Origin of the sequence: Nostoc sp., assembly GCF_036917555.1 — a bacterium.
Lineage (GTDB): Bacteria > Cyanobacteriota > Cyanobacteriia > Cyanobacteriales > Nostocaceae > Nostoc.
Genome location: NZ_JBALDD010000072.1, coordinates 1 through 46,793, shown reverse-complemented (window position 1 = coordinate 46,793; position 46,793 = coordinate 1). Strand labels below are relative to the sequence as shown.

The window sequence follows — 46,793 nt, the reverse complement described above, 5'->3', positions numbered from 1 at the left end:
GTTCTTCTCTCAGCTTCTGCTAATAGGGGGACTGTGTTCAATCACACCCCCTATTTTTTCCTTTGAAGAAGGCTATTTAGTCTAAACTCCAGTAGATCACTAAAGACACGATAAATTGCCGTCTCTACGAAAGACTGATTATTGTCCGTTCGCTGATTTTTTGACATTTGCTCGAATTTAATCAAACCTATATCTGATAAGAGTTTCAACTTTTGTAGACAATTTTTGATCTCCCTTTTTATTTGAAATTTATAGTTCTAATGAACTACTAAGTGGTGATATCTACGATGTGCTGCGCCTACGCTATTCTGGGAAAGGCTGAAATACCAATTCTGTCGTCAGTAATTTAAAAAGTCAGATCGAAATAAGCGAACGGACAGTGATTATTGTAGAGATGGCGATTCTTCGCGTCTCTTGCCTTAGCTCCTGACACCTAACATTTGTCTTTTAACAAGAGCATGGCCAGATTGCACATCAAACCAGTGAATATCTTCAGGGGGCAATGCTAATGTAATATCCTCGTCACTCCAATTTTGATCTGTTGGCAACAAAGCACGTACCGTAATTGCTCCGGTTGGTGAACCCTCAACCCTGACACTGACCAAATAGTGCATACCCAAATTTTCTACTAAAAATACTCGCCCTTGAATAGTCTGGGTATCACCTGGTTGAGCAATGTGGACATTTTCTGGACGAATTCCCAGAACAATCTGCGGTGGTACAGTTGGTATATCTGGGAGAAGCACTTGAAAGTTACCCAGCAGCGCGTATTGTCCCCTACAAGGTAAAGTCAGCAAATTCATTTGCGGACTACCAACAAATCCAGCCACAAATAGATTAGCTGGATGGTTATAGATGCGGTCAGGTGGGTCAAGTTGCTGGACATAGCCATCGTTGAGCAATGCAACTTTCGTGGAGAGCGTCATCGCTTCGGTTTGGTCGTGGGTAACGTAGACAACTGGCACTTTTTGGGCTGCAAAAATTTGTTTGATATCGGCTCGGACTCGTTCCCGCAATAGTGCATCTAAGTTACTTAAAGGTTCATCTAGCAGGTAGACATCGGCATGACGCACCAAAGCACGACCGACAGCAACCCGCTGCCTTTGACCTCCCGACATTTGACCAGGCTTGCGGTTCATTAACTCTGCTAATCTTAAAACTTCTGCCACTTCTGCCACTCGCTGTTTAATTTCTGTAGGTGGTACTTTTTTCAGCTTGAGTCCAGAAGCGAGGTTTTCGTATACTGTCATATGGGGATAGAGTGCATAGCTTTGAAATACCATTGCAATATTGCGATCGGCTGCTCGCTTATAGGTGACATCCACCTCTCCAATCTTGATCTGACCGCGAGTCGGTTCTTCAAGACCCGCAATCATCCGTAGGACTGTTGATTTACCACAGCCAGAAGGGCCAAGTAAAGTCAGAAACTCGTGGTTATCTACAGTTAAGCTAACGTCTTTGACAGGGATGACTTTAGGATTGTAGGTTTTATTCAAGTTTTTGAGTTCGAGTTTAGCCATTTTGATTTTTATCCTTTGACGGCACCAGCGGTAAGACCTTGGACAATCCGGCGCTGGAAAAACAAAACTAGTAAAATTAGGGGTAACGTTCCCACAACAGTAGCAGCGGCGATCGGGCCATAGGGAATTTCATATATTGTCGCACCACCTAACTGAGCCGCAGCAACGGGAATTGTCTTCAACTCTTCACGGGTCATAAACGTCAGAGCGAAAATAAACTCGTTCCAAGCAAAAATAAAGGTGAGGATTCCAGTAGTCACTAAGGCGGGAAGGGTCATGGGTAGTACGATTTGCCATAGTAGTTGAAAGGTGTTATAGCCATCGACCCTAGCAGAATCTTCCAAATCTTTTGGCAATTGTTGAAAAAAGCTTCTAAGTACTAAAATTGTTAGCGGCAAATTGATCGCAGTATAAGGTATAATTAGCGCCAGATAATTATTGCCCAATTTAAGCGCTTGGATAATTTCTAACAATCCTAAGAACAACAGAATTCCAGGAAATAAGGTAACAATTAGAATGCTGGCGAGGATAACTCGTTCGCCCCAAGTGCGTAACCGTGCCAGAGCATAAGCCGCAGGTGCGCCGATCGCTAAAGCTACAGCTGTGGAAGTAATCGATACAAAGGCACTGTTGAAGATGTAGCGCCAAAATGGACGACGGGTGAATAACTCAATGTAGTGATTGAAAGTGAATCGCGTAGGGAAATAGACAGTCGGAACGGCGGCAATATCCTCATTCACTTTAAACGAGGTCAGCAATTGCCATAAGGCTGGCGCTAGGCTAAATAGCACTATTAATACAACTACGATCGCCAGCAAGATTTTTTTCAGAGAAAACTTGGTTCCCCCTGTTCGTTTTGGAGTCGTTGAAACTGCTTGGGGAGTTACACTCATGGCTTAAATGGCTCCTGATGTTTTGGCACGATATTTGTTAAGCAAGAAACTAGCGATCGCCACCGCCGCAATTAATATTAAAAATGTCACTACTACAAGGGCTGCTCCATAACCAAAATCTAAGTAGCGCATCACTGTGGAGTAAATGTACAATGACACCACTTCCGTAGCGCCACCAGGACCACCCCCGGTCATCACAGCAACCAAATCAAAAATCCCGAAAGCTTGAGCAAACCGAAATAGCACTGCAATTAAGATTTGCGGTAGCAGCAATGGCAGGGTAATATTGCGGAAGCTTTGCCAAGCATTTGCCCCATCGACGGAGTAAGCTTCATAGAGGTCTTGTGATATCGACTGCAATCCAGCTAGCAACAGGATACTGATAAACGGCGTAGTTTTCCAAACATCAGCAAAAACCAGTGCGATCATCGCCAGCGTTGGATCTCCTAACCAATTAATCCCAGTCTTAATCAGCCCCAACCGTAGCAGAATATCGTTCACAACCCCAAACTGGTCGTTAAAAATCCAAGACCACGCCAGACCAATCAAAGCGGTAGGCAAAGCCCAAGGGATAATAGCAGTTGTACGCACTATGCCTCGCCCAAAAAACGCCTGATTGAGAATTAAGGCAATCCCCAATCCTAGCAGTAGTTCTGAGATTACTGATGCTGTTGTGAACACGGTTGTCGCCCACAAACTCTGCCAGAAACGACCATCACCCGCCATCCGCACATAATTCTCCAAACCAGAGAATACAGGTTGTAGCTCTGTTGCCAAATTTTTAGTAAATACGCTTAACCAAAATGCTCGTAAAATCGGGTAGGCAAATACAAACAACAGCAGCAGTAATGCGGGTGTTAGTAAGATCCATGCTGTCTGTTGTTCTCGATTTCTGAGTGTATGTAAATTTGTCATTTGTTATAAGGGATTGGGGACTGGGGATTGGGGATTTTGAACTCCGTTAATGAGTCTTTGAACTCCATTAATGAGCCTTTGAACTCCGTTAATGAGTCTTTGAACTCCGTTAATGAGTCTTTGAGGCGGATGAACGAGTCTTTAAGTTAATGCTTTAACTTTTAACTCCCTTGCCCCCTCCCCCTGCCGCCAACAATCGGCGTGTTTCGGCAGCAGCAGCTTGCATTGCTCGTTCAGGATTCATCCGACCAGATAACGCGGCGCTGAGATAACGCTGCAAAATATCTGATGTCTGAGGATATTGCGCGATTGGCGGACGCAAAACTGCATTGTCCACGACCTTCAATAACTGCGGATAGTGGGGGTATTTAGCAACAATTTCTGGGTCTGTAAATAAATCCCGGCGACTTGGCACATAGCCTGCACTGAAAATGAATCGGCGCTGTGCTTCCCGACTGGTAAAATACTGAATTGCTTTCCAAGCTTCTTCGGGATGTTGAGAAGATTTCGCAATCCCTAAACCCCAGCCCCCTAGACAAGCCGCTCCTGTCTTACCAGAAGCATGAACCATCGGTTTAATCGCAATTTTGCCCCGGATTGGCGAATTTTCTGCCTGGGCTAAAGGCCACGCATAGGGCCAACTGCGTAAAAACGCTACTTGACCACTTTGAAACAAGCGTCGGGTATCTTCTTCCTGGTAGGTGGTGACTCCAGGAGGAGAAACGCCTTCTTTAACGGTACTACGCAGAAATTCAATGGCTCGTAATGTTTCTGGTCGATCTAGTCCAACTTCGAGCGTCTTGGGATTAACCCAGAAGCCACCAAAGCCATCGAGGACTTCCGCAAACATCGCCACAAGTCCTTCATATTGGCGACCCTGCCAAAGATAGCCCCAATTTACCTGCTTTTTCTTCTGCAAAACTTGGGAAATTCGGATCAAATCATCAAAGGTTTCTGGAGGCTTCAATCCTGCTTGTTTGATTAAATCTTCTCGGTAGTAGAGCATTCCTACGTCAGAACGCACTGGAATGCGGTAAAGCTTGTTTTGGTAACGTCCTCCTTCTACATCCTGGGGTGAAAATGCTGCCAACTCTTTTTTAGAAATGCGATCGTCTAAGGGTAGCAACCATCCAGCAGCAGCAAACTTGGATGTCCAGATCACATCCATATTGATCAGGTCATAAGGGGATTCACCTAAGATAAAAGATGAGGTATACAGGTCTTCGAGCAAATTTGTGGCATTGGGCCCTTCAACTAGGTTAATGCGAATACCAGGGTTCTCAGCCTCGAAGTCTTTAATTAAACCCTGCCTCCAAGGTTCGGCATCAGGAGCAGTCATTAATATATTCAGGGTAACTGGTTGCTGCGAGAGTCCTACCCAACTGAAAAATATAATGCTCAAGAGGGTTGCCAAGAAAATCCCTATATGTAGATAACTTTGTTTTTGGATGAATTTTTGTAACTTGTTTATTGGCTTTCGGTACAACATTATCAATGTAGCGATCGCTAGTGGTAATTATTAAGAAATAAAAACATAAAATATCTGAAAAAAGATTATTTTGTATTATTTTTTATCCTTTGCAAGTACCTAAACATACAGCTTGATAGTTGATAAATTTCTGCCTGTTAACTCTGTCATTTGTTAGAGTAAACGATTGTTCTTGTTGACTAGGATGTGAGTGCTGTCCTTAGTTCCTATACATGGAAGAGAGCGCTCATGGCTACACTTGAACAATTGCAAGCATGGCATGAATTGGCACAACAACTGCGGATTAATAGTATTCGTGCCACCACCGCAGCCGGATCTGGTCATCCCACCTCCTCAATGTCAGCTGCTGACCTGATGGCAGTGCTACTTGCCAAGCATCTGCGTTACGACTTCAGCAATTCGCACTCCCCTAATAATGATCACCTGATCTTCTCAAAAGGACACGCATCACCGCTGTTGTACTCAATTTATCGAGCGGCGGGAGTAATTGATGATGACGAATTGATGTCCCTCCGCAAGTTTGGTAGTCGCCTAGAAGGGCATCCAACCCCAGCATTACCTTGGGTAGATGTGGCAACGGGTTCATTGGGACAAGGACTGCCGATCGCTGTTGGTATTGCTTTAGCTGGAGAGTATTTAGACAAGCTGCCTTACCACACCTGGGTTTTGTTAGGGGATAGTGAAATGGCGGAAGGTTCTATTTGGGAAGCCTTTGAACACGCCAGTCACTACAAACTGGCAAATCTGATTGCCATCCTCGATGTCAACCGTTTGGGACAGCGAGGTGAAACGATGCTAGGCTGGAACACTCAAACATACTGCGATCGCGCTCTTGCTTTCGGCTGGAAGGCAATTGAAATCGACGGTCACAACCTAGAAGAAATTGACGAAGCTTATGCAGCAGCGATGGAGAACCCCAACTGTCCGACACTAATTGTAGCTCGAACAAAGAAGGGCAAGGGTGTTGCAGATTTAGAAGATGTTGGCGGTTGGCATGGAAAAGCCTTGAAACCTGACCAAGCAAAGGCAGCGATCGAAGAATTAGGTGGTGAACGTCAAATCACTATTGCCGTTTCAAAACCTAATTTACAAATCCAAAGAAGTTCAATTGGGCAAATTCAAACTCTCCAACTTCCTAGCTATCAAAAGGGAGAAAAAGTGGCGACCCGTAAAGCTTATGGGGATACCTTAAAAGCTCTCGGAGCGTCTCGACCAGATGTAGTTGCCTTAGATGGTGAGGTGAGCAACTCCACCTACGCCGAGGAATTTGCCAAAGCTTATCCTGAGCGCTATTTTGAGATGTACATTGCCGAGCAGCAAATGGTTGCCGCAGCAGTGGGGTTACAAGTGCGCCAGTATAAACCCTTTGCTTCCAGTTTTGCGGCATTCTTAAGTCGCGCTTATGATTTCGTGCGGATGGCTGCCGTTTCTCGCGCCAATATTAAACTTGTTGGTTCTCATGCAGGAATTTCAATTGGTGAGGATGGCCCTTCACAAATGGCTCTGGAAGACTTAGCTTCTTTGAGAGCGGTGTACGGTAGCACTGTGCTTTACCCTAGTGATGCCAATCAAACTGCTCAACTTGTCGCCCAAATGGTCGATTGTGATGGGATTGTCTACCTACGCACAACCCGTGAAAGCACACCTGTTCTCTATGAAGCTGAGGAAGATTTTTCAATTGGTGGCAGCAAGGTCATCTATAGTTCTGAGCAGGATCAAGCAGCAGTGATTGCAGCAGGTATTACGCTACATGAAGCACTTAAAGCATATCAGCACCTCAAGCAGGAAGGGATTACGGTACGCGTTATCGATGCTTACTCAGTCAAACCAATTGATGCTACAACCCTGCATCAGGCTGCCCGTGATACCCAGGGCAAACTCGTTGTAGTCGAAGACCATTGGGGCGAGGGTGGACTGGGAGCTGCTGTCCTTGATGCTTTTGTGGATACAGATGCTGCTTCTACCTCTGGTGGATTGCCACTAAACCTAATCAAACTGGCAGTACAAAATCTGCCTGGATCTGGGACTCCAGAAGAGTTACTTCATGCAGCAAAAATTGACGCTTCTTCTATTATCGAGGCTGTGCGATCGCTTGTTAAACAACCTGCTTGGGTATCAACGAAGTAACACCCGCGAGCTTTTTTGTAATCAAAGTTCAGATGAATTACTCGTAGAGACTGGGGATAAGGGGTAATGGGGACTGGGAAGAAGGAATAAAGGTGTACTGAGTTTTTTTCAAAAATCAAATATCAGTCTTATAGCAATTGAGGTAAATAAGATAATGCAAGCAATTTGCGTTCATAACTATGGTGAGTCAGACGCGCTGACACTAGAAACTATAGCGCAACCCGAACCACAACCGAATGAATTGCTAATTCGGGTTCAGGCGGCTGGAGTCAATCCGCTCGATTGGAAAATCCGGGCAGGCTACATGAAAGAGTTTTTTCCAATGCCTTTGCCGTTCACGCCTGGAATGGATGTTGCAGGCATTGTGGAAGCGATCGGTACTGATGTCAAAGCATTCCAAGTTGGTCAAGCAGTTTATGGTGAACTGCGAATGGGAGCTTATGCCCAGTTCGCTACGGCTCCACAAGATGCGATCGTCCTCAAGCCAAAGACGCTGGATTTTGTGCAAGCGGCATCGGTGCCAATGGTAGCAATGACCGCCTATCAAGGGTTGTTTGATCATGCTGATCTCAAGCCTGGTCAAACCGTCCTGATTCATGCGGCATCGGGTGGAGTTGGCATATTCGCGGTACAGTTTGCTAAATGGAAAGGAGCGCACGTCATTGGAACTGCCTCAGCTGCGAATGCAGAATTTGTCCGATCTCTGGGTGCAGATCAAGTGATTGACTACAAAGTAACACCCTTTGAAGAAGTTGTTCAGAATGTCGATGTAGTTCTAGATACGTTAGGTGGCGACACGCAAGCACGGTCTTATTCAGTGCTGAAGCCGGGTGGCATTCTGGTTGCAACCGCTGCTCCCCCTAATGCTCAAAAAGCTCAAGAACGAGGTATCCGTGCAGAGATGATGAATATGAAACCCTCGGTCTCGCTGCTAGAGGAAATTGCTAGTTTACTCGATTCTGGGCAGCTTAAGACCGTTGTTGCTCAGACCCTTTCTTTATCTGAAGCCCGTCAAGCCCAGGAATTGAGTCAGGGCGGTCATGTCCAGGGCAAAATCGTGCTTCAAATCAATGCTTAACCCGATGCGTGCTCAACTTATTGATCCACCTGGAAAGGCTAAAAATACCAAAAATCGGGGAAATTTATAAGTTGGAGAAATTTGCAAGCAATGGCTCTAGAGTCAGTATCAACTCTAGAGCCATTGCACTATCGGCTTAATCAAGGGTGAAATTCATTCTTGTATTGTTTAACCAGTCTTGCCAAACTATCCTCTCTGGTAACTGTTTATCCCTCAAAATGTTAAGTACCGTTAACCAAAGCGACCGCATCTAAATTTTCCACGGGCAGTATTATTTTTTGGTTCTAATAAAAGCGATAGGAGGTTGATCCCGTAGAGAAGCGATCGCAGCTTGTAAATTCTGGTTTATCATTGTTCGCTCTTAGACAGATATACCCCTCCGTATTATCTTATGATTCCTATATAGACACCGCTGCTGCACCCAAAATTCAATCATCATTACTTAATTTACTACAAAAGGGAGAGGAGAATGATAATTTTTATCAAAAAGGGGGATGTTTTATTTTTTGGAAGTCCTTAACAGCCGCATTGCAGATATCCACCTTTAGGAATAAGATTTCTTGTAAACATCAAGTTTGACGCTTTGTCTTTTGACAGCGATCGCAACTTCACTTACAGTTCCGCACTAGAGGAGTGTTGAGTACTGAGTAAAGAAGAAAAGAAAAAATTTCTTATTACTTCTTCAACATCTTTATTCGGACACTCAGGACTCATAACTCAGAATCTCGGACTTTTTTATGGTAGATTTGTTGCTGATCGCAATCCTGGGGTTCCTGGGCAGTTTTGGACATTGCTTTGGGATGTGTGGCCCGTTAACAGTGGCATTTTCTCTGTCTCATCAGCCAAAAAGTCCACAAACAGTCTCCTTGGGACGGACATCAACCTTAGAAAAACCCGACACTTGGCAACAGCAATTAAAATTTCATATCCTGCTAAATCTGGGGCGGATGTTGAGCTATGCTCTAGTCGGTGCTGGCATAGGGGCGCTAGGTTCGGTATTGCTGCAAGGTGGACAGCTAGCGGGTGTTGGCAGCGACTTCCGGCGCTGGATGGCAATTCTGACTGGTGTGATGTTGATTTGGTTTGGCTTAGGACAACTAAAACCCGATTTACTACCGCGCATTCCCGTGTTACATCCCCTATTGCAAGGTAGTTTACATGATCGCCTCAGCAGAGGAATGGTTAAGCTTTCCTTAAAAACCAAATGGTGGACACCAATGCTTTTGGGGATGACTTGGGGTTTAATGCCCTGTGGTTTCCTGTATGCTGCCCAAATTAAAGCCGCTGAAACTGGCAATTTATGGATGAGTACAGCTACTATGCTGGCTTTTGGCTTGGGAACCTTGCCCACGATGCTAGGTGTAGGCGTTTCCACATCTTTGGTAAGTAAAGATAGGCGCAGTCAGTTGTTTCGATTAGGCGGTTGGGTAACACTCACCATTGGGATCATCACCTTGCTGCGGACTGGTGACACAATGGTAGATTACACCGGACACGCCGCCTTAATCTGCTTAATTTTGGCGTTAATTGCGCGTCCGATTAGTGGCTTGTGGGCTTCACCACTGCGTTACCGTCGCGGCTTGGGTGTGGGATCTTTTGTGCTTTCTGTGGTTCACACCTTCCACATGATAGAACACTCATTGCAATGGAATTTTGCCGCCTTTTCGTTTCTGCCGCCAGAATTTCAGTGGGGGATGGCTGCGGGTGCTGTAGCATTGGTATTAATGTCCCCCGCCGCTTTTACAAGTTGGGAATCGTTGCAAAAATCTTTGGGCAAGCGTTGGCGACAGATTCATCTATTGGGTGTGCCAGCCTTGCTCTTGAGTGCCATTCATACTGTGTTGATTGGTTCCCATTACCTGGGTTCCTTGCAATCAACTTGGGGAAATAAATTAGCGGCAGTACTGATGGTAATTGTTACTCTCAGTGTCTTGCTAGTGCGATCGCGCTTTTTTTGGTCAAAGTTAGCCGTAGAAAAGTTTTATGTTCCCCCAACCAAATCGCGGTAAATCATCCTTATTTTCTGGCTCTATCTTAGCGAGTCAAAAACAGAGGCGTTACCCCCTCAAAGGCATTTTCTGGAAGAATCAAGGAACAATAAAGTATTTATTATTCCTGAGTTGCTTAGTTATATCAATAACTAATCTTTACCCTGCTTTTGCTCATAAGGTGGAAGTAGCTGGAGATGTCGGTGGCACTCTCCACATTGAACCAAATGATAATCCCCGTGCTGGAGAACCAAGCCAAGCCTGGTTTGCACTTACCCGCAGAGGTGGAAGGGTAATTCCCCTGTCACAGTGTAATTGTCAGTTGGCTGTTTATGCCGAACCTTATGCAGCCGGAGAGCCACCGCTGTTAGAACCACAGTTAGAACCTGTAGCAGCCGAACGTTATCAAGGCATCCCAGGTGCAGAAGTTGTCTTTCCCAAACCAGGCCTTTATGAGTTGCAACTAAATGGAAAACCTGTCTCTGGGGCAAGATTCAAACCCTTTGAATTCAAATTTGAAGTGACTGTGGCAGGAGGCGGGTCTACACAAAGTACACGAAACCTGCGAGATGTCAATGGTGATTTAGTAGAGGGTCAATCTCAACAATTACCAACTTGGGCGATCGCACTGCCAATTCTCGGATTTATTGGCATCTTAGTTGTCGTCATGCAAAGTATGAGGAGGGGTGGGGAGTAGGGAAGAAGCAGAGGGGCAGGGGGAGAGCAATTCAAAATTCAAAATTCAAAATTAAATAACTTGTGCTTTCTCCCAAGGGGAGACGTCAAGGGCGATCTGCCTCCAGCAAGAACTGCCTCTGCCAATGCCCAATGCCCTTATTTATGTCGCTTCTGATGCCACTGCCACGCATCAGCGACAATATCTTTGATGGATGGATACTGAGGTTGCCAGCCTAAGATTGTTCTGGCTTTATCGCTGGTGCCAATGAGAATTGGGGGATCGCCAGGACGGCGATCGCGTTCTTCTACTGGGATCGAAATCCCTGTCACCTCTTCGACTGCCGCAATGACTTCTCTGACGGAGAAACCGCTGGCATTGCTCAAATTAAAAACTTCGCTATCGCCACCTTTTAATAAATATTCCAATCCCAAAATATGGGCATCTGCTAAGTCATTAACGTGAATATAATCGCGAATACACGTACCATCGGGGGTGGGGTAATCAGTGCCGAAAATTGAGATAGATTCTCGTTTGCCTAAAGCTGTCATTAGCACCAAGGGAATTAAATGGGTTTCTGGGTTGTGATCCTCGCCCAGTAAGCCATTGGGATTAGCACCAGCAGCATTGAAATAGCGAAAACGCACTGATTGCAAACCGTAAGCGACATCAAAATCAGAGAGAATCCTTTCTACCATCAGCTTTGTAGCGCCATAAGGATTAATCGGATTTTGGGGATGGGTTTCTGGAATCGGCACGAATTGCGGTACCCCGTAAGTGGCACAGGTAGAAGAAAAGACAAATTTCTTTACAGATGCTGTCAGCATCGCTTCTAACAGGGTCAAAGTACCAAGGACGTTATTGCGGTAATATTTGGCCGGATCAGTAACAGATTCTCCTACGTAGGCATAAGCAGAAAAATGCATCACCGCAGCAATATCGTGGGTTTTAAATAGATGATCGAGCAAGGCGCGATCGCTTGTGTCCCCAATTATCAGTTCTACCTGTAAAACCTTTTCTACTAGATCGCGATGTCCATAAACCAGATTATCAAGTATGACAACGCCATAACCTGCTTTCTTCAAAGCAAGCACTGTATGGGAACCAATATATCCAGCTCCCCCCGTTACCAGAATAGTAGGCTTTCCAGGCGACATAGTTTTTCCTTTTGAGTCGATTACTTAATTAATTTAGTTTATCGGTACCATATTACTCTTCTGGAAAATTATAAATAATAGACGCAGTGTCAAAAAATTGCACTAAAATCACTACGACGGTAGTCTTTGGGTGTGAGGTTTGAGAAATTTTGAGTCAAACAGTGCGATTACAATTTGACAATAAAATAAATCCATTTCTCGAAACCTCTAGGTTGAGCCTTACGGGTGACGCTTCTAACGTCACTACCAGTAAGAAGTCGCCGTTTTATGCATGGTTTCCCTGCATAGCAGTCCTTTCTGGGGGCAACCCCGATCGAAACGGACTGCCTCTCCTGACGGAGACGCTACGCGAACACCACCACACTGGCTCACTGCACCAGAAAATTTGAGAGTTAGTCTATGTTTCTATTGTTAAGCCGGGTACTGCTGTGGCTGCTGATTGGCACTATCGTCTATTCTCTATTCCAGCGATTTTATCCCTCTGGAAGTTTTGTCGGGCGATTAATCTTAGTGGTTATCTTGGTAATCGTAGCCCTATCATTTCTTAACCCCAATGAACCTGCTGTGGCGTCGTTGTGGAGGATGCTATCTTTTCCACTCAAGCCTCTAGGAGCCTCTGTTTTACTGATGATTATTGCCGCTCAGAAAATCAAAGGAGGTGGAATAGAGAAACCAGGAGGATACTTGATCGGTTGGGCACTGACTATTTTGCTGTTAGCAAGTACACCAGCAGTTGCTTATTTCCTTTATAGAGCACCTCTAGCAATGACGGGTGAAACATCTGTTGCAACTGCTACACCAATATCTGAGACACTGGTGGCATTAGGGCAACCCACCACAGCGAACATCTCAGATGTGACGGGCGATCGCATTCTTTCTTATAATTTGAGAGTGCCTCCCTATTTATTACAAGGAAGTCCTCAAGATATTCGCACACGCGGTTTACGACTTGAAGACTTTGTACCAAATTCGGAAACGTTGCAATTGACAACAAGAACTTGGGAAAGTTATCTCATTGAAGTTTACAGGTTCTTGCGTGTTCAGCGGTAATCAGGCAAGAGAACAATACTTGGTTCGTAGTAAGCGCTCAAGCGCTCAATCCAAGAACTAAAGTCCTTACTACGAACTTATTTCTTCATTAAAGTTGCTGTAGTGGACTACTAGTACCGAACGGCAATAACTATCCAGTTAAAAGAGGTAATAAAAGCTGAATTTCTAACAAGCGATATTTCCTCTTCATAGCTGCCTTCTGGGACTAGCAGTTAATCTAGATGATAAAGTTGCACAATTGCTTTAATGGCAAAATCTCGACGAATCGCTAAACTCAGTGCTTACCTACAACCCCATTGGCGGGAAGCCTCCTTGGGTATTCTCGCTTTGTTGTCTGTCAATGCACTGGGTGTTTATATCCCTTGGTTGATTCGTGCTGGTGTTGACAAACTCTCGACAACCTTCAGCTGGAACCAAATACTACATTACGTAGTAGTCATTGTTTTACTCAGTTCGGCGATGTGGCTAATGCGCATGGCATCACGCATTTGGCTTTTTGGAGTGGGACGTCAGGTGGAATTTGACCTGAAACAACGGATTTTTGAACACTTACTGAAGCTGGAGCCTGCTTATTTTGCCAGTAATACTGCTGGCGATTTGATTAGTCGGGCTACTAGTGATGTGGACAATATCAAGCGGTTATTGGGTTTTGCGGTCTTGAGTTTGGCAAATACGGTGTTTGCCTACGCCCTGACACTGCCAGTAATGCTGGCAATTAGCGTGGATCTCACCCTAGCCGCCCTAGCAGTTTACCCTTTTATGCTCTTGTTGGTGAGTCTGTTTAGTGATCGCTTACGCAAACAACAAGCAAAAGTCCAAGAGCAACTCTCTGATATCAGCGAACTCATCCAGGAAGATATTAGTGGTATTGCCTTAATTAAAATCTATGCTCAAGAAGCAAACGAGCGCCGAGCTTTTGCCAAGAAAAATCAGCAGCTATTGACTGCTAACCTGGAATTGGCAAAACTCCGCAATACACTGTTTCCGCTAATTGGCGGGCTAGCTAATATCAGTTCACTGGTAATCATCTGGCTAGGGTCAGCACGGATGTCTGCTGGGACGCTTCAGGTTGGCGATTTTTTAGCACTGTTAATTTATGTAGAGCGCCTGGTTTTTCCCACTGCCCTTTTAGGATTCACAATTACTGCCTACCAACGTGGTGAAGTTAGTATCGATAGGCTTGAATCTATTCTCTCTGTCACACCGAAAATTCAAGACACAGCCGATGCCATACATCTACCAGTGGCTGAACTTAAAGGTGAACTGACAGCTAAAAATCTCACCTACAATTACCCTGGTTCCACTACTCCAGCTTTAGCAAATGTTAACTTTACCATTGCTCCTGGAGAAACTGTAGCGATTGTTGGGGCAATTGGTTCGGGGAAATCTACTTTGGCCAATGCTTTACCGCGCTTGTTGGATATTGAATCAGGACAATTGTTTTTAGATGGGCTAGATATTACTAAGATCGCTCTAACAGATTTACGAGGTGCGATCGCCTACGTTCCTCAAGATAGCTTTCTATTTAGCACTACAATCAAAAATAATATTCGCTACGGCGATCCACTTAGCGAACAACAGCAGGTAGAATCTGTCGCTAAACTTGCCCAAATTGAATCAGAAATTCATAATTTTCCCCAGCAATATGAAACTATTGTTGGTGAACGCGGTATTAATATTTCTGGCGGTCAACGGCAACGTACTGCTTTGGCTCGAGCAATGTTGGTCAATGCTCCAGTGTTAATTTTGGATGACGCTCTCTCTAGTGTGGATAATCAAACAGCCACGCAAATCCTCAAAAATCTCTCCAGTGGTACTGAACGTAAAACAGTAATTTTTATTACGCACCAATTATCAGCGGCGGCGGCTGCTGACCGAATTTTTGTGATGGACAAGGGAAAAATTATGCAGATCGGAAATCACTTAGAACTTTTAAAACAACAGGGTTTATACAGAACTTTATGGAGCCAACATCAAGTTGAGGAATTACTGCGGTGAAGAAGACAGTATAAAACAAGTTTCAAAAGCCTTGGATGAAAGAATGATTGGGAACTGGTATTTGGACTCAGCACTGGCTCAACGCCCTGTTATCCATACTTTTAAGTCAGAGGGCAAGAATTTAGCTAGGATAAATGGTTAGGAGTACCTCACGCCCTAGCTAAATGTCCAACGGTGCGATCGCGATGATTAAAAGCTGATAGGCTATTCCCCCAAACTGCGGAAAAATTCACACCCTCTTTAAACACCCGCCCTTCTGGAATCACGCGCTTACGTCTTTCTTTGCCTTCTGTTTGCTCCAGTGGCTTGTTGAAAGCGTGCTTTTGCATCAACTTGCTCAAATGTGCAAATCTCATCCTGTAAATTCTACATAAATTGCTGCGATCGCTCCACTCGTCCCATATTCAGGGTAGCAAAACTTCGGCGTGAGCGCTCAGTCAAATGCCCAATCCACAAGATGGATAATTTATTTATTGGAAATCCCTTCCTGCCGACTTTACTGAAGGATTGTAAAGAGGTCTAGCAAAATAATTGCATTTGTCATAACTTGATAGTTATAGAACTATTGATTCGCTCGCCTCATTACTCATGGTTAACACCCTACCCAAGCCAGAAATTAAAACCCCCAGCAAAGAAACTGTACTCACCCCGCGGTTTTACACTACAGATTTTGAAACCGCAGCCAAGCTGGATTTGTCTGCCCAGGAAACAGAGTTGCAGGCGATGTTGACAGAAATGCGGACAGACTACAACCGCCACCATTTTGTTCGTGATGAAGCGTTTGAGCAGTCTTGGGAACACATTAATGGTGAAGCAAGGCAGGCATTTATAGAGTATTTGGAACGCTCTTGCATTTCTGAGTTTTCCGGCTTTTTGCTATTCAAGGAATTATCCCGCAAGCTAAAAAATCGCAGTCCAGTGCTAGCGGAAATATTTCAAATGATGGCACGTGATGAAGCCCGCCATGCTGGATTTCTCAACAAAGCAATGGCCGATTTTAAACTCTCCCTTGATTTAGGCACTGTTACTAAAACCCGCACTTATACATTTTTCCCGATTGAATGGGTACTTTACACCGTTTACCTCTCAGAAAAAATTGGCTACTGGCGTTACATTATTATTTTCAGGCATCTAGAAAAGCACCCAGAAAACCAGTTTTACCCCATATTCCGCTACTTTGAAAGCTGGTGTCAGGACGAAAACCGCCACGGGGACATATTCAAAGCATTATTGCGTTCTCAACCGCAACTCTGGAACACCTGGAAATCTAGGCTGTGGAGTCGCTTTTTTTTGCTATCAGTATTTGCTACTCACACCCTGACAGTTCATGAACGTTCCGGGTTCTACAAATCATTGGGACTTGATGCCACAGAATTTGATATCCAAGTTGTCCGCAACACCAATCAAACCGCAGGACGCGCTTTTCCTGTAATATTGAATACTGAACATCCCAAGTTTTTCTCACGTCTACAACGCTGTGTTGGTTATAACTTGAAAATTGCAGAGATTGAAGGCAGTTTTAGTCCTAAATTGGTGAAGCTAATTCGCAAACTACCTTTGATTGCAGCAATTGTTTGGAATCTGCTGTTAATTTACCTCATCAAACCAATTGATACTGAAGCCCTGCGGGGAACAGTTCGTTAGCTATTTATCAGACATCTGCTCGTGAAATTAATTATGTGTCCTGAATAATGCATAATTAATTTCACTAGATGTGAATTCTTGAATATTTGGGTAGCTCAATGATGACAAAATTAGACTAAAGTCTATACATATTGTCAAGAGTTCAGAGGGTGTAGGGAAACCACGTTTCAAAATGTGAGATTGAAGCAATGACGCGCTCATTTCTCTTTGCGAGACGCCAAGGGCGAACGCGCTGCGCCACTCGTTATACATCTTTTTTTTTACTGGGCTTTAGACCCAGAACTAAAATTTTTTATTTCTACAATCCACACCCAAACCTGCAACTCCACACCCTTTTCTTTGTGAAAAATTAAAACGACTTTTAACTGGAGGCGAAGCTTTCCAAGGCTACACTTTAACTCTCAACTTTTAATCGGGTCGTGTCCCCAATTTTTTAGTGAGTAGCGCCAACGTGTATGTTCAACATCGCCTTCAGGCTGCTGCGCTAAGTGGCGATGAATGTAACTAACGACTTTTTTCATCTGTGATAAATCATCATCTGTATAAGTATCTTTTTTCTTTTTCAGCAAACCGATGATCTGCTTACCTGATTTGTGTCCAATTGATTCATCGTCATTTTTCTTTTGTCCAACAGATTGAGATTCTTCTGTTTCCAGCCAGGATGCTAGTTCTTTTGGTGTCATGTTGACTGAAGAATAAAACTCATCTATTACTGATTTGATATCTTTACTCATAACGCTATATTAGTCTTCAATTTTTTCAAGAGCATCGAATTTATGAGCAGCTTCTTTGCCAGTTTTGTCGCTTTTCACTAGATATTGTGGATTATCCTTTGAGGCCGCAACATGATGTCCACTTATATCTATGGGTGAAGTTAATTTTTTTTCTACTTTGCCAGTAGTTTCACCCTGTGATGTATTCCACTTTACCCGATCGCCTTTCTGTAATTCTTCAGTCACGAGTTTTTCTTTTGGCTATTTTATATCTGCTTATTATGGTGGGGTCGCCAGAAAAATTAATCGGCCGAACGAGAGAAAAAGGGTTATGGAGAGCTAACTTTTTCCGTTATCGTTTGGGCAAAGCGATGTCTACGATGGTCACTGAGCTTGCCGTTCGCGCAGCGTCTCGTAGAGAAGTGCGAGCTAGGCCTACGCTCACTGACTAAGTTTCTGTCGGTTCAGCCGATTTCATTCTTGCTTCACCAACTTCTGCTTTTGCTTCTGTGATCATATCTTTTGCCAACATGCGATCAATGTCGGTGCGATCGCAAATACCTGCCGTGACAATTAATGGAATCATCACACCCACCTGTTGTTGCAAATAATCCTGCAGTTGAGAAATTACAGACTCAATCGAGTATCCTGGAATTTTTACTACCAAAGTGCTAATTTTAGATATTTTCAATAGGATATTTGCTCATAGATATTGCTGAATTTTTACTAGCATATTAATAAATAATAATGCAGTAATTGTTAAAATACTTATCCGGCAATAAAGCTTGATTTTTATCAGATAAAAAAGATAAAAGTTATTAATTTAAAATTTTACCATACTGCATAGCAAAATCCATAGATGCCCGACAGAAGGCGGGTCATAGAGTAAGCTAGAAGGTTGATACGACTAGCTGACAATGCAGCAATAGATGAAACAAATATTTTCACAGGTGCTTGATTCTTCTGGCTGTTTGTGATAACTTTCTTTATTACGAACCCAAAATACTGTAATTCTATCAAGATGCCGTTGTTTATTAAATTTTGTTAACCTAGCTGCAAGGATTTGCAGTTAAGAATAAAAAGCTAATCTATCGAGATTATTTATTGCAGGTATAACATTCATTGCAAACCAACAAACTAGAAATTAATCTCTAAGCCAGGGCAACCTTATGAGCAAAATACGTGCTGTGATTGTTGATCCCAATGTGCCAGGGCGTTTGGCACTGAGTGAAGTGACTGCACCAAAGCCTGCCCCAGATGAAGCTCTAGTGCGGGTAGCAGCAATTTCCCTCAATCGGGGAGAGATAAAACGTTCAACCACTGCTGAGGCTGGTTGGCAGCCTGGTTGGGACCTAGCAGGTGTAGTGGAAATCCCCGCCGCCGATGGTTCGGGGCCTCCCCAAGGGGCGCGTGTAGTTGGCTTGCGCCGTGCCGGTGCTTGGGCAGAACTCGTGTCTGTTCCTACTGACGCCTTAGCAGTAGTGCCGCCATCAGTATCTTTTGCTCAAGCGGCCACGCTGCCTGTAGCGGGTTTAACTGCATACCATGCAGTGTTAAAAGGTGGTTCACTTTTGGGTCGGACGGTTCTGGTTACAGGTGCATCAGGAGGCGTAGGTTACTTCGCTATCCAATTGGCGCAACTGTCAGGAGCGCAAGTTGTAGCACATATTCGTCAAGCTGGCTATGAAACTCTAGTTAGAGAAGCAGGGGCGCAATCGGTAGTGATTGGCGAAGACCTTTCACCCGCCAGCGAGTATGGCCCCTATGATCTAATTGTAGAGTCAGTAGGTGGTAAGACTTTGGGGGTAGCCCTTGGCTTACTGGCACAGGATGGGAAAACTGTGCTGTATGGAGTATCTGGGGGAGCTGAAGTGACATTCAACGCGGCTCAATTTTTTGGGACTGGTAGCGTCAGCCTGTATGGTTTACGTCTATTTGATGAATTGAGATTTGAATCAGCAGCAGTCGGTCTAAAACGGCTTTTGAGTCTAGTAGAAGCAGGTGAGTTACATCCTCACATTGACTTAGAAGCTTCTTGGACACAAATAGCTGACGTGGCCCAACAACTACTCGATAGGCGTTTTCCTGGCAAAGCTGTGTTGCACATTTCAAATTGAGCAATGGCAGATGGTATGAGGGATAGTACTGACTTCTGGTTAAAACTAGATCAGCTTGTAGCCATTAGTAATCTCAAGATAGATCGCCCAAAAGGGACATCACATCCACTTTATCCATCCTTTGTTTATCCGTTGGACTATGGATACTTGGAAAATACTCGCTCTGGAGATGGAGCCGATATTGATGTCTGGATAGGTAGTTTGTTTAGCAAAAAAGTCACCGCCGTCATTTGTAGTGTTGACTTGGAAAAACGGGATACAGAAATCAAAATACTTCTGGGCTGCACTTCTGGGGAAAATCAAGCCATCTTGGATATTCATAATATAGGCTCTCAATCAGCAATATTATTGGTTCGCAAGTAAATTACATTTTTGAGGGTAAGTTTGTATGAGCTTAGAACTAAAACTATCAGGTAAAACAGCGATCGTCACTGGAGGAAGTGCGGGCATTGGTTTAGCTACTGCCAAAGCACTTTATAGTGAAGGTGTGAATGTTGCGATCGCAGCCCGCAATCAAGAACGCTTAGATCAGGCTGTAGCTGACATCCAGTCTTTACCAACTCCTGGGGCTAAAGTTATTGCTATCAGCGCTGATTTAACTAAAGCAGAGGATGTTGAGAAAGTTGTCTCCACAACATTAGCCCAGTTTGGTCAGATTGATATCTTGATTAATAATGCAGGTTCAGCCCGTGCTGGATCTTTCCTAGAATCCACTGATGATTTATTTTTGGATGCTTGGAACTTAAAATTATTGGGCTATATCCGCTTAGTTAGAGCCGTCGTTCCCCATCAAAAAAGTCGCGGTGATGGGCGGATTGTCAATATAGTCGGTGGTGCAGGACGGACACCTCGTCCGAACTTCCTAGCTGGTGGTACAAGCAATGCTGCTTTGCTGAACTTCACAAAGGGCATTTCTAAAGAGCTAGCCGAGTACAAGATTCGCATTAACGCTATCTCCCCTGGTGCTACAGCTACTGAGCGTGCCGAGACTTTAGCTCGGCAAAATGCCCAAGCACAAGGCATTACCGTCGAGCAAGTGAAGGCACAAAACATCCAGAGTATTCCTTTAAAAAGAATCGCCCAGCCAGAAGAAATTGCTGCGCTGGCGCTATTTTTGGTGTCTGATCTTGCTGCATCGATTACAGGAACAGAGATTATCGTTGATGGCGGATCTACCCCTGGTGTTTAACAGTAGAGACGCGATGAATCGCGTCTGATGAATCGCGTCTCTACTCTTGTAAAAACTTAAACTTCTTGGAGATAAAAACATGGGTTCTCAATACTTTGATATCAAACCAGTTGCAGGACGTATCGGTGCTGAAATTATTGGTGTTAATCTGAGTTCTAAACTCAGCGATGAGATCATCAGCGATATTCGCAAGACTCTAGTCAAATACAAAGTCATCTTTTTCCGTGGTCAGCAACAACTCGATGCTGATGGACAAGTCGCCTTCGCTCGTCGCTTCGGTGAACTCACTACAGCCCACCCAACTGTACCATCGCTGCCAGAAAATCCAGAAGTCTTAGACCTGAATTATGGGCGTACCACTTCCCGCGCTAATAGCTGGCATACTGATGTAACATTTGTAGACCGTCCTCCTCTCGGCTCTATCTTACGAGCGCTTGACATTCCGCCAACTGGTGGCGATACAATCTGGGCAAACTCAGTAACTGCATACCAAGATTTACCTACCCATTTGCGTAATCTTGCGGACCAACTTTGGGCAGTACACAGCAACAAATTCGACTATGCTACTGCATTTGACTTACCTGAAGATGCTAAGGCTTACCGGGCTGTTTTCACCTCGACTGTATACGAGACTCTGCACCCAGTTGTACGCGTCCATCCCGAATCTGGGGAGCGCGGGCTATTCATCGGCGGATTTGTGCGCCAGTTCCGTGGCTTATCAACAACTGAATCAGATGACATTCTGCGGCTGTTGCAAGCATACATCACACGTCCTGAAAACACAGTCCGGTGGCGTTGGCAAGTTGGTGACGTAGCCTTCTGGGATAATCGGGCTACTCAACATTATGCGATCGCAGATTACGGCGACCAGCCCCGCCACGTTCAACGCGTCACAATTGTCGGCGATCTCCCAGTTGGCATTGATGGTAAACAAAGTGAGGCTATCAAAGGAGATGCTTCTGAGTACAACCGACGTCAGGCGGTAACTGCGTAATACTTGGGCTTGGGGAATAGGGGATGAGTCTTTGATACTGGTGAACGAGTCTTTAATACTCGCTGACGAGTCTTTGATACTCGTGAATGAGTCTTTGATACTCGTGAATGAGTCTTTAATACTCACCGACGAGTCTTTAATACTCGCGGATGAGTCTTTGATACTCGCCGACGAGTCTTTAATACTCGCGGATGAGTCTTTAATACTCGCGGATGAGTCTTTGATACTCGTGAATGAGTTTTTAATACTCGCTGACGAGTCTTTGATACTCGCGGATGAGTCTTTGATACTCGTTGACGAGTCTTTGATACTCGTGAATGAGTCTTTGAACTCCACTCCCCTGCTTTCTCTGCTCCCTCTCATCTCCCCACTCCCCTTTGCTGGCTTAACCTTCCACTGATTAATGACTCCTGAATTCTGAACTCAGTATCTAATGACGATCGCGCTTTTTATGAAACTCTTCTATACACTTAACTCACCCTATGCACGTATTGCACGGGTAGCAATAATAGAATTGAATCTGTGCGTAGGCGTAGCCCGTCGTAGACATCGCATCGAAACGCAAAAAGTCATTGCACGAGATCCAAACAGCGACCTATTGAATTACAACCCGACAGGTAAAGTACCAACTCTAGCTACTGACGAAGGATTTATCTTGAGTGAAACACGTATAATATGCGCTTATCTGAATCACTTAAATCCTGAAATTAAACTAGTTGCTGACATATCTAATGGCTTTTTACAGCAACTCGAAGGTATGACTGGTGGGTTTATAGATGGTATTGCTGTGTGGGTACGGGAGTTAAGGCGTTCTCTGGGCGAGCAGTCTCCTGGGGTGATCGAGTTTGAGCATGAGCGGGCGTTGAGAATTTTGGACTACTTCGAGAAGATAGCAGATAAACTCGACCAAACTCCTAAACTTGCTCATATAACCCTCGCCTCTGCACTTGGACTAGAAATCCGTCTTCCTGATTTGCAATGGCGGCAGAAATATCCAAAACTTGCCCATTGGTACGATGAATTCTCTAAACTACCTTCTATCCAAGCAACAAGACCAGAGTCTTAATAACTAACATTTTATTGTTCCAAACAAGAGAACGAAAAAAGCATAAGTACGCTCTCGCAAATAGAAATATGAGTACGAAAAAACAACTTAAACTCGGAGCATTTTTACCCGGTAGTGGTCATCACGTCGCAGCATGGCGACATCCCAACACCCCGGCTGATGGAGGTCTAAACTTCCAACATTACAAGCAGCTGGCACAAACAGCTGAACGGGGTAAATTTGATATGCTTTTCCTCGCAGATGGTTTAGCTGTCTGGGATCGAGGGCAAGGGACTGAGGCTTTTAGCCGTTCGGGACAATTTAGTGTCCACTTTGAACCTTTAACCTTATTGTCGGCTCTGTCTACGGTGACAGAAAATATCGGGTTGGTGGCAACATCATCAACGACTTATGATGAACCTTTTCATCTCGCCCGCAAGTTTGCATCACTAGATTATCTCAGTGGTGGTCGTGCCGGCTGGAATCTTGTAACCTCTGCTGCTGAAGCCGCAGCGCAGAATTTCAGCCAAGAAAACCACCTAGAACACTCGCTACGCTATGAACGGGCGAGGGAATTTGTAGATGTTGTCACCAAACTTTGGGACAGTTGGGAAGACGATGCTTTTCTCCACAATAAGGAGTCAGGTATTTACTTCGATGCAGAAAAGTTGCATGTTCCCCACCACAAGGGCAAATATTTCTCGGTGCGCGGTCCGCTCAATGTGGCGCGTCCACCGCAGGGATATCCAGTAATTGTACAAGCTGGATCTTCTGAGGCTGGACAGGATTTAGCTGCCCAAACAGCAGAGGCGATTTTCACTGCACAACAAACATTGGCAGAAGCTCAAGCTTTCTATGCCAGCGTCAAGGGGAGATTGGCTAAATACGGACGTTCCCCTGACCATCTTAAAATTATGCCAGGGGTATTCCCAGTGATTGGTAAGACTGAGCAGGAAGCTAAGGATAAATATGAGCAACTTCAGGAGTTGATCCATCCCTTAGTAGGATTAGGGCTGCTTTCTGGGCTAGTGGGTGGCCATGATTTGTCTAAATATCCCCTAGATGGCCCGCTGCCGGATCTGCCTGATACCAACGCTGGCAAAAGCCGCTTGCAGTTGATTACCGATCTTGCCCGCAGAGAGAATTTAACAATTCGGCAACTGTATTTGTGGATTGCAGGAGCGCGAGGACATCGAACGATTCTCGGAACACCAGAACACATTGCCGATCAGTTAGAAGATTGGTTCGTTAATGGTGGGGCTGATGGATTTAACATCATGCCGCCCTGGCTACCTGGAGGTTTAGATGAATTCGTAGACTTGGTAATTCCCGAACTGCAACGTCGAGGAATATTTCGTACTGAGTATGAAGGTAGTACTTTGCGTGAAAATCTTGGTTTACCCCGTCCGGTGAACCAGTTCAGCACAAAGACTGCTTCTGAACCTGTGGGCGTCGGTTCCTTGGCATAGTTTTGATTGAACAACTGGCAGTGTTTTTGAAGCGACGGCTTTGATTTCCTCAAACTTCATCTGGTTTGTTAGGTTTTAACAATACAATCAGGTCGTCTCTAAGGAAACTTTTTATCGTGTTGGGCATCCTAACGGTTCTTCTATCCTCCTTTGTTTTGACGTTTCACAACGTTACTGTCCGAGTTTTGTTTTCAGAACATCTCGTACTAGGTTTATTTTTACTCGGTGGATACGTTAAACCGGATTTGCAAAATTCTTTCTTGCTGATGTTCATGCGAATGCTGCTGGTGGTTCCACTCATGGCATCTCTATCATTCAAGCTATATCCATCTGCTTGGACAGAACTTCAAGACTTGTTCACCCGCAAGCGTAGGGATGTTCTAATCCAAGCTCTTGGCTGTGGGGTACTGATGTTTGTGTATATTGCCTCACTCTACATTGCTATTGGCTTGATTCCCACAGGCATTGCCTTGACCCTTTTCTTCACCTATCCCGTATTTACAGCGCTGCTGTCTTGGAGGTTTTTTGGCGATCGCCCCACATTGTTCCGTTGGCTGGTAATGGCTATTATTCTAGTGGGAAGTGCTCTCACCATTCCCCAATCTTCTGCTACTTATAGCAGTCATACCATTGCGATCGGCATTTTCGCTAGTTTTGGCGCTGGGATCGTTTACGCTTTTTATTGCATCATTGCTCAAAAATGTTTAGAAAAATTCCATCCAATTCCCTTTACCTGGATCAGTTTTGCCTGCACTCTACTGCTCTCTGGTATTAGCTTACTGTTCTGGCCAGGTAAAAACGCCCAACTTGACTGGACACCCCTATGGATTGGCAGCATATTTTCCGGTCTGGTCAGCTTTCTTGGACACACATTAAACAATGTGGGAATTCGGATAGTTGGCGCATCTACCGCTTCCATAATCGGCTCTAGCAGTCCAGCATTGACGGCACTAATGGCATGGATAACCATTAACGAAACTTTAAATGTGATTCAGAGTGTAGGAATTGGTGTTGTCACATTGGGGATCGCCTTACTTAGTGCAGAAGGCTTTGTGAAATCGCTCAAAATTAGGGCTTGAATTGGGAATTAAGATATGCCTTTCTCCGCTATCCTTTTTGATCTTGACGGGACTTTGACAGATCCTAAACCTGGCATCACTGGTTGCATTCAATATGCACTCTCTGAACTCGGTTACAAACCACCGAATGCTGATGAATTAAATTGGTGTATTGGCCCACCACTGAAAGATAGCTTTTCGCAATTACTTAATACCTTAGATAGCACAGTAATTGAACAGGCTCTTTTACTATATCGTCGTCGCTTTGCCACAATTGGATTATTTGAAAACTCACTTTATCCCCAAATTTCAGAAGTCCTAAGAGCCATTTGTTTTGCTGGTTATAAAACTTTTGTTGCGACTTCTAAACCATCTATTTATGCGACGCAAATTATTGAATATTTTGGATTAGCATTGCTTTTTGATGGTGTTTATGGTAGTGAACTTGACGGAACGCGAAGCATAAAAGGTGACTTAATTCACCATATTTTATTAACAGAAAAACTTTTACCCTCTACTGTGGTGATGGTAGGCGATCGCTCACATGACATCATTGGAGCCAAGCGCCATCACATCGCCTCAATTGGTGTTACCTATGGCTATGGAACTGAGGAGGAATTGAAAGCTCATGGTGCTGATTTGATTGCCCATTCTCCAAGTGATATTCCCAAATTAATAATTCGTAAATAATGCCACCATCTTTAACACTTTTCCATAGCTTACTTCTCTTCAGTACCGCTTTTATTGCAGGCGGCTTAAATGCTGTAGCGGGTGGTGGAAGCTTTATCACGTTTCCAACTCTTATCTTTACGGGTGTACCCCCGATCGCAGCTAACGCCACGAATAATACTGCGATTTGGGTGGCTGCTCTAGCAAGTGCTGGAGCATATCGTCAAGATTTAAACATCGAGCGGCGAGATTTTTTACTTCTATGTGGTGTCAGTTTATTTGGTGGCATGATTGGCTCCATCGCCTTATTGTATACATCGCCAGATGTGTTTAAAAAGCTGATTCCCTATCTGTTGCTGCTGGCAACCCTAGTGTTTACCTTTGGCGAACCTTTCAAAAAGTGGTTGCAGCGTCAAAGTCAAAAGTCATCACCTGAGTCTGTACCTTTGTTTAATTTGGTACTGGCTCAACTAGCGATCGCAATCTATGGCGGTTTCTTCGGCGCAGGTTTAGGGATTTTAATGCTGGCAACTTTGACATTTTTAGGCATCAAAAGTATTCATACAATCAATGCTTTTAAGACATTTTTAGGGAGTTGTATCAATGGTATTGCAATTATTCCATTTATTTTTGCAGGTGTGATTGCCTGGCATCAAGCTATTTTGATGGCAGTAGGTGGCTCTCTTGGTGGTTACTTAAGCGCCCATTATGCTCGTAAACTTGAACCGCACTTAATTCGGAAATTTGTCATGATTGTTGCCTTCAGCATGACTGCCTACTTTTTTATTCACGGTTAAGGACTGGGAACTACTCAGGGGTGATGTATGGAAGCATCAAAAAAATCGCAGATCATGCTTCGTGCTTTTGGTTCCAGAAATTTTCGCCTGTACTACATCGGTCAAGCAATTTCTCTGATTGGTACATCCATGACTCAAGTGGCTACTAGTTGGCTAATATATCGCCTCACCGATTCCGCTTGGTTACTAGGTTTAGTGGGCTTTGCCAGCCAAATTCCCACACTTCTATTGATTCCTGTGGGTGGAATTATTGCCGATCGCTGGAATCGTCATCAAATATTGCTTGTTGCCCAAATTCTAGGAATGCTTCAGTCTTTAGCTCTAACGTGGCTAGCCCTAAGCGGTACGATTAATATCAAGTACATTGCAATTCTTGGTGTATTGCAAGGGATGATCAACGCCTTCGATATTCCCACCCGACAGGCATTTCTTCCAGAAACGGTTGGTAAGGAAAATCTCGGTAATGCCTTTGCCTTGTACTCTTCCCTGGTGAGTGTGACGAGTATGTTGGGCCCTGCGATCGCAGGTTTGTTGATTGTGGCGCTGGGATCGGGGCTATGTTTCTTAATTGATAGCATCAGTTACATTGCTGTAATTATTGCCCTCTTAGCAATACGGCTGACATCTAGAAAAGCCATCATTTCCAAACGCAAACCTTTAGAAGAATTAAAAACTAGTTTTAAATATGCCTTTGGATTTTTGCCAATTCGCTCAGTGTTGATTGGTTCGGCTTTAGTCTGCTGCGTCTGGGGATTTTATTTAGCTTTGGGGCCGATTTTTGCCAAAGAGATTTTGCAGGGTGGGCCTAATACCTTTGGTTTCTTGATGACAGCTTCCAGTTTGGGAACCTTAGCAGGTGGTATCTATTTAACTAAGCATGGCAATGTACTGGAATCAGGTAAAGTTCTAGCATTGGGTATATGTTTTATGGGAATAAGCTTGATTGTCTTTGCCCTATCCCGTGTGTTCTGGCTTTCACTGCTCTCATTATTTGCAGCTGGTTTCGGCTTTATTTTACAGATAATTGCTGGACGCACTTTGCTTCAGTTGTTGGTGAGCGATGAAAATCGCGGACAAATTACCGATCTTTACGTTATGGCATCTACAGGCGCAGTACCTATAGGTAACTTAATAGCTGGCACACTAGCAAGCAAAATTGGCAGTAGCAATACTGTCATCCTTGGTGCAAGTATTTGTATTGCAGGCTCAATTTTCTTTATGCAGCAAATCTCCACCTTCCGCGATCTGGTTCGTCTGAATCTACGTACTGAAGGAGCTTAAAAGAAAAATAGCTCTGGCTATTTGAAAGAGTGCATAATCAGCCATAACACTAAAAATTGATAATAACAATGACTACTATAAATGACCCTGCTGTTGTAGCTGAAGTAACTGATTTGTACCTCAAGTATGAAAAAGCCCTTTCTAATAACAATTTGGAGGTAATGGATAGCTTGTTTTGGGATGCACCCGAAGTAGTGCGGTTTGGCATCACAGAAAACCTCTATGGTGGCGATGAAGTTCGTAACTTTCGTCAGAATCGGCCAAACCCGAAAATAGAGCGAGAAATCTCGAATCTCAAGGTTGTAACCTTTGGGAAAGATGCAGCAACAGTAACTTTAGAATTTCGCCGGATTATCAATGGTGTAGAGCGTTTCGGGCGACAAAGCCAGACTTGGTACAAGTTTACCGAAGGATGGAAAGTGGTTTCAGCCCATGTTTCATTATTGCCAGTGTGAGTTTCAAAACTATGGCTAGTATTTTAGTTAGATATTAGCTGCCAGAAAAGATAGTGAGTGGCGATAATACTAGCTTTACCTGATTTCCAATCATTAAAAATAATTCCTACAACAAACGTTAAATAGAGGTTTAAATATGGTAAGCCCATTTGATTGGATTGTATTAAAATCTAGATATCTAGTAAAAGATAGATGGATTTCAGTACGGTCTGATACTTGCCAAATGCCTAATGGAACAATAGTTGACCCCTATTATGTTCTTGAATATCCAACATGGGTAAATGTTGTAGCTTTAACTAAAAATCAGGAAGTTATTTTAGTAAAGCAATATCGCCATGGTCTAAAAAAAACAATTCTAGAATTGCCCAGTGGTGCTGTAGAGACTGAAGATATTTTACCAGTGGAAGCTGCAAAACGTGAATTATTGGAAGAGACTGGTTACATTAGCAATCATTTTATTGAAACTGGTATATTATCACCAAACCCAGCTAATCATAACAATTTAACCCATTGTTTTTTAGCAACAGATGTGGAATGTGTAGCTGATTTAAAGTTAGACCTTACCGAACAAATTGATGTAGTTTTATTGCCTTTAAAAAAGGTCGTTGAAGGTATTGATAAAGGTATACTGCTTCAAACATTACATATTAGCTCATTATTTTTTGCTCTAAAAAAACTTGATAAAGTGCAATTTTCTTAGTCATCTGGCTAGAGTTGTCTTTGTCAATAACTTCACTAAAGGATAAAAGATAAATGACTGCAACCATTTCATTTGATCGCGTTTCTGATATCTACGATGCAACACGAGGACTACCGCCTGAGATTTCCGAGCAAATCACAGATTTTATCCTCAATCTAGTTTCAGTAACAGCAGAAACCAAATTTTATGAAACAGGTATCGGCACTGGTAGAATTGCTGTCCCGATCGCAAAAAGAGGTTACTCTTATACAGGTATAGATATCTCAGAAAAAATGTTAGCTGAACTGCACCAGAAACTAGAGGGTGTATCTCATAAATTAACAGCAATTAAGGGAGATGCAATTTCTCTACCATTTACTGACAATTCTTTTGATGTTGCGTTAACAGTTCATGTGTTTCACCTGGTTTCTGCTTGGAAGCAAGCACTAGCAGAAATTCGTCGAGTCCTTAAACCGGGAGGAATTTACCTCTACACTCACGGTAATATGAATTTCAGCAAAGTTAATGAAGATGTCAATCAGGGTAGATTTGAATTTCAGCAACGTTGGCAAGATATCATTGCTAGCTATGATTATCCCTTACCTGGCTATGGTGCAACAGCAGAAGAGGTTTTAACAGAGTTGCGCGAACAAGGAGCAAATTTAGAAACAGTTGTTGCAGCCAAATGGCAGTCTAAACTAACTGTGGGCAAATTGCTTGAATCTTATCAAAACAAGATTTATCGCAATACTTGGCACATCCCAGATGATATCTTTGCCCGTGCAATTCAAGATTTGCAAGACTGGGCTTTGCAACACTACGGCTCTTTAGACTACGATTTGTCTGGTGAAAGTAGGTTCAAGATTGTAGTAGTACGCAACTGGGCTTAATTGCGATAAACAAGTTTGTAGTAAGGACTTTAGTCTTTGTCTTACAGCAATTTTCAAGTAGTTAGACCGCGACTGAAACAAGGAGTAGAGAGTGTGGAGTAGTGTAGTTCAATTACTTGAAAAGCACTATAAGCACTTCAGTGCTTACTACGTAATAGACAAAGATAAGCTGGACAATGATTAAATGAGGATTCACTAATGATATTGGAAACTCAACGCCTATTACTGCGGGAAATGACGCTTTCTGACCTCGACGCGTTACTGCTTGTCCTCGGCGATGCAGAGTCGATGCGCTACTACCCAAAGCCCTTCGACCGCGAGATGGTGGAAAAATGGATCGATCGGCAACGCCGCAACTACGCACAGCACGGCCACGGCTTGTGGGCGATGGTTCTCAAGACGATGGGTGAGGTAATCGGTGACTGCGGACTGGTTTGGCAGGAAGTCGAGGGACACCAAGAACTCGAAATTGGTTATCATGTCCGCAGCGACCAACAAATGCAGGGTTACGCAACTGAAGCTGCATCTGCTTGCCAAGACTACGCCTTTAACGTGCTGGGTAGCGCGCGCGTCATCTCCCTGATTCGTCCAGAGAACATCCCCTCTCGGTGCGTAGCTGAAAAGAACAGACTCAAGGTTGTTCAGGAGATACTCTGGCGCGACATACCGCACTATATATATGCTGTGCAACGCTCAGAAAGTAAATTTCTTACAACAAGCAATTTCTCAGAAGCAGAAAAGTTTAATAATCTGTATACTGACGTTGAGGCTGCTCATCAGGAACATAGCTAGCCATTAGACTTATTGGCATTGTGGGGAAAAGGGTAAGGGGTAAAGGGCAATACGCTTGGGTTAAGGGTTATTGGTGTAAATAATTGGTCTTTCAAGACGCGATAAATCGCATCTCTACATCAGGGTTTTGTTGCTCATTCTGAACTGTATTGCCTGATAATTGCGTTGTAGAGCAAACTTTTGGTTGGCTATGCTTCAAAATATCAGGTGCATTTAATTTTTTGAGTATAAAATCTGGCTGCTAAAAGAACCGCACCTGCTACTAAAGTTGCTAGCACACTATCAGGTTCAGGGACAGCAGCAACTTGAGCATCAATTCGTGCAGTTCCAGCAAACAAACCGGACAATTCAGGGTTGTCTAATATATCAGCAAACTCTGGAGAAATCAACAATTGAACATCAGGGATGGTTAAATTTTGGCCATCAAATGCCACAAGTCCCGGACTGCTCAAATCAAACAAAATTGTATTTAAAGAAAATGTGTCTCTTAAAACAAGTCCGCTGGCACCTGTGACAGTACGTCCTGGAGCAAAACCAATTGAAAAATCACCAACAGTAATTTGATTGTTGAATGTAACAGTACCAGTATGCTCGATTGTACCTGAGAGCGGAGTAAAACCGTCCTCGTCACTGAACGTGAAGTTAGTAAGTGAGTCGATGTTCCAGCCAACTAAATAATTCCTGGGAATTGGTGCAACTGCCTGATTAGTGCCTGTCAAGGTTAACCCAATACTACTAAGAATCTTATCATGATCGCGATCGATGCTGGTGACTCCAGATATCACTTTAAAAGTTGCAGCTTCTACCTGTATGGGTGCTATTGAAATAAAAGCTGCTGTTGTACAACCAAGAATCCCTGCAAACTGAAAAAAACGCATATACATATATATTTCTGATGATCTTCGTAGTTTATTTTATCTAATAAAACGTCCTTTATTAATCTATAAACTCAAAACTTACCGCTAAAAAACTATTCTTAAAAATTAAGATTATGTAAACATACAGTTAATAACAAAATGTAAACCATACAGTTACAAATACAAACTTAAGTAAGTAGGTACAAATAAAAGTTACTAGTTAGAATGAAGCGTAAAGTATAAGGTATAAAGCATAAGGGTATAAGATGAAAAAAATATAGTTACGTTTAATTATGTCCAATGCCAATTATTTAGGAGCCAATTTAAAAGTCCCTCTCCCAATCTTGGGAGAGGGATTTAGGGTGAAAACTCATTGATTCATGTAAAAAGTCTAATTAGGTATTCGCATACTCTAGCTGAGAACCAAAGAAAGCTGATTTATTCTCGCCGATTTACTTATTAATTCACAGACTTGTTCTAATCCACCAGCTTATTTTATCCAAATTAGGATCTATTTCCTGCCAGAAACTTGCTGATGAGTCTGTTTCTCTTGTTTCTGCGAGTATTTTATTTATACTGTCGAAGTTTTTTTGAATCAACTGCTTATCTAGTTTAGGAATATCTAATTTCAGATACTTCAGACGGTTGGGTAACTCTACTTTCTCTTTTGTCGGCAAGTGGTGAATCCGATCAACTTGTTCTATAATTTTGTCTATTGATGCAATAACTTCTTGCAGACTGGGCTTTTTAGTTTTTAATTGTAAATCTTTTTCTTCAAAGGCTTCTTCTTGATTACCTAACTTTACTAAGACTATTTTAACAAAGAAAATATTGTAATCTACCTCACTAACTTCACCCACTTGCTGATGATATTTTCCACTTTTATTTATAAGTACTATGTCACCTTTCTCAATTCTATTGTTCATAATTTATACAACCTTGTAATTAAATTACTAAATAATCTCCTCTACAGAAAATACTACTCTAAAGCCACAAACCCTCAGTCCACCGTCTGACTCATTCCAGCTACGACTGGCGCTGCGACAAAGTTCTGCACTGAAACTCCAAGAACCACCGCGTAGCACCCGGCGATTTATATCGCCGCCAACTTCCCAAGCTGTTCCATCTAAGGGTGCGTCGTTGTAATTGTTATGCCACGAATCAGCACACCATTCCCAAACTAACCCGTGCATATCGTACAATCCAAAAACATTGGCAACTTCAAAACTACCGACGTTTGTTGTTTCTTTACGGAATTTGCTTTTTGGTTCGATAGTGCAGCTGACTAACTCAGGAGTAATAGTTTCGCCAAAATGGAATGAGGTTGTAGTTCCAGCCCGACAAGCATATTCCCATTCCGCTTCACTCGGTAAACGATAGTCGCGTCCAGTTTTTTCTGATAGCCTGAGACAGAATTCTACAGCCTCATACCAAGATACATTTTCTACTGGTCTGTCTAAACCTTTGAATTTTGATGGATGGGGATTTAAAGCTTGTTTGACTTTGGGTAAAGCTGCTACTACTCTCCACTGTGCTTGAGTTACAGGAAATTTCCCCATAAAAAATGGTTCAACGGTAACTTGATGTCGTGGACGTTCGTCAGCATCTCCTTCAAACTCTGGTGAACCCATCATGTAACTACCACTAGGAATTGATACCATTTCTAATGTGATAGACTTACCTAATTCTTCAGCAAAGAAGTTTGCATTACAGTTTATGCGGTTTACTTCTCTACCACCTGTGTCTACTGTCACTACGTCAAATTCAAAGGTTTCTAATGGGGGTAATGGTACAATTACTTTTTGTGGTAGCGGCGGTAATATAGGTTGAGGCATCGAAACAATTTTTAAGGCAACAGGTTCAATGTTCGATGTGGCAAACTTTACATCGTTGATGACTTCTACTGCTGTTTGATACCTTTCACTCGGTAGATGCTTGAGTAATTTATCTAAGATTTTCCCTAAGTCGTCGCTGATAGTAATGCCTTTTTTCTGTAAACGTTCGTGCCACAACCATTTAGCATTCATGGCATCATAAATAGGGTCATTAATCTGTCCAGAAGCATCCTGCAAAGGCAAACATTGAGTTAAAAGACGCACACAAGTTACGCCCAAAGCATACAAATCACTGCCGTGACAAGCAAACCCAGCCATTTGTTCTGTTGGGGCATAGCCAAGGGTATAAATTACCGTAGCTTGTCTTCCTATACTGGTTTGTGTCACCTGTTTAGCACCGCCAAAGTCAATTAAGACGGGTTTTTCATCACTTGCACGGCGGATAATATTTTCTGGTTTGATATCCCGATGAATGACGTTATGGGTATGAATGAATTCCAGAACTGGCAATAAATCAGCTAAAAGTTCCCAAATTTGTTGTTCGCCATAAATTTGTTGCTGAACTTCTTGTAAGAGAGTTTTTCCTTGAATAAATTCTTGTACGAGATACAAGCTAGTACCTTGTTCAAAATAAGCTAGTAATCTGGGAATTTGGGTATGATTTTCTCCCAGTTCATACAACCGAAAAGCCTCTTCTTTGAAAAATTCTGCGGCTTTAGTACGTTGTCCTGTTCCCTGAAACTGCGGGAAAAATTGCTTGATGACGCAAGGGGCATTTAGTCTGTCTACATCTTCTGTAGCATAAGTTCTACTAAATCCACCTTCACCTAAGAGTCTTAATACGCGGTAACGGTTTCTGAGAAGTTTGCCAAAGTTACTTTGTCCGCAACTCACGCAAAATCTATTGCTATCAGAGTTGAATGGATTTGAGCAATTGGGATTTTGGCAGATTTGCATAATGAGGGGGAAATAGCATCTTCTCCAAAGTTAGCCCCAATGTTATCTAATTGAAAACAGTTATGTAGAGAAGCGAACACGGAAGTTTATTCATGTGCTTAAAACTATCTTTCACACGAGGGCATAAGGATGAATAAATTATATTTATTTACTTATCTATACTATGACGTTGTGTTAGCAGAAAGTACGGTACATTGCCATAATATTCAGGCGTTAGGCTTGCCGTAATGCACCCTAAATTTTAATATAGCTGTTGTTCACTATCTAAAAAAGTTCACGAAGAACGAAATCACCTACCTATAACTTTTATTGGCAATTGTGACTCTTATTTAAAAGTTTTATTTTCTCCAGAAACGCGAATTAATTCAGCTACAAGGGCAACGATCGCAGATACTGAAATTAACATGACACTCAGCGCATTAATATCAGGTTTAACTCCGGTTCTAATCCGGCTAAAAATTTCCATTGGCAGGGTGTTAGAACCGCTACCAGCAGTAAAACTGGCAATGAGAAAGTCATCTAAGCTGAGGACAAAAGCCAAGAGACAACCAGCGACAATCCCAGGCATTAATTGAGGTAACAATACTTTAATGAAAGCTTGGGTTGGTGTAGCACCTAAATCTAGTGCTGCTTCTTCTAAGTGGGGATCTAAATTAGTCAGGCGGGAAGCAACCACAAGTCCGACGTATGCCAGACAAAACACGACATGGGCTGCAACTATCGTCCACAAACTCAAAGGTATTGCAAAGGCTGCTAGACATACTAGGGTAGCCACTGCGATCGCAATATCGGGAATAATCAATGGTAGGTAAGCAATACCACGATACAATTTCTTACCAGGAAATTCGTAACGCGCCAACCCAACCGCCATCAAGGTTCCCAGCACTGCTGAAATTGCCACGGCACAACCTGCAACTATCATACTGTTTTGCAAAGCCGATAAGATGCGATCGTCACTGAACAACTTGCAATACCAATCGAAAGTGAATCCTTGCCAAGTTGCACTGTAGGGCGACTGATTGAAGCTATAAAAGCCAAGTACCAGTATGGGCAGGTACATGAACACAAACATCAGCACTGAGAAAACCGCCTGCCATGAGACACGCGGTTTTTTGAGAGATGGAGAGATATTCACGTTTATATATGATTTTTATTGATAGGAATATAAAATATCACATTTAATGTAATAAGTCAATGATTTAACTATCTTCTCTCTCTTTTGACTAGTGGAGAATCCAATAGTATCTCAATTAATCAGACAAGCAGCTTGAACAACTGGTTATAAGGTAGATAAACTTTCACCTATACTAGACATCTGGTGTAGCAGTGCTACGTCTCTACAAGGGTTCTGGATAACGCATATTTAATTTCTAAAAATGTCTAATAGTTAATTGTTACCTTTAAGAACTTGGATAGAACTTATCAGAAAAATTGCTGCTTCTGATTTCCAACTACCTACTTTACCAAAATCTGTCCTTTGGGCTACTCTAAATTATTCTTGAGAGTACGGAAAGCCGCCCAAAAAGTGACTACACGATTTATTATTTAATTAACTTTTGTAAATTAGATAATTGACAGGCAATAGTAGAGTTTTTGTGCCTATTATCAGCATTTAATTTAAAATTTGACGATTTTAGTGAATTACTCTTTGTCAAAAACATCTATATTTAACATTCAATAAGCTACCAAAAATTAATCAAATAGAATATATTTACCTCTTTAGGAGTGGGTAATTTCCGTACTAGGATAGACAAAGAATATAGAAGTAACAGCATAAGATTTGAAAGAGATTGTTAATAAGTTTAGTATCTGAAGTTACTTTCTGATGTAAAGTGAATCAATTACCAGCACTAAAACAACAGAAATAAAAAACTTCTAATTCAAGTTTTATTTTTTAGGAGGTTTATGATGCGAATTGCTCAAATAGCTCCACTCTGGGAAAGAGTTCCACCCCCAGCTTATGGTGGTGTAGAATTAGTAGTGGGGTTACTGACCGATGAATTAGTCCGACGCGGACACGAAGTAACTTTATTTGCATCGGGAGATTCTATTAGTCTGGGAACATTAACGTCAGTTCATCCCCATGCCCTCAGACTCGATTCTACTATCAAAGATTACGGCATTTACGAGATGCTGAATCTAGCTTCGGTTTATGAACGCGCAGAAGAGTTTGATATTATTCACTCCCATATCGGGCATGGGGCACTGGCTTACGCGAATCTCGTCAAAACCCCTACAGTTCACACGTTGCATGGTACTTTTAACCCTGACAACGAAAAGATGTTTAGTTTTGGTAAAAAGCAACCCTACGTCAATATTTCCAATGCACAACGAGAACCAAGGTTAGGGTTGAACTCTATAGCAACAGTTTACAACGGAATTGATGTTAGCAGTTATGAGTTTCATTCCCAACCAGAAGATCCTCCTTACTTAGCGTTTTTGGGTAGGATATCTCCAGAGAAGGGAGCGCACTTAGCCATAGAAATCGCCAAAGAAACTGGTTGGCATTTAAAAATGGCAGGTAAAATAGATGTCGTTGATGTGGAATACTTTGAGAAGGAAATTAAACCACATATTGACGGAGAGCAAATTGAGTATCTGGGTGAAGCCAACCATGCTCAAAAAAATGCTCTGATGGGTGGTGCAGTAGCAACTCTGTTTCCAATCACTTGGCGGGAACCATTTGGATTGGTAATGGTAGAGTCAATGGCTTCGGGTACACCAGTAATTGCGATAAAATTGGGGTCTACTGAAGAGGTAATTTCCCACGGCAAGACGGGTTTCCTCTGCAATAATATTCAAGAGTGCATCAGTGCAATTGATCGCGCCATCGAGTTAGACCGTTATGCTTGTCGTCAGTATGTCGAAAATCTTTTCAGTGTTAAGCACATGACTGATGGCTATGAGGCAGTTTATCAACAAATAATAGCAGAACGATTTTCTCAGAATGGGCATTTCCGCAGTTTGGTTGATTTAGCTAGCGATCGCGTTTAAATACCGCATTTGTGTAATCTTACATCTTTTTAACTAAGTAGAATACAAACTATCATAATCATAGGGTAACACAGCTGTGCTACCCTACCAAATTACGCGATTATCCCATTTTTCTACAGTTCTAGCACTCACTCCTGAAACTCGTTCTAAGTCTTGTAAAGATGTAAATTTTTGCTGTTGACGACTAAGAATTATTCGCTGTGCTAACTTATTACCTACGCCAGGAAGAGTTACTAATTCTTCTAAACTGGCGGTGTTAATATTTACTTTTTGAATTGCTTGTAACTCAGTTGATGAAGAAGTTTTTATTTGAGGACACCGTGTTTGTTCTAATTTAATTTTTTCTTGAATTGCTGGTGGTAAGCCTGGTTTAACTTTGGTATAAAGACGAGCAAATTCTCGCACATAATGGGCAGCAACTATCGGATTTTCAATCACCACAAGTGTCTCGTCGTTACCATTATTGGCAGCATCTGACCAATTATGAGAACCTGTAATTACTGTTTGGCTATCAATAACACCAAATTTGTGATGCAATAAATCGCCTTTGGGTAACACAGGTACACCTACGGTAGTAATTGGATTTGACCAAGGATGGTTGTCAACTTCATATTTACATTTGTTACTCAGAGAAACCCCCATCATATCTAAGGCTTCGCTATAAGGACGATAAATAAATTGTGGTTCAATTAAAGCGCGAATTTGTACACTTTGTTGATGGCGTTTTTCTAAAATATTGGCAAGAGGCTGTTCAGAAAAGACAAATAATGCCATATCAATAGACTTGCTTGCTGAATCCAAAGTTTTACCAATTAAACCATTACTACTGTTATTCCAAGGTTGAGTTGGAGAAGTAGGCGAAAATTGCACTGTAATTTGGGTGTTACCTAAAGTTATTTGTTTAGGTAAACGTATCGGCTTTTGCAAACCAAATCGACTATCTGCTTGACCTCCCGGGCCATCTCCCCATAAGATATTAAACTCTTCTGTAAATAAAGCAGCTAATTCTGGGCTGTCAATCTGCAATAAATTATTGGCATTGCCTAAACTGCTGGAATTTGTAAAATCACCAGAAGTATCACTTAATGTAAAATTAGCTGAAGTGATAATTACGAGGCGATTGTCCACAATTACAAATTTATGATGCATCAAGCTGCTACCCGCTGAACCATCTGCTCGATCGTCTAGCCAGGGAATTTTGGCATTCTGCAAAATCATCAAAGCATCTCTTTGATTGATTTCCGTTGGACTAAGTTGATTATCGTGGTTAATATCGATAAATTGGCGAAATTCGTTGTAGCGTTCTTGTTCTCTTTTATCTAACTTACCTACTTCAGCAGATGTTAAGCTACTCCAAGGTCGGCTATAGATATTTTCTAAAATTATCCTGACTTTTACCCCAGCTTTTTGTCTATCAACCAATGCTTGGGCAACTTTGGGTAAACGTAATTCTTGCACCGCTACATCTACTGTAGATTTAGCATTCGTAATAGCATCCACAATCTGTTTTTCTAAATCATCCCCCAGGCGAGTTTGCTGACGGTAAGCTTCTTGGTATTCTGAAGACTCAGAATGGTTAAAGTAAACTTGAATTAACGGGTCTTGTGGTAAGGGTGCTGGACGCTGATTGTAGGATTGGACTCGTTGACAACCAGCGAGAGAGAATGTCAGTAAAAAGATATATAAAAAATATCTTTGTCTAGAGATAAGTTGCACTGTAATCTGTTAAAAGTGGATTGAGAGTGGATATATTTATCATTCCCAAAATTTTGTGTTCTGAATTAAGTAGAGAAATAAGTTTTCAAGTAAAGGGAAAAATCCACTATTAGATGTAGAATTACAGATATTTTTTTCAGGATTTGTCCACTAAAACTGTATATGCTGACAAATCCGCAGTCTATCACTAACGTGTGTTCTCACCATTATCGGTTATATGCAAATTTATCTAGATTACAGCGCCACTACTCCGACTCGAAAAGAAGCGATCGCAGTTATGCAAACAATCCTCACTCAACAGTGGGGCAATCCTTCCAGCTTACATGAGTGGGGACAACGGGCGGCAACGGTTGTAGAACAAGCCAGAGTCCAAGTTGCTGGTTTAATTAACGCCGCTACCCCTGAATCGATCGTTTTTACCTCTGGTGGCACTGAGGCAGATAATTTAGCGATTATGGGTGTGGCTCGGTTGTATGCTGTACCTCAACATCTAATTATTTCCAGCGTAGAACATTCCGCAATTTCTGAGACAGTAGGGTTGTTAGAAATGTGGGGTTGGGAAGTTACACGCTTGTCTGTAGATATTAAAGGCAGAGTCAACCCCTTAGATTTAAAGGCGGCGTTGCGACATAACACAACCTTAGTTTCTATAATTTACGGTCAAAGTGAAGTAGGAACTGTGCAACCAATAGAGGAACTGTGTAAAATTGTGCGATCGCATGGGGCTTTGTTCCACACAGATGCAGTGCAAGTTGCAGGACGCTTACCCATAGATGTGCAACAACTACCTGTAGACTTACTTAGCCTTTCCAGTCATAAAATATATGGCCCACAAGGTGCAGGGGCGTTGTACGTGCGTCCTGGTGTGGATTTGATGCCTTTACTAGGTGGTGGTGGACAAGAAATGGGACTGCGTTCTGGTACGCAAGCAGTACCGATAATTGCCGGATTTGGTGTCGCAGCAGAATTAGCAGCCGAAGAATTAGCTACAGAAACACCACGGTTAATTCAGTTACGCGATCGCGCCTTTGCCCAATTAGCTGAAATTCCTGGTTTAATTGTTACAGGGGATGGCTGCGATCGCTTGCCTCACCATGTGAGTATGTGCTTAGAAAACGCTGATGGCAAAAAACTCAGTGGTAAAGCCTTAGTACGGCAGCTAAATCTTGCAGGTATCGGCATCAGTGCTGGTGCTGCCTGTCATAGTGGTAAACTTAGCCCTAGCCCGATATTGTTAGCGATGGGTTATTCCGAAAAAGCTGCTTTGGGGGGAATTCGCATCACATTGGGACGTGATACGATTGAAGCTGATATAGATTGGACAGTGATGGTATTGAAGCAAGTTTTGCATAGGCTAACACCGGATTTATCTTTAGTTAAGCGTTAAATTCAATGTGACAAATCGCATACCTGTGGGAATACTAGCCGTATAAACTAGCTAAACACAGGTGCGCGATGAGAGAAATTGGGGTGGTGAAGTCATTTAAAGAAGTTGGCAAAATTAAATGGTTTGGTGGTTTCAACAATCAAACAGGTCAAATAAATGATTATGGATTTGTAGAATGTCAGGGAAAAGGTGATATATGGGTGCATAGAGTAGAAATTTATTGTTCAGAGTCTGATTTAAAAGAAGGAACACTAGTAAAGTTTGAGTTAAGAAGATATGGGAACGGATATAGAGCAAGCAATTTGCACTTACTTAATTTAAGTGAAGAAAAGGATTCCGATATCATTGAATGCTGCATTAATCATAGCGATCCTAAATTTTGTGCGTTGGCATTTTGGGCATATCTCAATAATAACTCCATCGAAGAAGCTGTTTCTTTAGCCGATAAAAAGTTAAATATTTTTCTCGCTTGGCAAAAGAATCGTTTTTTAGATTACGTGCCAGAGACTATTCTGATGCACTATAAAGCTCGAAATATTCGACAATTATTGCCATATAATAAGCAGTTAAAATTATGCTTACAGCTTTTACCTGATGATTTAAGTACAGAAATAGATGCTGCTTTGCGAGAGGAAGTATTTAATATTATCTCAAATATTCAAAATGAAAATTTGGAAAAATGTGATAAAATAATCGGCAAATTATATAAATTGTATGTTGATTATCCAGAAGATCGTAAGCGCCTCAAGATAAAATTACACGTAAAATGCTTGGTTGAACTGATTAGCAATATAGAAAGTATTTCTATTAGAGACATATTATTATCTGAATTGCGAGAGCTTTTAGTGCATTCAAAATTAGGTATTTCCTGGATAAGTATACCTGATTATATTATTCTGGAACAACAAATTTGGCCTATAGCGCCAGGAGATAGACGTATTGATATTCTTGTAAGTCAAATCAGTAATCAACAAGCTTTAAATTATCAAGATCATATTTTTAAAATTGCAGAGATACTTGAAGGTTCAGCAGAAAAAGATATCACAAAACTAATTTCTATATTTCGACACAAGAATTTGGTTAAATCTAACGACGCAATTTTAAAATTTTTACCTGCTGTTGAACAAATTACTATTCTGAGAGCAAGGCTTAATAATAGTGTTATTGAAAACACTAATACTATATACCATATTGCAAAAACTCTTGCTAAAACTCCAAACAATGAACGTCAAAATTTGCTGTCTCAACTGCCAGATAGCGTTAAAAGATGGGATGAAATATTAGAGTTTTTATCGCCAGAAGAAAAAATATTAATACTATTATCAAAGCTGAAAGTAGAATGTCAATTAGAAAATCAAGATATCATCCAAAAAATTGGTAATGTGATTAATTCTGTTTCCAATGAAGAACGTATAATATTAATTGACAAACTTCCAGAAGGAGTAAGATACAAAGAACCAATCCTTAAAATATTCCATTTTTTGCTCCCAGAAGATCAAATACGATTAGTGTGGAGTTTTATAACAGATGGCTCCTTATTTATTTGGCATTATTTGTCAAGAGAAGCAAAAATACTATGTGTTTATCGCCTAGCAAAAGAAAATACCAATATTTCTCTATTTCTTACTGAGTTTAAACGTATTCATAACACTAGTCCAGAAAATGATGATTTGATAAGATGTGTCCTGAAAATACTATGGGCTAAGGAACATCCAAATCGAAGCAATGAAGTTTTCCAGGAAGTACACGAATTATTAACAAGTTATGTAATTCAATATGCTAAAAATTCTCCTGAGCCTATAAATCTTGATCCGTTATTGCCTTACTGCAAACCTACAGAGGTGAAAGTTAAATACTGTGAAGGGAAACTATGGGAGAGAGAAGAAATTCAAACAACAGGTGAGGCTAAAAGAGTAACTAGTGCTTATTGCCCGCGTGCAAGAAATAGCTGTAACTTATTTCAACCAAACAGAAGCTCAAATTCAAATTTTGGTTTGTATGGAGCGCGTTTATCTGCTGAATGTTCACAAGATTGGAAAAACTGGTCTTTACTAGAACTTTTTAAAGCAGTAGATATTGTGCCATCTCTACCTGATTTGAGAAGACGGGAGGATTACTTACCAAAACTATCAGGGTGGATTAATCGCATTAACGAAATTCGCTCAAGGCTCAAGTGTTCTGTATGTGAAGATATAATGCCGCATAATATAGAATATTCTCAATTTAGTACTAGATTCAGGGTTACAGTTTTTTCTTGCAAACATGGAGAAGGTCATGACCATAATATTTATTTGAACGAATGCTGGGGATGCAGTGAAATAATTGATAGTAGAGAGAGCAGATACCAGTCACCAAAAAATAACTATTACATCTGTATTCACTGTGGAAGTGGAACACAAGACAGCAATACTTATACTCAAGGCGATATTTGCCCAAAATGCGGCACGATAGGAATGGAAGTTAGTCCGAATAACAAGCGTTACCGTAAGTGTCATTCCTGTAATCACTCAATAAAACTACCTGAAGAGAGAAAAATAACTGGTTCCGAATGTCCTCAGTGTGGAACACAAGGGATGATGCTGATAGTTAATCAAAAGAATGAGCAAATTCGCCTGTGCCGTTCTGATTCCTGTAGATATTCAATATCAGCAACATAACCCATGTTTTGGTTTCTGTATTAATAATCCTTAAACACCACCATGAACACTGCTAAACTCACCACTGATGGCACTCACCAAATCGTCATTTTGCCCGAAGACTTTCAACTTACTGGTACTGAAGTTTATATCAAAAAAATTGGTAACGCCATTGTCCTGATTGCCAAAGACAACCCTTGGGAATCCCTCATTGAGAGTCTAGACAATTTTTCTGATGACTTCATGACTACCAGAGATCAGCCACTCCTCGACACCAGAGAAACCTTTTAAATGCGATACCTGCTTGATACCAACATCTGTATTTACCTCATCAAGCAAAAACCCCAAAAAGTACTGGATAAATTCCAAACCCTTAGCATTTCTGATGTTGGTATCTCCTCCATCACCGTTGCCGAACTCGAATATGGAGTTGCTAAAAGCCAACAGCAAGAGAAAAACCGCATCGCCCTAATGCAATTTCTGCTACCTCTAGAAATTGTCGAATTCAATCAATCATCTGCAACGATTTACGGCAGCATCAGAAGTGATCTCGAAAGTAGAGGACTTATTATTGGTGCAATGGATATGCTCATTGCTTCTCATGCACTGAGTTTAGGAGTTACCCTAGTCAGCAATAATGTGCGAGAGTTTTCTCGTATTCCTACGCTCCTATTAGAAAACTGGGTTGAGTAGTTGTCAATATGCGAGATGTGATGATATTGCGTTACTGGCATCCTGTAATATCAATCAAAATAAGTTTAAGCTCAATAAAAATCAGCATCATGAGTATTATCGTCTTCGGCAGCATCAATATAGACTTAGTAGCAACAACACCCCGGTTGCCAGTTGCAGGAGAAACGTTGCTAGGAGAAGAATTTTTTAAAGTTTCGGGAGGGAAAGGAGCCAATCAAGCCGTAGCATTAGCAAAATTAGGCATTCCTACCCAGATTGTGGGGCGTGTAGGTGCAGACGATTTTGGTAAGGAACTTGTTAACAATTTGCAAGCATCTGGTGTACAGACTGATAACATTTTTGTGGATGAAACTGTTAGTTCTGGAGTCGCTATTATCACCGTGAGTCATACTGGTGAAAATCAAATCGTCGTTATTCCTGGTGCAAATGAGCGCGTCAATCAAGAAGATGTAGAGCGATTATCCCACTTTTTACCAGAAGCTACAGCACTACTTTTACAACTAGAAATTCCTATTACTGCCGTGGTTACTGCTGCTAAAGCCGCAAAAGGTGCAAATATAAAAGTAATTTTTGACCCCGCACCCGCACAATCTAATTTACCAGATGAACTGTATCCATTGGTAGACATTATCACACCGAATGAAGTTGAAGCAGCGCAGTTGGTTGGTTTTCCTGTAAATGGAGAAGAACAAGCAGCTAAAGCCGCTGCGATTTTATTGCAACGAGGTGTGAAATGTGCGATCGTCAAACTAGGTGCTAAGGGTGTTTTTTGTGCCACTGCTGAAGATAAGTTTTTTGTACCTGCGTTTTCAGTTCATGCAGTTGACACAGTAGCCGCAGGCGATGCTTTCAATGGTGGTTTAGCGGCGGCGCTTTTTGAAGGACTTTCCTTACATCAAGCAGTTGTTTGGGGTGCAGCAGCAGGTGCTTTGACAGCGACAAAACCAGGCGCACAAACTTCGCTACCGGATAGGTTTACATTTGATGCATTTCTTCAGGAAAGGGGAATGAATAGTGGTTTTCAAGGGTAGGTATTTAAAAAAGTATAGATAAACAGGTAAAATACTTATCTGATCGGGATCAGCAGAAATATCAGTGCAAAGCTTCTAGACGATGTATGGTGTGTAGCAGGAGAAATGCAGGTAGGAAAAAGTGAGGAATTAAGTATGGCACTATATCTAGACTCAGCGATCGCATCGGAAGCTGAAGTTGTTAAGCTTTGGGGATGGGTAAAAGGTATTACAACGAATCCCACACTGTTATCTCAAAGCAATACTCCACCAGAAACCACGCTCAAAAAATTGGTTGCCTTGACAAATGGCCCGTTATACTATCAACTTATAGCATCTGATAAAGCTGGGATGCTAGCTGAAGGTAGGAAAGCTTTCGAGATTATTGGTTCACAAACGATTTTGAAGATTCCCGCAACACCGTTGGGGTTTGAAGTGGTGGCGAGTCTATCGCCAGAGATTACCTGTTCGGTGACAGCGATTTATAGTGCAGCCCAGGCAGCAGTAGCACGAGAAGCAGGAGCTAAAATTGCCATAGCTTATGTAAATCGCGCTACCCGATTGTTAGCTGATGGTATTGCTTTAGTGCGGGATATGGCTAGCGTACTTAAAGGTAGTGATACGGAAATCTTGGCAGCTAGTATCAAATCTCCTGAAGAAGCAGCCGCATCGTTGCAAGCCGGGGCGGATCATTTAACTTTACCACTGGCAATGTTGCAAGCGATCGCAACTCATGAATTCTCACAAAAAACTGTTGAAGAATTCGCTAAAGGAGGCATCGGTTTAACTAATTCGTAATTCGTAATTCGTAATTCGTAATTCGTATGTATTCAATAAGTGAATTTAGCTAAACTGTAAAAATCAAATTTACTCAACATCTCCAAAAAGGTGAATACCGCAGGTACTTGCAGAGTATTAGATAAAATTGCCGTTGCAATTACTCTTTCGAGTGGTGCAGGTAAACTGTATACCTGCACCTTTGGGGGAATGGGTACAGCTGCTAAACGAGACATAATAGCTGCTCTCAGTCCTTGATTCACCATGCTAACGACTGTAGAATCTTCTTGAATGTCGGTAGCAATATTGATTGGAATTGCGAAAGTCTTCAGGTGGTTGTGAAGAATGCGTCCACAGGGTGTACAAGGAAGCAAAACCGGCGGATAGGCTGCGATGTCTTCCCAAGTAATTTTTGCACTACTAATTTTGGTATCTGGTGGTAGTAAAGCTACATACTCATCCCGAAAAATTTCCCAGGTTTCAAATTTTTCACCAGTTGGCAGACAGGTAATACCAATATCGGCACGTCCATCATGCAAACACTGCTCTACATCCGTGAAAGCAGCACACTCTATGATTGTGACAGCAATTTCTGGGAATTGATTGTGAAATTGGGCGTAGGCGTAGCCCGCCGTAGGCATCGCTTTTGGTAATAGATGAGTAGCGACGCTCCGAAAAGCCGCAATTCGCACATGACCACCGTGTAAACCTTTATGCAAGTTTGCTTCGTGTTGCATCATCTCTAGATGCCGCATTGCTTGACGCGCATGATACAAAATGCGCTCTCCAGCAGGTGTCAGGACAGCACCGTGACGACCTCTAGCAAATAATGGCACACCTAATTCTTCTTCTAGGGTGGCAATGGCATGACTAATCGCAGGTTGGGAAAGCTGCAATTCTAAGGCTGCCTCACTAAAGTTACCACGATCTGCGACTGCAACTATGGCTCGGAGTTGGGAGAGTTTCATAGGCAATTGATGAGAACAAGGGTATACACATCCTGACTTTATTGTGGCAAAAAGGTTGTATTATAGCGCTTCTCGTTTGCGTGAGGTACACCCGTAGGGGCACGGCACTACCCATTGGTGTCAACTTAAGCAAAAAGGATGCAGAAGATGTAATCTAAGAACATCTTGATTGATGTTCTTAGTGATACATCATGAGTAAAAAACGTCCAGCCAGAATTGGAAACCCAGACCTGCGGCAGCAAAAACATTTACCAGCACCACCGATTGAGGAAATCGAGAA

General features: G+C 42.3%; 45 protein-coding genes. 30 read left to right on the top strand and 15 right to left on the bottom strand.

Features of this window, described 5'->3' with window-relative positions; all coding sequences use genetic code 11:
* Positions 1-419: 419 nt before the first annotated feature.
* The 4 genes from V7K60_RS28135 to V7K60_RS28120 form a co-directional block, all read right to left on the bottom strand.
* Positions 420-1,520 carry an ABC transporter ATP-binding protein gene (locus V7K60_RS28135; RefSeq protein ID WP_334930475.1) on the bottom strand — a complete coding sequence of 367 codons (1,101 nt, stop codon included), beginning with the start codon at positions 1,518-1,520 and terminating at the stop codon, positions 420-422.
* Between the two features lie 8 nt (positions 1,521-1,528).
* The gene (locus tag V7K60_RS28130; protein WP_334930473.1) at positions 1,529-2,413 is read right to left on the bottom strand and encodes a carbohydrate ABC transporter permease; all 885 of its coding nucleotides are present in this window, start codon (positions 2,411-2,413) and stop codon (positions 1,529-1,531) included.
* Between the two features lie 3 nt (positions 2,414-2,416).
* Positions 2,417-3,328 carry a carbohydrate ABC transporter permease gene (locus V7K60_RS28125; protein WP_334930471.1) on the bottom strand — a complete coding sequence of 304 codons (912 nt, stop codon included), beginning with the start codon at positions 3,326-3,328 and terminating at the stop codon, positions 2,417-2,419.
* A gap of 154 nt (positions 3,329-3,482) precedes the next feature.
* Positions 3,483-4,817, bottom strand: a complete 1,335-nt coding sequence (locus V7K60_RS28120) for an ABC transporter substrate-binding protein (protein WP_334930469.1) — start codon at positions 4,815-4,817, stop codon at positions 3,483-3,485.
* Between the two features lie 228 nt (positions 4,818-5,045).
* Here V7K60_RS28120 and V7K60_RS28115 point away from each other — a divergent pair, with 228 nt between their 5' ends.
* The 4 genes from V7K60_RS28115 to V7K60_RS28100 all read left to right on the top strand — a co-directional run bounded on the left by V7K60_RS28115 (position 5,046) and on the right by V7K60_RS28100 (position 10,707).
* Complete coding sequence (locus V7K60_RS28115; protein ID WP_334930467.1) at positions 5,046-6,944, top strand: transketolase; 1,899 nt, start codon at positions 5,046-5,048, stop codon at positions 6,942-6,944.
* 154 nt (positions 6,945-7,098) lie between these two features.
* Entirely contained in the window at positions 7,099-8,022 is a 924-nt protein-coding gene (locus tag V7K60_RS28110) for an NADP-dependent oxidoreductase (protein ID WP_334930465.1), read from the top strand.
* A 737-nt stretch (positions 8,023-8,759) separates the two neighbouring features.
* Positions 8,760-10,031, top strand: a complete 1,272-nt coding sequence (locus V7K60_RS28105; protein WP_334930463.1) for an urease accessory protein UreH domain-containing protein — start codon at positions 8,760-8,762, stop codon at positions 10,029-10,031.
* Positions 10,006-10,707 (top strand): hypothetical protein, encoded by a 702-nt coding sequence (locus V7K60_RS28100; RefSeq protein WP_334930461.1) that lies wholly within the window; start codon positions 10,006-10,008, stop codon positions 10,705-10,707. The genes V7K60_RS28105 and V7K60_RS28100 overlap by 26 nt, the downstream gene beginning before the upstream one ends.
* A 137-nt stretch (positions 10,708-10,844) precedes the next feature.
* On the opposite strand, the gene galE is transcribed toward V7K60_RS28100, so the two are convergent.
* The gene (gene galE / locus V7K60_RS28095; protein WP_334930459.1) at positions 10,845-11,843 is read right to left on the bottom strand and encodes a UDP-glucose 4-epimerase GalE; all 999 of its coding nucleotides are present in this window, start codon (positions 11,841-11,843) and stop codon (positions 10,845-10,847) included.
* Positions 11,844-11,992: 149 nt separating this feature from the next.
* On the opposite strand from galE, the gene V7K60_RS28090 reads away from it, so the two are divergent.
* From V7K60_RS28090 to V7K60_RS28080, 3 genes are all read left to right on the top strand, one after another.
* Entirely contained in the window at positions 11,993-12,232 is a 240-nt protein-coding gene (locus V7K60_RS28090; protein ID WP_334930457.1) for a hypothetical protein, read from the top strand.
* A gap of 10 nt (positions 12,233-12,242) precedes the next feature.
* Complete coding sequence (locus tag V7K60_RS28085) at positions 12,243-12,893, top strand: hypothetical protein (RefSeq protein ID WP_334930455.1); 651 nt, start codon at positions 12,243-12,245, stop codon at positions 12,891-12,893.
* 246 nt (positions 12,894-13,139) lie between these two features.
* Positions 13,140-14,891 carry an ABC transporter ATP-binding protein gene (locus V7K60_RS28080; RefSeq protein ID WP_334930453.1) on the top strand — a complete coding sequence of 584 codons (1,752 nt, stop codon included), beginning with the start codon at positions 13,140-13,142 and terminating at the stop codon, positions 14,889-14,891.
* Between the two features lie 149 nt (positions 14,892-15,040).
* On the opposite strand, the gene V7K60_RS28075 is transcribed toward V7K60_RS28080, so the two are convergent.
* Positions 15,041-15,247 carry a hypothetical protein gene (locus V7K60_RS28075; RefSeq protein WP_334930451.1) on the bottom strand — a complete coding sequence of 69 codons (207 nt, stop codon included), beginning with the start codon at positions 15,245-15,247 and terminating at the stop codon, positions 15,041-15,043.
* Between the two features lie 232 nt (positions 15,248-15,479).
* Here V7K60_RS28075 and acsF point away from each other — a divergent pair, with 232 nt between their 5' ends.
* Positions 15,480-16,535, top strand: a complete 1,056-nt coding sequence (acsF, locus tag V7K60_RS28070; protein ID WP_334930449.1) for a magnesium-protoporphyrin IX monomethyl ester (oxidative) cyclase — start codon at positions 15,480-15,482, stop codon at positions 16,533-16,535.
* A gap of 401 nt (positions 16,536-16,936) precedes the next feature.
* On the opposite strand, the gene V7K60_RS28065 is transcribed toward acsF, so the two are convergent.
* From V7K60_RS28065 to V7K60_RS28055, 3 genes are all read right to left on the bottom strand, one after another.
* Positions 16,937-17,269 (bottom strand): DUF3140 domain-containing protein, encoded by a 333-nt coding sequence (locus V7K60_RS28065; RefSeq protein ID WP_334846692.1) that lies wholly within the window; start codon positions 17,267-17,269, stop codon positions 16,937-16,939.
* 9 nt (positions 17,270-17,278) lie between these two features.
* On the bottom strand, positions 17,279-17,494 hold the full coding sequence (locus tag V7K60_RS28060) for a DUF2945 domain-containing protein (RefSeq protein ID WP_334930447.1): 216 nt from the start codon (positions 17,492-17,494) through the stop codon (positions 17,279-17,281).
* A gap of 202 nt (positions 17,495-17,696) precedes the next feature.
* Positions 17,697-17,939: a hypothetical protein gene (locus tag V7K60_RS28055; protein WP_334930445.1), complete on the bottom strand. Its 243-nt coding sequence runs from the start codon at positions 17,937-17,939 to the stop codon at positions 17,697-17,699.
* 478 nt (positions 17,940-18,417) lie between these two features.
* Here V7K60_RS28055 and V7K60_RS28050 point away from each other — a divergent pair, with 478 nt between their 5' ends.
* The 15 genes from V7K60_RS28050 (at position 18,418) to V7K60_RS27980 (ending at position 30,683) form a co-directional block, all read left to right on the top strand.
* The gene (locus tag V7K60_RS28050) at positions 18,418-19,365 is read left to right on the top strand and encodes a zinc-binding dehydrogenase (protein ID WP_334930443.1); all 948 of its coding nucleotides are present in this window, start codon (positions 18,418-18,420) and stop codon (positions 19,363-19,365) included.
* Between the two features lie 3 nt (positions 19,366-19,368).
* On the top strand, positions 19,369-19,728 hold the full coding sequence (locus V7K60_RS28045; RefSeq protein ID WP_334930441.1) for a hypothetical protein: 360 nt from the start codon (positions 19,369-19,371) through the stop codon (positions 19,726-19,728).
* Positions 19,729-19,753: 25 nt separating this feature from the next.
* Positions 19,754-20,554: an SDR family oxidoreductase gene (locus tag V7K60_RS28040; RefSeq protein ID WP_334930439.1), complete on the top strand. Its 801-nt coding sequence runs from the start codon at positions 19,754-19,756 to the stop codon at positions 20,552-20,554.
* A 79-nt stretch (positions 20,555-20,633) separates the two neighbouring features.
* Positions 20,634-21,548 carry a TauD/TfdA dioxygenase family protein gene (locus tag V7K60_RS28035; protein ID WP_334930437.1) on the top strand — a complete coding sequence of 305 codons (915 nt, stop codon included), beginning with the start codon at positions 20,634-20,636 and terminating at the stop codon, positions 21,546-21,548.
* Positions 21,549-21,588: 40 nt separating this feature from the next.
* The gene (locus tag V7K60_RS28030) at positions 21,589-21,948 is read left to right on the top strand and encodes a hypothetical protein (protein ID WP_334930435.1); all 360 of its coding nucleotides are present in this window, start codon (positions 21,589-21,591) and stop codon (positions 21,946-21,948) included.
* Between the two features lie 33 nt (positions 21,949-21,981).
* Positions 21,982-22,614 (top strand): glutathione S-transferase family protein, encoded by a 633-nt coding sequence (locus V7K60_RS28025; RefSeq protein WP_334930433.1) that lies wholly within the window; start codon positions 21,982-21,984, stop codon positions 22,612-22,614.
* A gap of 68 nt (positions 22,615-22,682) precedes the next feature.
* The gene (locus V7K60_RS28020) at positions 22,683-24,062 is read left to right on the top strand and encodes an LLM class flavin-dependent oxidoreductase (protein ID WP_334930431.1); all 1,380 of its coding nucleotides are present in this window, start codon (positions 22,683-22,685) and stop codon (positions 24,060-24,062) included.
* A gap of 116 nt (positions 24,063-24,178) precedes the next feature.
* Positions 24,179-25,141: a DMT family transporter gene (locus tag V7K60_RS28015; RefSeq protein ID WP_334930429.1), complete on the top strand. Its 963-nt coding sequence runs from the start codon at positions 24,179-24,181 to the stop codon at positions 25,139-25,141.
* 15 nt (positions 25,142-25,156) lie between these two features.
* Positions 25,157-25,810: an HAD family hydrolase gene (locus V7K60_RS28010; protein ID WP_334930427.1), complete on the top strand. Its 654-nt coding sequence runs from the start codon at positions 25,157-25,159 to the stop codon at positions 25,808-25,810.
* Entirely contained in the window at positions 25,810-26,586 is a 777-nt protein-coding gene (locus V7K60_RS28005) for a sulfite exporter TauE/SafE family protein (RefSeq protein WP_334930425.1), read from the top strand. The genes V7K60_RS28010 and V7K60_RS28005 overlap by 1 nt, the downstream gene beginning before the upstream one ends.
* A gap of 27 nt (positions 26,587-26,613) precedes the next feature.
* Positions 26,614-27,867, top strand: coding sequence for an MFS transporter (locus V7K60_RS28000; RefSeq protein WP_334930423.1), 1,254 nt, complete (start codon positions 26,614-26,616; stop codon positions 27,865-27,867).
* A gap of 68 nt (positions 27,868-27,935) precedes the next feature.
* Positions 27,936-28,322 (top strand): oxalurate catabolism protein HpxZ, encoded by a 387-nt coding sequence (gene hpxZ, locus V7K60_RS27995; RefSeq protein WP_334930421.1) that lies wholly within the window; start codon positions 27,936-27,938, stop codon positions 28,320-28,322.
* Between the two features lie 136 nt (positions 28,323-28,458).
* Positions 28,459-29,022, top strand: a complete 564-nt coding sequence (locus V7K60_RS27990) for an NUDIX hydrolase (RefSeq protein WP_334930419.1) — start codon at positions 28,459-28,461, stop codon at positions 29,020-29,022.
* Between the two features lie 53 nt (positions 29,023-29,075).
* Complete coding sequence (locus V7K60_RS27985; RefSeq protein ID WP_334930417.1) at positions 29,076-29,891, top strand: class I SAM-dependent methyltransferase; 816 nt, start codon at positions 29,076-29,078, stop codon at positions 29,889-29,891.
* 198 nt (positions 29,892-30,089) lie between these two features.
* Positions 30,090-30,683, top strand: coding sequence for a GNAT family N-acetyltransferase (locus tag V7K60_RS27980; protein WP_334930415.1), 594 nt, complete (start codon positions 30,090-30,092; stop codon positions 30,681-30,683).
* A 203-nt stretch (positions 30,684-30,886) separates the two neighbouring features.
* Here the strand turns inward: V7K60_RS27980 and V7K60_RS27975 are convergent, their stop codons facing one another.
* The 4 genes from V7K60_RS27975 to V7K60_RS27960 form a co-directional block, all read right to left on the bottom strand.
* On the bottom strand, positions 30,887-31,567 hold the full coding sequence (locus tag V7K60_RS27975; protein ID WP_334930413.1) for a hypothetical protein: 681 nt from the start codon (positions 31,565-31,567) through the stop codon (positions 30,887-30,889).
* Between the two features lie 437 nt (positions 31,568-32,004).
* Positions 32,005-32,466, bottom strand: a complete 462-nt coding sequence (locus V7K60_RS27970; protein ID WP_334930411.1) for a hypothetical protein — start codon at positions 32,464-32,466, stop codon at positions 32,005-32,007.
* 27 nt (positions 32,467-32,493) lie between these two features.
* Entirely contained in the window at positions 32,494-34,332 is a 1,839-nt protein-coding gene (locus V7K60_RS27965) for a bifunctional serine/threonine-protein kinase/formylglycine-generating enzyme family protein (protein WP_334930410.1), read from the bottom strand.
* A gap of 325 nt (positions 34,333-34,657) precedes the next feature.
* The gene (locus tag V7K60_RS27960; protein WP_334930408.1) at positions 34,658-35,467 is read right to left on the bottom strand and encodes an ABC transporter permease; all 810 of its coding nucleotides are present in this window, start codon (positions 35,465-35,467) and stop codon (positions 34,658-34,660) included.
* Positions 35,468-36,240: 773 nt separating this feature from the next.
* Here V7K60_RS27960 and V7K60_RS27955 point away from each other — a divergent pair.
* Positions 36,241-37,326, top strand: a complete 1,086-nt coding sequence (locus V7K60_RS27955) for a glycosyltransferase family 4 protein (protein WP_334930477.1) — start codon at positions 36,241-36,243, stop codon at positions 37,324-37,326.
* Between the two features lie 84 nt (positions 37,327-37,410).
* On the opposite strand, the gene V7K60_RS27950 is transcribed toward V7K60_RS27955, so the two are convergent.
* Positions 37,411-39,042, bottom strand: coding sequence for a phospholipase D-like domain-containing protein (locus V7K60_RS27950; protein WP_334930406.1), 1,632 nt, complete (start codon positions 39,040-39,042; stop codon positions 37,411-37,413).
* Between the two features lie 217 nt (positions 39,043-39,259).
* On the opposite strand from V7K60_RS27950, the gene V7K60_RS27945 reads away from it, so the two are divergent.
* The 6 genes from V7K60_RS27945 to V7K60_RS27920 all read left to right on the top strand — a co-directional run bounded on the left by V7K60_RS27945 (position 39,260) and on the right by V7K60_RS27920 (position 45,566).
* Positions 39,260-40,429, top strand: coding sequence for a cysteine desulfurase family protein (locus V7K60_RS27945; RefSeq protein WP_334930405.1), 1,170 nt, complete (start codon positions 39,260-39,262; stop codon positions 40,427-40,429).
* Between the two features lie 68 nt (positions 40,430-40,497).
* Positions 40,498-43,086 (top strand): hypothetical protein, encoded by a 2,589-nt coding sequence (locus V7K60_RS27940; protein ID WP_334930403.1) that lies wholly within the window; start codon positions 40,498-40,500, stop codon positions 43,084-43,086.
* Between the two features lie 42 nt (positions 43,087-43,128).
* Positions 43,129-43,356, top strand: coding sequence for an antitoxin (locus V7K60_RS27935; protein ID WP_334930401.1), 228 nt, complete (start codon positions 43,129-43,131; stop codon positions 43,354-43,356).
* Complete coding sequence (gene vapC / locus V7K60_RS27930) at positions 43,357-43,758, top strand: type II toxin-antitoxin system tRNA(fMet)-specific endonuclease VapC (RefSeq protein ID WP_334930399.1); 402 nt, start codon at positions 43,357-43,359, stop codon at positions 43,756-43,758.
* 89 nt (positions 43,759-43,847) lie between these two features.
* Positions 43,848-44,789 (top strand): ribokinase, encoded by a 942-nt coding sequence (gene rbsK / locus V7K60_RS27925; RefSeq protein ID WP_334930398.1) that lies wholly within the window; start codon positions 43,848-43,850, stop codon positions 44,787-44,789.
* 135 nt (positions 44,790-44,924) lie between these two features.
* On the top strand, positions 44,925-45,566 hold the full coding sequence (locus tag V7K60_RS27920; RefSeq protein ID WP_334930396.1) for a transaldolase family protein: 642 nt from the start codon (positions 44,925-44,927) through the stop codon (positions 45,564-45,566).
* 32 nt (positions 45,567-45,598) lie between these two features.
* On the opposite strand, the gene V7K60_RS27915 is transcribed toward V7K60_RS27920, so the two are convergent.
* A complete protein-coding gene (locus V7K60_RS27915; protein WP_334930394.1) occupies positions 45,599-46,513 on the bottom strand; it encodes a LysR family transcriptional regulator in 915 nt (304 codons plus the stop codon).
* Between the last annotated feature and the right edge of the window lie 280 nt (positions 46,514-46,793).

Bases quoted from the DNA above. Each gene is read 5' to 3' on its own strand.
- V7K60_RS28135 (WP_334930475.1), bottom strand. From the start codon at position 1,520: ATGGCTAAACTCGAACTCAAAAACTTGAATAAAACCTACAATCCTAAA.
- V7K60_RS28130 (WP_334930473.1), bottom strand. From the start codon at position 2,413: ATGAGTGTAACTCCCCAAGCAGTTTCAACGACTCCAAAACGAACAGGG.
- V7K60_RS28125 (WP_334930471.1), bottom strand. From the start codon at position 3,328: ATGACAAATTTACATACACTCAGAAATCGAGAACAACAGACAGCATGG.
- V7K60_RS28120 (WP_334930469.1), bottom strand. From the start codon at position 4,817: ATGTTGTACCGAAAGCCAATAAACAAGTTACAAAAATTCATCCAAAAA.
- V7K60_RS28115 (WP_334930467.1), top strand. From the start codon at position 5,046: ATGGCTACACTTGAACAATTGCAAGCATGGCATGAATTGGCACAACAA.
- V7K60_RS28110 (WP_334930465.1), top strand. From the start codon at position 7,099: ATGCAAGCAATTTGCGTTCATAACTATGGTGAGTCAGACGCGCTGACA.
- V7K60_RS28105 (WP_334930463.1), top strand. From the start codon at position 8,760: ATGGTAGATTTGTTGCTGATCGCAATCCTGGGGTTCCTGGGCAGTTTT.
- V7K60_RS28100 (WP_334930461.1), top strand. From the start codon at position 10,006: ATGTTCCCCCAACCAAATCGCGGTAAATCATCCTTATTTTCTGGCTCT.
- galE (WP_334930459.1), bottom strand. From the start codon at position 11,843: ATGTCGCCTGGAAAGCCTACTATTCTGGTAACGGGGGGAGCTGGATAT.
- V7K60_RS28085 (WP_334930455.1), top strand. From the start codon at position 12,243: ATGTTTCTATTGTTAAGCCGGGTACTGCTGTGGCTGCTGATTGGCACT.
- V7K60_RS28080 (WP_334930453.1), top strand. From the start codon at position 13,140: ATGGCAAAATCTCGACGAATCGCTAAACTCAGTGCTTACCTACAACCC.
- V7K60_RS28075 (WP_334930451.1), bottom strand. From the start codon at position 15,247: ATGAGATTTGCACATTTGAGCAAGTTGATGCAAAAGCACGCTTTCAAC.
- acsF (WP_334930449.1), top strand. From the start codon at position 15,480: ATGGTTAACACCCTACCCAAGCCAGAAATTAAAACCCCCAGCAAAGAA.
- V7K60_RS28065 (WP_334846692.1), bottom strand. From the start codon at position 17,269: ATGAGTAAAGATATCAAATCAGTAATAGATGAGTTTTATTCTTCAGTC.
- V7K60_RS28050 (WP_334930443.1), top strand. From the start codon at position 18,418: ATGAGCAAAATACGTGCTGTGATTGTTGATCCCAATGTGCCAGGGCGT.
- V7K60_RS28045 (WP_334930441.1), top strand. From the start codon at position 19,369: ATGGCAGATGGTATGAGGGATAGTACTGACTTCTGGTTAAAACTAGAT.
- V7K60_RS28040 (WP_334930439.1), top strand. From the start codon at position 19,754: ATGAGCTTAGAACTAAAACTATCAGGTAAAACAGCGATCGTCACTGGA.
- V7K60_RS28035 (WP_334930437.1), top strand. From the start codon at position 20,634: ATGGGTTCTCAATACTTTGATATCAAACCAGTTGCAGGACGTATCGGT.
- V7K60_RS28025 (WP_334930433.1), top strand. From the start codon at position 21,982: ATGACGATCGCGCTTTTTATGAAACTCTTCTATACACTTAACTCACCC.
- V7K60_RS28020 (WP_334930431.1), top strand. From the start codon at position 22,683: ATGAGTACGAAAAAACAACTTAAACTCGGAGCATTTTTACCCGGTAGT.
- V7K60_RS28010 (WP_334930427.1), top strand. From the start codon at position 25,157: ATGCCTTTCTCCGCTATCCTTTTTGATCTTGACGGGACTTTGACAGAT.
- V7K60_RS28005 (WP_334930425.1), top strand. From the start codon at position 25,810: ATGCCACCATCTTTAACACTTTTCCATAGCTTACTTCTCTTCAGTACC.
- V7K60_RS28000 (WP_334930423.1), top strand. From the start codon at position 26,614: ATGGAAGCATCAAAAAAATCGCAGATCATGCTTCGTGCTTTTGGTTCC.
- hpxZ (WP_334930421.1), top strand. From the start codon at position 27,936: ATGACTACTATAAATGACCCTGCTGTTGTAGCTGAAGTAACTGATTTG.
- V7K60_RS27990 (WP_334930419.1), top strand. From the start codon at position 28,459: ATGGTAAGCCCATTTGATTGGATTGTATTAAAATCTAGATATCTAGTA.
- V7K60_RS27985 (WP_334930417.1), top strand. From the start codon at position 29,076: ATGACTGCAACCATTTCATTTGATCGCGTTTCTGATATCTACGATGCA.
- V7K60_RS27980 (WP_334930415.1), top strand. From the start codon at position 30,090: ATGATATTGGAAACTCAACGCCTATTACTGCGGGAAATGACGCTTTCT.
- V7K60_RS27975 (WP_334930413.1), bottom strand. From the start codon at position 31,567: ATGTATATGCGTTTTTTTCAGTTTGCAGGGATTCTTGGTTGTACAACA.
- V7K60_RS27970 (WP_334930411.1), bottom strand. From the start codon at position 32,466: ATGAACAATAGAATTGAGAAAGGTGACATAGTACTTATAAATAAAAGT.
- V7K60_RS27965 (WP_334930410.1), bottom strand. From the start codon at position 34,332: ATGCAAATCTGCCAAAATCCCAATTGCTCAAATCCATTCAACTCTGAT.
- V7K60_RS27955 (WP_334930477.1), top strand. From the start codon at position 36,241: ATGCGAATTGCTCAAATAGCTCCACTCTGGGAAAGAGTTCCACCCCCA.
- V7K60_RS27945 (WP_334930405.1), top strand. From the start codon at position 39,260: ATGCAAATTTATCTAGATTACAGCGCCACTACTCCGACTCGAAAAGAA.
- V7K60_RS27940 (WP_334930403.1), top strand. From the start codon at position 40,498: ATGAGAGAAATTGGGGTGGTGAAGTCATTTAAAGAAGTTGGCAAAATT.
- V7K60_RS27935 (WP_334930401.1), top strand. From the start codon at position 43,129: ATGAACACTGCTAAACTCACCACTGATGGCACTCACCAAATCGTCATT.
- vapC (WP_334930399.1), top strand. From the start codon at position 43,357: ATGCGATACCTGCTTGATACCAACATCTGTATTTACCTCATCAAGCAA.
- rbsK (WP_334930398.1), top strand. From the start codon at position 43,848: ATGAGTATTATCGTCTTCGGCAGCATCAATATAGACTTAGTAGCAACA.
- V7K60_RS27920 (WP_334930396.1), top strand. From the start codon at position 44,925: ATGGCACTATATCTAGACTCAGCGATCGCATCGGAAGCTGAAGTTGTT.
- V7K60_RS27915 (WP_334930394.1), bottom strand. From the start codon at position 46,513: ATGAAACTCTCCCAACTCCGAGCCATAGTTGCAGTCGCAGATCGTGGT.